Source organism: Amnibacterium sp., assembly GCF_051956055.1.
GTDB lineage: Bacteria > Actinomycetota > Actinomycetes > Actinomycetales > Microbacteriaceae > Amnibacterium.
Window position 1 is genome coordinate 1 of sequence record NZ_JBQCGC010000083.1, and the last position, 48,190, is coordinate 48,190.

The window sequence follows — 48,190 nt, forward strand, 5'->3', positions numbered from 1 at the left end:
GAAGCCGGGGCCCAGTTCGTGTCGGTCGAGGTCCAGCGGTCCATCCCCGAGGTCGAGCAGGTCGGCGATGCCGCCTTCCTCCTGCGCTTCACGGCGGGCTGCGGCTCGGACGGACTCGTCCGTCGTCTCGACATGTCCGCCGAGCTGGATCCAGAAGCCGGCCTTCTTGTGGAAGCCGAGCAGGATCTTCTGCAGGTCCGGAGTGAACACGAAGGCGCTACCGGTGACGTGAGCACGGCCCAGGTCTCGTTCGAGAGCCGCCGCGTTCCCATCGCTCAAGAACTGCTCGTACTCCATCCTGAGCGCGAGTTGTTCCGCCGTTCGCGGGTGCCAAGCCCCGAGCTCGTCGCGCAGCCGCAGCGCCAACCGATCACCCTGCTCGTGCGCCATCGTCACCTCGGAACGCTAGCCGTGCTCCTCGCGTCCGCAACTCGACGCACCCCTTGGACCTCGGGCGCGCGGAGGACGGTGAGGCGTCTGGTGCTCGAGCCGCGAAGCGCCCTCTCGATGGTGCTCGGCACCCGTCGCGGACTCGCCCGATTCCGGGATCGACCTCGTCGGGGCGTCGCTCAGGCCACGCGGCCGAGGGTGACCAGCGCCATGAGCAGCGCGGCGAGGGTTTCCGAGTCGGTGATCCTGCCGGCCGCGCCGGCGTGGGGCACATCCGTCAGCGGTAGGCGGGACAGCGAGCGGATGCCCTCCTCATGGCGAGCGGCCATCGAGTCGTCCACGAGGTGCAGGTCGCGGGCGAGAAAGACGTGCTCCGGTGCTCGGCAGACGCCGTTCAACGCAGTCATCCCGCCGAGGTGCGTCCAGGAGTCAGCAGCGAAGCCCGTCTCCTCCTGCAGCTCGCGCTTTGCAGCGACCAGGGGTGCGTCGCCGTCGGCGCCACCGGCAGGAATCTCCAACGAGACCCCGACTGTGTGCCGATCGACCTCGACCAGCAGGACCCGGTCCTCTTCGTCGACGACGGCGACGACGAAGACGGCGTCGCTCCGCATGGTGACGACGCCGTAGACGCCCGGTGAACCGTCCGGCATCACGACGGTCTCCTCGTCGACTCGAATCCACCGGTTCTCGTATGCGATGCGGGTCGAGGTGACGGGCCAGGCCATGCTCCGATATTCGCTGACCGTGCGGAGGGGTGGGACGCTGGCGGGGTGGAGCCTGTGGGGTCGGAGGAGCGGTCGCGGTGGTCGACGGTCGCGCGTTCGCCGGTTCATTCGGGTCGGATGCGGGTGGTGCGGCACGAGGTGGTGCTGCCGTCGGGGGCGCGGGACACCTTCGAGGTCGACGAGTCGGTGCAGTTCGCGGTTGCTGTGCTCGTGCTCGACGGGGACGAGCTGCTGCTGGCGGAGCAGTACCGGTATCCGATCGACCGCTGGATTCTGGACCTGCCTGGCGGAGCCGGCGAGGTGGGCGAGACGCCGGAGGAGGCCGCTCGGCGGGAATGCGAGGAGGAGCTCGGATTCGTTCCCGAGGGGCTGATCCCGTTGCATGCGTTCTTCCCGAACCCGGGTCGCGCGGCCTGGCCGGTGCACCTCTTCCTCGCTCGTGGCACCAGCCCTGGTGTCGCTGCGGGCGGTGACGAGGCCGAGCAGGTGCGGCTCGTGTCGCTGCGGGTCGAAGAGCTGGACGGTCGGATCGCGGATGGGGTGATCGTGGATCCGTCGTTGCTCATCGCGCGCGCGATGGCCGGGCTACTGGGTCACCTGCCGCCGCTGGCCGTTCATAGGCCGTGAGTCGAGGCTCGGCGAGAGAGCCGGCGCGGCGATCAGTCCGCGGGCGCGACGCATCCGTCGAGGAGCTGCGGGCGCGTCCAGTCGGTGTTGTCGACGACGATGGATGCGCGCTTCCAGGGGCTCGCCTGAAGGAAGTACAAGCGCTGCGCGCCGAAGTAGCTGTCGATGCGGGGATCCTCGATGGCGTCGGTGACGGTGCCGCGCTCCGCCATTCTCGCGGCAGCGACCGCGAACGGAACGGACAGGTAGACCGACGAGTTCCAGTAGCCCAGGAGCAGGTCGCGAAGCAGGAAGGTTCCCTCGACGAGCACCAATGCGTCCTCGGTCGCGGTGGAGTGCGGGGCGGCTGGCGCGGCTCGATACTGCTCGCGGCCGGCTCGTAGCGGCTCGAGGGCGTTCTCGATCAGGGCGTTGTAGTCGTAGGTGTCCAACCAGAAGCCTTCGGGGGAGTGCCTTCCTCTGGCGTGCCGGACCTCGGGTGGGTTGAAGAAGTCGTCGACGTGCAGGATCACGACCGCTCGTGATGTGACTCGAGCTGCCAGGTTCGATGCGAACAGCGTCTTGCCGCTGCCTCCGATCCCGTCGATCGCGACGAGCTGGCGTCCGGTGCTCGGCAGGTCTGCCTCGAGCCGCGCCACGACAGCGGCGATCGCATCCACGCGATCACTCTGCGCCTCGCCGCTGACCAGCACGACCCGGCTCGACACGAGTCTGCGTGGGCAGGCAGACGAGACGGCCACGCCGTCGAGCCCGCGAGGTGTCGCGTGACCGGTGGGCGACGATGGCGGAGTGAGTGCTGAAGTGCGTCTCGTCGCCCCAGCTGGTCTGTCGCGCGCAGTCCCCTACTCCTACGCGGCTGTCGTGCCGGAGGGAGCGCAGATCGTGTTCCTCGCGGGAGCGTGCCCGCTCGACGCTTCGGGTCAGACCGTGGCTGCGGGAGATGTGGTCGGTCAGACCGCCGTATGCGTGGACAACATGAGGATTGCTCTCGCGGCGGCGGGTGCCGACCTGAAGGATGTCGTCTTTGTGCGGGTGCTCGTCGCTTCGAGCTCCCTTGACGATCTTGCAGCTGCTTGGGAGGTCGTGCACGACGCCTTCGTGCCGCGTCAGCCTCCGGGGACTCTGCAAGGCGTGACCGTCTTGGGGTGGCCGGATCAGTTGGTCGAGGTGGAGGTCGTCGCCGCGCTCCGCAGCGAGTAGGTGGGCCGGACTTGATTCGGCCTGGGTTCCGTTCCGCGTGAAGAGTCAGGATGGAACCGCTGGCGGCGCACAGCCCGCAAGATGCGTGGGAGGGCGTTGCGGATGCTCGCTGAGGCCGCGCCGGATCACCCGGACCGGTGGACCGCGGTTCGCCATGTCGCGGCCTGCTGGGGATGAGACCCGAGACGCCCCGGCTCTGGCGACGCACGTGGACCGGATGTTCGAAATGCGTTCGGGCACCCTTTGGGGGATCGAGACGCGATCCGCGCAGACGAGCCGATCGGGTGGGCCCCGTGGGGCTCGAACCCACGACCCGCGGAGTGGAAATAGTGGGTTCGAGGGAGATCACGGGGAGTAGCAGATCGTTGATCTGACGCGGATCGAGGTGCTGCTCGATCACAGGAGATCGCGCCTGATATCGCCCAATGTTCGGAATAGGTTCGGAGCTCGGGCCCAAGTGCGGAACCCACTAACTGGTGCTCTGGAGCGACGGCTCAGTACCAGGAATCTCAGACCGTGCTGATGAACGGCCGTCGGCCTGGACGAGCGCAGTCGGTGATCGGGCCAGTAGGGAGGCGCTGCCTGGAGATGACATCGGTCGCGGTGCTGCGCTTGCGCTGGCAGAGCCGCGACGTCTGCGAATTCAGCTGATCGGCGCTGCTCGATGAGCGACCGCAACGCCCGCCTGCGCATCTCGTGGGCTGGGCTGCGTCATCGGTCCTGTCCCGCCTCGTGCCTCAGGTCAGGGTCGTCGGCTCGGGCTGTGACGCCGGAGGCGTGGAAGAGGCCGCCGATGAGGTAGGTCAGGAGGAGGGCGAGCGGGCCGCCGACGATCGTCCGGACGGTGGGACGCAGTGGGGCGGCGCCGCCCAGTCGGGCGCCGAGCGCGCCGGCGAGCACGACCACCACCACGGTGACTGGGATGCGCGCGGTCGCGGCCATGAGGGTCATCGCGAGCAGAGGCAGGACGCCGCCGCTGAGGAACGAGATCGCCGAGGCCCCTGCGGCGGCCCACGGGTTCGCATCTGCGCTCGAGTGCTGTCCTCCGCGGCTTGCGCGTTCGAGGTCCCGCTGGCTGCCGACCGAGACGTATTCGCCGAGTGCCATCGAGACGGCTCCACCGATCAGCGCGGCGAGACCGGCAACCAGGATCGCGTTGACCGCGGCGGTCGCGCCGGCGACACCGACGACGATCGCCGCCACGGACACCACTCCGTCGTTCGCGCCGAGTACCCCGGCGCGGAGCCAGTTCGCGCGACCGAGCCGGTGGTCGTCCCAGTCGCCCGTCGCTTCGAGCCCGCTGTCCCTCACCGGATCAGTCTCGACACCACCGTCGCGGCCGGCACCGAATGCAAGCCAAGGCTGACCGGACGTCGGCCCGCTCGCCGATGTCGGAGGTCGGAGGTCGGGACAGGTGCCGCGGAGCGCAGGGCGCGGCTCGCGTGGTGCAGTGTGACGCGGTACCCGGGATCCGCACCGACCCAAGCCGGCGCCCGATCCCGCGGGCGCAGGTCGCGGACACCGAAGGGCGCCGTTCGGCGCAGCAGCCGAGCCCGGCGGTGAATGCCGAGGGAACTGCGGGAATGCTCCACCCCGGGGGACGCGACTTTCGCCGGCGCTCTTCGCTCCCGGGCGGCGCCGATCTCGTTGTACGAGGAAGGCGATGCGCGGGCGGGTGGTCAGGTTCCGGCCAGGAGCGCGAGGCCGCGTACGGCGTTGCGGGAGTTCGTCGGTGGCGCGTTTCGCCGTACCGTGCGCGAACCCGCGGAGATGCGGGCCTACGAGATGAAGGAGTCCGTATGAAGCGAATCCCGGTGGCGGTCGCCACCTTCGCCGGTGCCTCGGCGATCATGCTCTCGACCGTCGCGTCGCCCGCATTCGCGGCGACGACGACTCCGATTCCGACCGAGACGCTCACGAATCACGTGACGGTGAGTGAGTTCATCCATGCGGGCGTCACGGCGAAGTTCGCGCATCTGACTCCCGGTGGGTCCTACCAGCTCGTGTTCGCCGAGCCGGGGGAGGGTGGGCCTGTTGGCGGAACCCTCACCGCCGACTCGTCCGGGCACCTCACCGCGAAGTATGTCGCGACCGATCCCGGGAAGAAGTACCGTGCCGACCTCGTCGGGGACCGTTACGAGCTCTCGCTGTGGAGCGGCGGGACGACCGTGGTGTCGGAGACCTTCGCCGTCCGGCTCGGCTCGGAAGTGCGTTTCGATCGAGCCCACCGCTCCGGGCATGAGCTGACCTTGCGGGCGACGGCGAAGCATTGGGTGGCCGGCACCGAGAAGTTCGCCGCCTGGCGCAGCGCGACGGTCCGGTTCCAGGAGAAGGTGAAGGGCGCGTGGCACACGGTCAAGTCCGCCCGGACGAACGCCGAGGGTGTCGCGGCTGTGACTGTGAAGACGGGTAGGCACCTGTGGCGCGCGGTGGTGTCGGGAACGACGACCGTCTGGACCACCCGAACCGGTACTCACAAAGCGTGACGAGCCGCGGGACGGGGTCGGGCGGACGGCAGCTCGCCTTGCACCCCGTCCTGCGAGCCGATCGAGGTCGCCCGCGCCCGTCGCCGGGAGGATGCGTGAGACCTGCGCGTACACCTGCCGCCGCCCAGGAACGTCACGGGGGCGGGGTGCGGCTCACGGGCCCGTGGCCGCGGCTCCCGCCGCGCCGAACGAACCAGCGCCTCGGTGATCGGGATCGATCGCTCAGAGCTGGCAGATGAAGGTGTAGATGACCATCGCGGTCAGGCCGACCGCGAGCACGCGGAGGGTCCAGAGGGCCGCCCTGGTGACGGATGTGAGCGCGGCGCGCGGCACGAGGATCGGAAGCTCGCTGGGCCGGTCGGGCTCGCTCGGTTCGTTGCTCATCGCGGTGGGGTGCCCAGCATCGGTGTCTTCCGGATTTTCAGGACGGGAGCACATGCACGGCCTCAAGAAAGCTGGCGGTGCCGTACGCGGCGCCGCAGCTGCCGACGAGGGCGATCGAGATGATCGCCAGCGCGTTCGTCGAACGTCCGTTCGCGTGCAGACCCATCAGTTCCTTATCGGAGGACAGCATGAGGAGGAACACAAGGCTGACCGGTAGGAGAACAGTCGCCAGCACGTTGGCGTTGAGCGCTATCGCGAGCAGCGGCGCTCCGGGGAGGAGGACGATCAGACCGGCTGTCGCTGCACTCACGAGGGTGGTGGTGTAGAAGACGCTTGCGCGCCTCGGCGTCGAATTCATGCTCCTCGGGGCCCCGAGGCACTCTGCTGCGGCGTAGCCGGTGCTCGCGGAGATCGTGAGGATCGCGAGTGCGCCCGACTGGATCAAACCGAGCGCGAAGAGGCTGCCGACGGCGGGACCCGCAGCCCGGTCCAGCAGGGACGGGAAGTCCGCGGCTGCCAAGGATGTGACTGCTCCGGAATGGGAAGCGACTGCGGCGACGCCGAGGATCAGCGCGGCGACACCGAAGGTGGCGGCGAGCGCCGCTCCGAGTCCAGTGTCGAGGCGGCCGTGCCGTATGTCGGCGCTGGTGAGGCCTTTGTCCACCGTGGTGGATTGCTGGAAGAAGATCATCCAGGGCGTCACGGTGGCGCCGATGGTCGAGGTGATGAGCAGCAGGATCGTGGTCGGTGTGCCTGTCGGGAGTGGCTGGAATCGTAGTGCGGCCACCAGGTCACTCGGGTTTGGCTTCACGAGTACGGCGGCCACGAGGAACAGGATGTTGAACACCGCGAGCCCGAGCACGATTCGTTCCCAGCGGCGGTACTTGGCCGCGCCGAGCGAGAGTACGGTCAGGGTGATCCCGAGCGCGACGGCGATTGGTGCGCCCAGTCCGAAGTAGGCCAGTCCGATGCGGATGACCACGAACTCCGCGACCAACGTCACGAGGTTGGTCGCGACGAGGTCGGCTGCTGCGAACCAGCCCCACGCTCGCCCGTACCGCAAGAGGACGAGCTCACCGAATCCGCGTCCTGTCACGGCGCCGACACGCATCGCCATCTCCTGGCAGACGTATGCCACGAGGAACAGGCTCGGGATGAAGGGCACGAAGAATCCGAGTCCGTAGGCGGCGCCGTCCGCGGCGTAGGACAGCATGCTCGGTCCGTCGTTCTCGCCGAGCATTGCCAGGAGACCGGGGCCGATCAGCAGCCAGACCAGGCGGGCATGCCGGTGTCCCTCCCGCGCCTGCGCTACCCGCTTCTGGTCCGTAATCCGGGCCTGATGGTCGGGGGCAGCGTCTTCGCATCGTGGCGTCGCTTCCGTGCCTGTCACGGCGCGGTCTTGTCTACGGGCGTGCAGCTGACCCTGCTCATCGGTATCCGACGCGCAGAGGCGCGGCGGGTCGGCGCGACATGCCAAAACGCAGCATGGCTTCGATCGTGGGTGAGCTCGGGGGTCTGTCGCGACGCCCATCTGATTTCGGCGAATGGGAAGGGTTCCAGCGCTCGAGCCACGGATCAGTGACCTCGACCGTGGTCGGAGTGGTCACTGCTCGTGGTCCGCTGGGTCAGCAGCTGCTCGCGTTGGTCGTGGAACTCGACGTCGGAGAGCAGTCCTTGGGCGTGTCGCGAGGCGAGCTGGACGAGCCGTTCTGCTGTGTCGATGTCGAGGTGCACGTGCGGTTCCGGAACCTGCCGGTCTGAGGCATCTGCGTTCACTGTGTACTCCGTTCGTCACGGTCGCCTGTCCATGTGCGCGGGTCCGCTGGGGCAGGTCCACGGGATCTGTGGCGGAGGGCGCGGGCGGTGCGGTGGGCGTCGATGATCACCAGGACCGCGACGCCTGCGGCAAGCGCGGACCACCCGGCCTCGTTCGTCAGGTCGCCGACGGCCGCCGCCGTCAGGCATCCGAGGGCGGCGAGCAGCGTCGCCAGGGAACGCAGCCGCTGGCGGGGAGGTCGACGACGCGGACGGGGCGCGTGGGCGATGTCCGCAGTACGGAGCTCCTCGGCGATCAGGTCGACGAACGCGGGTGGGAGGTCGAGCCGGACAGCGACCACTGAGGGGGCAATCCCGCCTCGCAGCATCGTCCGCGCCTGATCGATCACCGGGCTCGGTCCGTGAGCGCTGCTCTCGGTCATGGGCGGAGGCCTCGAGCCCGGCCGGACCGCTGGCGCCCGGCCGTCACAGGCCCGGGCCCGATCCGTGGCCGACGTGAGAGGGACCGGTCTCGTGCGTCGCGTTCGTCGTGGGTTGGGGTGCCGAGCCGGTGCGTCGCCGCCAATCGTCGGGTATGGCGGCTTCCAGGGCATCGTCGACGGTGACGACGCCGATGAGGGTGCCGCTCTCGTCGACGACGGGCAGGGTGAGGAGGTTGAAGTCCGCCATGCGGGTGGTGACCGTGACGATGTCGTCGCCCGGCCCGACCCGGATGGCGGATGCGTTCGCGATGTCGCTGAGCGCGGCGCTCGCGTCGTGCTGGAGGAGGGTCACGACCGACGCCGCTCCGGCGAGTCTGCCGCCGGCGTCGAGCGTGAAGACGCTGGTGAGCGCTTCCGGCTGATGTGCGACGGCGTTCCGGATGCGGTCGAGTGCCTCCCCGATCGTCGCGGTTTCGGACAGCGCGATGAAGTCGGGAGTCATGAGGCCTCCTGCGGTGGTGGGAGCGAACCCGAGGAGCGCGATGATCTTCCCCCGGTGAGCCGCAGGCATCAGATCGAGGACCGGAGCCCGGCGTGCTTGTGGCAGGTCGGCGATCGCGTCCGCCGCGTCGTCGAGGCGCATGCGGGTGAGGACGTGGGCGACCTCCTCGATCGGTCGGTCGCGGAGCAGCCGGGCCTGCTGGTCCTCGTCGAGCTCCTCGAAGACGTCGGCTTCGAGTTCAGGGTCCGAATGGACTTGCGCGAGCAGCTCGGTCTGCTCGTCCGGGGTCGCGTTCTCGAGCAGGTCCGCGATCTCCGCGGGGCGGAAACGTCGAACCCGTCCGAACGCGGAGCGGAACAGCAGGCTGGGAGCGTGGCCGATGAGCGCTTCGAAGGACTTCCAGTCTCGGGTCGACCGCGCCTGTCCTGCGCGTGGCAGCCAGCGGCGACGTCGCACGTCGAGACCGCTGACGATCCAGGATGCGTCGTCGCGTCGCAGCAGGGCATCCCGGGCGCGGACGAAATCCGCGTTCTCGAGGTCGATGAGGCGGTGCCCGAGCACATCGGCGGCGAGCAGCACCTCCCCGGGACGTCGCTCGAAGGGCCGGACATCCAATCTGGACGTGCGCAACGTGACGTGGGTCTGCGCGAGATCGACCACGTCGGTGACGGGCACGAACACGGCCTTTGAACCCACGGCGACGACGAGAGCGCGCAGGCGCGGGTAGTCGTCGTCAGCGAGACGGACGACGACATCGCGAAGGCGCCCCAAGGTCTTGCCGGCGACGTGGTTCACCGACCCGCCGAGCAGTCCGGAGAGGTAGACCGATGCGACCGGTGACCCGGCGGGTGTGTCGATGCTCATGAGTTCTCCCCTTGTTCGGGACGTCAGTGCGCGACCGCGAGCTGGAAGATGCGGACCACCACGAGGATCATCGCGAGCAGGAGGTAGCCGCGGAGGACGCCGAGTCCGACGCGTCGCCCGATCGAGAGCCGTGGGCGCCGCAGGAGGGCGAGCGGCGGCATGCGCCACGTCGTCCGCTCGATGCACTCCGCCGGCCGCGTCTCGTCTCGCGGACGGCGGAGACGGACGATCACCGCGACGACACCGATGCCGACCGTGATCCCGGCACCGGCTTCGAGGATGAGGACGATCGTCGGTCCGCTGATGTCGGGGAAGAGCACGCTCGCGGTGAGCACGATGGAGAGCAGCACGAGCACCGCGACGACTGCGGACGTGCACGCGTTCAGCTTCGGTCCGTTCACCCAGGGCCCGAGGACTTCACGGTCGTTGCAGAGCAGCAGGAGGAACACGGCCGCGGACGGCAGCAGGACTCCGGCGAGGGTCTGCACACCGGTCGTGATGAGGCCGAGCGGGCTGCCGGGGATCAGCACGATCGCCGCCGACACGAGCAGCAGCGCGCCGAACACCGCGTAGAACCCTTTGGCCTCCTTGGGCTTCCGGTGCAGTGAGTGCTTCAGACCGAGGACGTCACCGAGCGCGTAGGAGGTCGCGAGCCCGACGGCCGCCGCACCGATGATGGACGCGTCGATCAGCGCGATCGCGAAGAGCACTCCCGCGATGGGGACGACATGCCTCCCCAGCCCCTCCGCGACCCCGAGGGCGTCGGTGAAGTTCCCCGCCTCCGGATGCCCGGCGAACGCGGCGGCGGTGAAGGAGATCATGGCGCCGGCTCCGACGACGACGATCACGATCCCGATCCAGAGGTCGACCTTCTCGTAGCCGATGAAGCGGGGCGTGATCCGCTTGTCGATCACGTAGGACTGCTGGAAGAACAGCTGCCACGGCGCCACAGTCGTGCCCACGATGCCGATCACGAGCAGCATGACCGTGGACAGGGGCGCGTGCGGCGGCAGCCCAGGGATGAAGAACCCGGTCGCGATCCGGCCGAGCGGCGGATGCGCCAGCAGGAAGATCGGTACCAGCAGCAGAGACCCCGCGACGAGCACCAGGCAGACGCGTTCGAATCTGCGGAAGGACCCGGTGCTCGCCGACGCGATCACCAGCAGCGCCGCCACGAGCACGCCCGGCAGCCTGGGGATGCCGAGGTAATCGAGACCAAGACTGATCCCGATGAACTCGGTCACGATGGTGAGCGCGTTCAGCAGAAACAGGTCGATCACACTGAACGCGCCCCAGAAGCGGCCGAAGCGCTCCAGGATCAACCGCGCGTGTCCGACGCCCGTGACGGCGCCGAGCCGCAGCACCATCTCCTGGTTCAGGTAGAGCACGGGGACGAGCAGCAGCAGCGTCCACAACAGGCTCGTGCCGTAGTTCTGGCCGGCTTGCGAATAGGTGCTGAATGCGCCGGCGTCGTTGTCACCGACCATCACGATCAGGCCGGGACCGACGATCGCGAGCAGGGTCTTCAGCCGCCTGGGAAAGCGCCGTCTCGTGTCGGAATCATCGAGACGGATCGTCCCCATCGCGCCCTGAATGTCACCGACATGAGCCGAGTCGAGAACGGCGATGGATGCGCTGTCATCGCGCGCGGTGGAATTCGTGCTCACCAAAGGCTCTTCTCTCCGCCGACGGCGGACCGAACGAATACGACTCGATCGAGCACACGACCGGTGCCCGGAGATCTGTCCCCCGCCGGGCGACCGACCGCTACGCGAGTGCGCAGATCAGCGGGTCGACGGGGGACGCGAACTGTGACTGTCAGCCATGCGCGTCCCCTCTCCATGCCTCGACATCCGTTCGGTTGCACGCTCCGAAAGCAGTGACGCGTGCTCGGAAAGCATCCCATCCGTAGGCGGGGAAACATCGATCCCTGACAGCGCGATCATGTCGCGAACAGGAACATGCCGAAGTCGGCGCCGTAATTCGGTGCGGCTGTCCTTACTTCGGCACGCCTGTCCTTAGTGTGGTGAGGCTGCCCTTTCTTGCGGGTGGAGGGCCTTTATGGAGAGCGCTGCGGCGGCCTGCAGGCATATTCGCCGGGGGAGTCCTGATCGTTGTCCCACGCTCAGGAATCGGGTCGTTGACGCATGCGAGCGTTCATCCATGTCGCGTGTCATTCTGGGGAGTCGGCGGGTGCGAAGGGGACGGCCGAATCGCGCGGGGGTCGGTGCGGCGGTCGCGGCGATGGGCGTGGTCTTCGGCGACATCGGGACGAGTCCGTTGTACGCGGCGTCCTCGACCTTCGCGACCGAGGGTGCTCGTGCGCCGGGCCAGGCGTTCGTCTACGGCTCGACATCGACCATCGTGTGGGCGTTGACGCTCGTGGTGACCGTTCTGTATGTGCGGTACTTGATGCGGGCGGACAACGACGGTGAGGGCGGTCTGCTGGCGCTTTTCGGTCTCCTGCGGCGCGTCGGAGTGCGCGGACGCGCCCTCGGCGTGTTCACCGTGGTGGCGATGCTCGGAGCGGCGATGTTTCTCGGCGACAGTGTCATCACGCCGGCCATCTCCGTGCTTTCCGCCGTCGAGGGAGTGAAGGGCATCGACCCGGGGTTCGGCCCGCTGGTGCTCCCGATCGCCGTCGTGGTGCTCATCGGCGTGTTCGTGCTGCAGCGCGTCGGCTCCGGCGCCATCGGCCGCGTCTACGGACCGATCATGCTGTTCTGGTTCGCACTCCTGGCGGTGACCGGTGTGATCTCGCTCTTGCAGGACCCGAGCGTGCTGCAGGTGCTGTCGCCGCACTGGGTCGTGCTGTTCTTCGTGCAGCAGCCAGCCGTCGCGTTCCTGTCGCTCGGGTCCGTGGTACTCGCGGTGACCGGCGCGGAAGCGCTGTACGCCGATATGGGGCACTTCGGTCGGCGGCCCATCACCCGTGCGTGGCTTCTGGTCGTGTTCCCTGCGCTGATCCTCAACTACCTCGGGCAGGCGTCGCTCGTCGTCCGCCACCCCGACCGTGCAGGATCGCCCTTCTACGCCCTCGTGCCCGGCTGGGCGCAGGTGCCGGCCATCGTGCTCGCGACGGCCGCAACGATCATCGCTTCCCAGGCCGTCATCTCCGGGGCGTTCTCGGTCGTCCATCAGGCGTGGCGGCTCGGGATCTTCCCGCCGCTGCGCGTGGTGCACACCTCCGAGACGCAAGGCGCGCAGATCTTCGTCCCCGCTATCAACGTGGTGCTCGCTCTCGCGGTGCTCGGCGTGACGATCGGGTTCCGCAGCTCCGCAGCACTGGCGTCGGCGTACGGCATCGCCGTCACGACGACGATCTCCATCACCGCGATCGTGTACCTCGGCTGGACCCATCATCGCCACGGTCGGATCCCGCGCCGAGACCTCCCTGTCGTGGGCGTACTGCTCGTGATGCTCCTGTTCGTCGCAGCCAACCTCCCGAAGGCACCTTCGGGTGGCTGGTTGCCGCTCACCATCGGTGCAGTGTTCTTCGTGGTGACGAGCACCTGGTGGGTCGGGCAGCGCCGTATCCGCGCCGCGCGACGCACCGACGAAGCGCCCCTGACGGACCTGCTCGACCTGCTCCGTCGTCCCGAGGTGGTCCGGGTCCCCGGAGCCGCTGTCTTCACCGCTCGGAACGAGAAGGTGGTGCCGATCGCGCTGCGGACGATGGTGCAGCAGACGAGGGCTCTGCAGGAGCGGGCGCTGATCTTCACCTGGAACACGGCCACTGTTCCATTCACGACCGGCTCGGCGGATCGTGTTCGAATCGTTCCGCTCGGCGGCGGCATCATGCAGGTCGTGGCGCAGATCGGGTTCCGTGAGCGCCTGCGCATGGCGGAGATCCTCGAGGATGCTCGTGAGGCTGCCGCGGGCGCCCTCGATGACTTCGATCCCGCTGCAGCGACCTTCTACGTCTCGACACCGATCCCGCGGTACAACCCTCGCGGATCGATGTACCGATGGGCGCAGGGCGTGTTCCTCGCTGTCGAGCGGCTCGCTCCGGACCCGCTGGACCTCATCGAGTTGCCCCGCGACCGGACGATCGTCGTCGGCCGCGAGGTCCCGCTCTGACCCGCGCGGGCAACACCGCCGCCCGCACACGCGCGGGCCTACTTGACGCAGACGATCGACCCCGACTGGATGGGGTCGAGTGTGGCATTCGCCGTCCGACTCGGTGCCGGACGCGAAGTCGCGGAACTCTCCCTCGTGGGCGTCGACGTCGGGCGTGTCGAGGAGCGTGTCGAGGGGTGTCTCGCGCTCGGGTGGTCCGATGCCGACAGGATGTGCGCGGTCTGGGAGCGGATCGCGGGCAGATCGACCGTGTTGACGTCGCTGCCGTTGATGGTCGCATACCCGGTGATCGGGAGCGTCTGGAAGGTGATTCCCCCACCGGCGAAGTGCTCGGCGACGCCCGCGAGGCTGAGCGGGTCGAAGCCGCTGTCGAGGGCGATGTCCTGCTTCGCCGTGTTGAACAGGGTCTGGAGCGTCACGGGATTGGTGATCTCGCCCGTCTGGCGCAGCTTGTGGAGCACGTCGATGATGAACGCCTGCTGGCGTCTGGCTCGATCGAGGTCGGTGAAGTTCAGAGCAGGATTGTTCAGATCACGTCGCTGTCGGACGAACTCGACGGCGGTCTCCGCGGTGAGCTCCTGATAGCCCTTGCGAAAGTGCGCGTTCGAGTACGGGTCGGAGGTGGATTCCTTCACGCACATCTCGATCGGCTGCACAGCGAGCGCGACCTTGTAGAACGCGGCCATCGTCACCTCGACGAAATGGTTGATCGGGACACCGCCGAGGAACGCGGACACCGTGGCGATCTCCTCACGCCTCGCAGCGCCCCGCGCCGCCTGGTACGCGGCGGCTCGGCTCATCGAGCCCGTCGAGACGAGACGGTCGAACGTGTCCGCGAACTCGAGACCGTATGCCTCCTTGATCTTGCCGTGCGACTCCCCGTACGGCGAACCCGGGTACGCGGCGTAATCGTCTCGAGGGATCGAGATCCCGACCGCCCGGCCGCCACCAGCCGGAATGTGGATGAGCATCAAGACATTCGTGTTGTACCCGCCATCCGAGCTGTTGCCCGCGTGCAGCGCCTGGTAGATCGAGCGTGGGAACGGCTTGCCGTCCTCGTCGACGCGACTGTCGAGGCCCATCAGCAGGATGTTCGTCTCCGCCGTGGGCGACGACGGCAGCACGATGGCGGATCGGTGGATCCCGTTCGACACCTGCGACACCGTCCATCCGACGATGCCCAGACCTCCCACCGTGATGACGACGATCACCGCGACCAAAGTGGTCAGTGCCGAGCGCAGACCGCCTCTCGAGCGCGCCTTCCCGTGCCGGACAGGCGCGATCCGCCAGCCCGACGACTCACCGACACCTCGCGTCATCACCACCAGGATGAGGCACGCAGGGGCGCGCTGCCCGTTGGCACGATGCTCTCCACCTGGACACGGTCCCATCGGGGCGTCCTCGCTCAATCGAGGGTGCGAGCTGTCGCAGGAGGGGACAAGCGAGAACGGCGCGAGACGTTTCGAGGATCACTCTCAAGGCGAACTGGCGGATCGGCGACGCGGTAGGAGGCAGGGGCGGCTTGAGCCCCTCGCTGGCCCGGTCGTTGTGTACGTCGTTCGGGGTGATGGGGGTGGCGAGGGGTTTCGGGCGTCTTGCCCTGTCCTGGCCTGCCACCTCCGCTGCGCGGCTTCCGAACCACCCTCACTCAGCAGAAAGAGCATTGCTGACTGAGGGTGGTTCGGAAGTGCAGGTGGCAGGCCAGGACAGGGCAAGAAGAAGGGCAGGAGGGGGAGACGAAGAGGAGGAGGGAGTGGGGATGAGTTGTGCTGGTGTGTCACATGAACTGACGGAAGGTGGCGGGGAAGGCGTAGAGGTGGTGCTGTCGGTGGACGGTGTTCTCGTTCGGTGAGCGGACGGGGATCGGTCGGAGAGGGCAGCGTGGTGCGGACGTTGGATACGGACGAGCGGAACGTGTGGGTGATGGCGCGTGATGAGCAGATGATGACGTGGTTCCAGATCGTGCGGATCGCGAACGTGCAGTCCGTCAGGTGGGTGCTCGGGGCGTTGAACAGTCAGCAGTCGCCGGTGTCCGTGCGGCGGGCGCAGGCCTGGTGCGCGCGGATGGAGACCGCGGGTCTGGTGGGACGGGCGCAGCTCGGTGGGGCCGGCGGGTCGCTGGTGTGGGGCACCTACGCGGGGACCGGTTTGGGGAAACCGAGCCTGTACCGGCAGACCACGCGGCACGAGGTCGCCGTCTCCGCGGCGTCCGCCCGGTACGCGGCCGCTGGGTACGCGTGGCAGCGTGATGAGAAGCCGAGCTATGCGGGTGGGCATCAGGCGGACGGCGTCGCGCTCGGACCGGGCTGGGTGGAGCTGATCGAGGTCGAACTGACGCCGAAGCGGATGCCGCGGTATGTGGCGATCTTCCAAGCGTTCCGGCGCCGGCTCGACCTCGGCGACGCGAACAGCATCACCTACCTCTGCAACACGGAGAGCGCCCGCGCAGTCCGCGAAGCGCTGACGTCGATCCCCGTCGGCAGGGCGCTCGCCGACCGACTCGCAGTGCACGAGGTCTACGACCAGGCCGGACAGTGGATCAGCGATGCGCTGCCAGGCTGGCTGAACTCGGCGGCATCGCGGGGACGCTGGTAGGTCATGGGACGACCCCGGATGCCCATCGGCAGCCATGGCATCGTCAACGTCGACGAGGTTGAGCCTGGCGTGTGGCGCGCGCGGACCCTCTGCCGGTTTCCGGACGGCAAACGCCGGCAAATCGAGCGACGCCGGGCAGGGCGGACCGGGGCGAAAGCGATCCAGGCGCTGCAGGAAGCCCTGGTCGACCTCGCGACGCCGGAAGGCGGGGAGCTCCGAGGGAGTACCCGGCTCGAGGTGCTCGCAGCGCAGTTCATCGAAGTGAAGCGGGAGTCCGAGCGGTCGCCCCGGACCGTGGACACGTATGCGCATGCGCTGCGGAAGCAGATCCTCCCGCGCATCGGCGATCTCCGGGTCGAGGAAGCGACTCCGAGGCGCATCCAGGCGTTCCTGAACACGGTCAACAGAGAGCACGGGCCTGGCGCGGCGAAGACCTGCCGGTCGGTGCTCTCCGGCATGTTCGGTATCGCGGTCCGCAGCGACGTCCTCCGCTCGAACCCGATCTCCGCGGTCGAGTCGCCGCGCCGGAAGGTCACGCACGCGTCGACGGCGATCCCGCTGGACGGCGTGCCTGCGTTCCTCGAGACGATCCGGGCGGACGAGAAGCTGCGGGAACTCGACATCAGCGACCTGTTCGAGTTCATGCTCTTCACCGGCTGCCGGATCGGCGAAGCGCTCGCGCTGCGCTGGTCGCACGTCGATCTGGATGCCGCCACCGTCACCTTCGCCGCGACCGTGGTGCGCACGAAGGAACGCGGCCTCGAGATCCAGGAGCACGGGAAGACCGACACGTCGAACCGCGTCATCAGCGTTCCGCTCGAGGTCCTCGAGCTGCTGCAACGACGGGAGCGGACCGCCGAGGTCGTCTTCCCCTCGCTGTCCGGCAAGCTCCGGGACACCAACAACACCGAAGCCGACTGGCGGGTGAATCGGGTCCGACTCGGCTACCCGACCTTCACCTCGCACGGGCTGCGCAAGACCTGCGCCACCGCCCTCGACGTCGCCGGCGTCTCAGCGCGCGGCATCGCCGAGTACCTCGGCCATAAGCGACCCTCGATGACGCAGGACGTGTACATGTCGAGGAAGGTCGGGACCGCGGACACCGCGACGCACCTCGACCGAATGTTCGGAATAAGTTCGGAGACGCTCTGGGGCACCGAGACGCGATCCGCGCAACTACGCCGATCGGGTGGGCCCCGTGGGGCTCGAACCCACGACCCGCGGATTAAAAGTCCGATGCTCTACCGACTGAGCTAGAGGCCCCTGGACTCGAGCGTAGCCGCGCTCGCGGGGCGGCCGACCCGGAAGTCCACCCCGGGGGGACTGCTCCATGCGCCGGAGCGGGTGGAGCAGTCCCCCCGGGGTGGAGTAGGCCGAGCGTGCTCAGACGCGGCGGCGGATGAAGCCGATGATGCCCGTGATGATGAAGAGCACGATGCCGATGATCGCCAGCCAGATCAGGCCCTTGATGGTGAAGCCGACGATGGCGAGGATCAGCCAGATGACGAGCAGAGCGATGATGAGTCCGAGCATGCTGTGAGGATATGACTCGTTCGCTGAATGTGGACTGTGTTCGCGCTGGAGAGCGAGGCGGAGGGCCGGCTCGTACGCTGGGTCGATGGCCGATTTCCCTCGCCCGGTGCGGATGCCCTCGGAGCACTTCGACTTCGTCAAGGGCGGCGAGGATCCGGCGGTGCTCGTACGGTCCGCGCACGAGACGGCGCAGGCGCTCGTGAGTCGGGTCCGCGCGGATCCGGATCCCGAGATCGTGGAGCGGCTGGTCGCCTTCGCCGAGCGGGAGGGCATCGACGCTGTCGCGGAGCTGTGGTCGCGTGCCGCAGCCCTCAGCCTGCCCGGCGCGCTGTGGCGTCTCTACCTCCTGCGGGAGATGGTGCGGCGGGACGCGGCACCCGTGGCGCTCGCGTACGGACGCGGCGTCGAGCGGCTCGTGGGCATCTCCCCGGTGGTCGCCGGGGCGCCGTCGCCGGCCGGACCGGAGGAGCTGCTGGCGCTCGCCGATGAGATCCTCCGGGGCGTCTTCGCGGGCGACCTCGCGCTCGCGCTCGACCGCGCGGCGGCGTTCTCCCGGGTCACGGCGGACGGCTCGCTCGACCTCGCGGACGACGCCGATGCGACCGAGCCGCAGCGGGCGGAGGTCCTCACGCGACGAGCGTCGCGGCTGACGCAGCTCGCCGATGAGCTCACGGCATCCGCACGGCTCCAGCGGGACGGCGCTTTAGACTAGGGGCGGTCCTTCGGGGCCCGCCGGGCCGCAGTAACCCCGGGCTCCATTTTCAGCCGCTTCGAGCGGCCTCGCGCCGAGAGGCGTTTCTGCGGCTCGGCACACTCCACAGCGGTGCCGGCGCTCCGCGGCAATCCGTGTCCCCCGGCGCTCCGAACGCCTCGCGTCGACGGGTGGTGGACCGCCCGCGAACGGGTGTCCGGACCTCGGCGCCCGGAGTGGAGGAGGTGCTGCATGCTGGTGGTCATGGATCCCGACACCGGCGACGCGCTCTCCGGCATGCGGGACACCGCTGAGGACCGCCTGGCGCGCATCGCTCGCGGTGATCAGCGCGCGTTCGCCGACCTCTACGACGCGACCGCGGCCCGCATCTTCGGTCTGGTCCGGCGACTGCTCGTCGACCCGGCCCAGTCCGAGGAGGTCACGCAGGAGATCTACCTCGAGATCTGGCAGACGGCCTCCCGCTACCAGCCCGAGCGCGGCAGCGCCATGTCCTGGATGCTGACGATGGCGCACCGCCGCGCCGTCGACCGCGTGCGCGCCTCGCAGTCGAGCCGTGAGCGCGACGTCAAGGTGGGCGTGCGCGACTACGACCGCGAGTACGACCAGGTCGCGGAGCACGTCGAGATCACCCTCGAGGGCGAGCGTGTGAAGCGGGCGCTCGCGGGCCTGACCGAGCTGCAGCGCGAAGCGGTCGAGCTCGCCTACTACGGCGGGCTCACGCACTCGGAGATCGCTGCGCGACTGCACGTGCCGGTCGGCACGATCAAGACCAGGATCCGGGACGGCATGATCCGTCTCCGCGACGCGATGGGGGTGACGTCATGACCAACCGTGAGGACGCGCACCTGCTGAGCGGCGCGTACGCGGTGCACGCGGTGGATGCGGAGGAGGCGGCGCTCGTCGAGTCCGCCATGCAGGAGTCGGAGGAGCTGCACCACGAGGTCGTCGGGCTCACCGACACCGCCGTCGCGCTCGGGCTCGCGGTACCGGAGGAGGCGCCTCCGGCCGCCCTCCGCGGGCGTCTGCTCGACGCGATCGCGACGACCCCGCAGCTCCCGGTGGAGGACACGGTCGAAGCCGAGCCGGAGACGCCCGCGCCCATGCCGGCAGGGGACCACGTCGTGCCGAAGCGCCGTCGTCGCCGTCGACCGGTGGTGTGGGTGGCGCTCGCGGCCGCTGCGGTGCTGCTGTTCGGGGGCGGTTTCCTGCTGCAGCGCACGCTGCTCGAGCCGCAGAGCGAGGTCGTCGCCGTGTGGCAGGCGCCCGATGTGCAGCAGGCCCGTGCGTCCGTCGCGAGCGGCGGCTCGGCAACGGTCTTCTGGTCGAGCAGCGAGCACCGCACGGCGGTGGTGCTGAGCGGCGTGAAGGTCCCGTCGGGGAAGGTGCTCCAGCTCTGGAGCGTGCGCGGCTCGACGATCACGAGTGCGGGGCTCTACGAACCGGGCGGGCAGAAGTACGTGCTGCTGACCGGGACGCCCAGCTCGGGCGAGTCGCTGGCCGTCACCGTCGAGCCGCAGGGCGGCTCCGCCCAGCCGACCACGAGGCCGATCGTGTCGGTCAAGCTCAACGCCTGACCCTCCGGAGCACGTCAGCAGGACCCGCCGGCTTCAGCAGGACACATCGGCCCGATGGATCCTGCTGAAGCGCCGTGGTCCTGCTGACGTGCTCGGACCGTCCGCGGCCGGGGCGCCCGCGGCACGGATCGCGCTACGGCCCCGGCGCGACGCGGATCAGCCGAAGCGGCCGGAGACGTAGTCCTCGGTCGCCTTCTGCGTCGGCTTCGAGAACATCATGCTGGTGTCGTCGTACTCGATGAGCTTGCCCGGCTTGCCCGTGCCGGCGATGTTGAAGAACGCCGTCTTGTCGGAGACGCGGGACGCCTGCTGCATGTTGTGCGTCACGATCACGATCGTGTACTCGGACTTGAGCTCCTCGATCAGGTCCTCGATCGCCAGGGTCGAGATCGGGTCGAGGGCGGAGCACGGCTCGTCCATCAGCAGCACGTCGGGTGAGACGGCGATGGCGCGCGCGATGCAGAGCCGCTGCTGCTGGCCGCCGGAGAGCCCGTTGCCGGGCAGGTTCAGCCGGTCCTTCACCTCGTTCCAGAGGTTCGCCCCCTTGAGCGACCGCTCCACGAGGTCGTCGGCGTCCGACTTCGCCATGCGCCGGTTGTTCAGCTTCACGCCCGCGAGCACGTTGTCCCGGATGGACATCGTGGGGAACGGGTTCGGCCGCTGGAACACCATGCCCACCTGGCGCCGCACGAGCACCGGGTCGACGCCGGGCCCGTAGAGGTTGCTGCCGTCGACGAGCACCTCGCCCTCGACGCGGGCGCCGGGGATCACCTCGTGCATGCGGTTCAGGGTGCGGAGGAAGGTCGACTTGCCGCAGCCGGAGGGGCCGATGAAGGCGGTGACCGTGCGGGGCTCGATGGTGAGCGAGACGCCTTCGACGGCGCGGAAGCTGCCGTAGTAGACGTTCAGATCGTTGACGACGATGCGCTTGGACATGCGGTGATCCTTCGGGTGCCGGTCAGGCCGGGAGCTTGGGGGAGAAGAAGCGGGCGATGAGGCGCGCGACCAGGTTCAGCAGCAGCACGAGCAGGATCAGGACCAGCGCGGCCGTCCACGCCCGGTCGAGCGACGGGGTCGGGTCGACCCCCGGCTGCGCGTACTGCGTGTAGCTGAAGACCGGCAGCGTCACCATGGGCCCGTTGAAGAGGTCGTAGTTCATGCTCGTCGTGTAGCCGGCGACGAGCAGCAGCGGCGCGGTCTCGCCGATGACGCGGGCGATCGCGAGGGTCACGCCCGTCACGATGCCCGCGAGCGCCGTGGGGAGCACGACCTTCAGGATCGTCAGCCACCGCGGCACGCCGAGCGCGTACGAGGCCTCCCGCAGCTCGTTCGGCACGAGCTTCAGCATCTCCTCGCTCGCGCGCACGACGATCGGGATCATCAGCAGGCTGAGCGCGACGGAACCGCCGAAGCCGGAGCGGTAGCCCGGGTTGCCGGTGATGAGGGAGAAGAGCGCGAAGGCGAACAGGCCGGCCACGATCGACGGGATGCCGGTCATGACGTCGACGAGGAAGGTGATCGCGCGGGCGATGCCGCCGCGCCCGTACTCGACGAGGTAGATCGCGGACAGCAGCCCGACGGGCACGGAGATGACGGCCGCGCCGAGCGTGATCTCGAGCGTGCCGACGATCGCGTGGATGCCGCCGCCACCCGGGCCGACGATGTTGCGCATCGACTCGGTGAAGAAGCCGGCGTCGAACCGGGCCAGCCCGCGCTGGACGACCGTCTCGACCAGGGACACGAGCGGGAGGAGGGCGATCACGAACGCGGTGGAGACGAGCGCCGTGACGAGGCGGTCCTTCGCCTTCCTGGAGCCCTCGACGATGAAGGAGAGCACCCAGATGGCGACTCCCCACAGCACGGTGCCGAAGAACACGACGCCGACGAGGTTGTAGGCCGCGGTCATCCCCGCCAGGAAGAACAGCAGGAACAGCCCCGCCATCACGACCCAGCTGATCGCGAGCAGCCCGACCGTGGAGTAGCGGGGGAGGCTCGCGCGGCGCACGCCGGAGCCGATCACTGCCGAGGCCATCACTGACCCTTTCCGACGGCGGTGCGGGAGACGATGGCCCGCGCCAGCGCGTTCACGACGAAGGTGAGGACGAAGAGCACGAGCCCGGTGGCGATCAGGATGTTGACCGAGATCCCGTACGAGTCGGGGAACTGCAGCGCGATGTTCGCGGCGATCGTCGTCGGGTTCTGGGTGGTGAGGACGAAGAACGACACCACGACCGCGGGCGAGAGCACGAGCGCGACGGCGAGCGTCTCGCCGAGCGCGCGTCCGAGGCCGAGCATGATCGCGGAGACGATGCCCGCCCGCCCGAAGGGCAGCACGGACATCCGGATCATCTCCCACCGGGTGGCGCCGAGGGCGAGGGCGGCCTCCTCCTGCAACCGGGGGGTCTGCAGGAAGACCTCGCGGCAGAGCGCCGTGACGATCGGCAGGATCATCACCGCGAGCACGACCGCGACGGTGAGGACCGTGCGGCCCGTCGCCGAGACCGTGCCGCCGAAGAACGGGATCCAGCCGAAGTACTTCCCGAGGAACGTGTAGAAGGGCTGCACGAACGGGGCGAGCACGGTGATGCCCCAGAGTCCGTAGACCACCGACGGCACGGCCGCGAGCAGATCGATGATGTAGCCGAGGCCGCGGGCGACGCGGCGGGGCGCGTAGTGCGAGATGAAGAGGGCGATGCCGATCGAGAGCGGCACCGCGAAGATCAGGGAGAGCACCGCGGCCCAGACGGTGCCGAAGACGAGCGGGACGGCGTACGAGAAGAAGCTCGTGAAGCCGACCGGGAGCTGATCCTTCTTCGCGCCGAGGGCGGGGATGCTCTGCCCGACGAGGAAGACGGCGACCGCGGCGAGGGCCACGAGGATCAGCAGGCCCGCGGCGAGCGCGATCGTCGAGAACGCCCGGTCACCGAGCCGGCGGACCGGCTTCGCGGTCGCGACCGTGGGGACGGGCGCGGAGCTCGAGGTCATGAGCAGGTCCTTGTGGATCGGGAGCGGGCAGCGTGTTGCATGCTAACGGCGGGGCCGGAGGGCCGGAACGCCCCTCCGACCCCGCCGTCGTGCGTGGGGCTACTTGATCGCCTTGGCGACCGCCTGGACCTTCGCGATCAGCGCGGCGGACATCGGGGCCGAGCCCGCGACCTTCGCGCCGGCGGCCTGGCCCTCGGTGCTGGTCACGTAGGTGGCGTAGGCGCCGACGAGCTTGCCGACCGACGGGTCCTTGTACTGCTTGCAGACGATCAGGTTCGAGATGAGCGTGATCGGCCACTGGGTCGGGTCGGTCGTGGTGCGGTTGACGTCGATCGCGAAGTCGGACGCGTCGCGCCCGGACTCGACGGTGCCGGCCTCGGCCGCCTTCGCGGCGCCGTCAGCGGACGGGGCGACGAAGGTCGAGCCGACCTTGACCTTCGCGACCGTCAGGGAGCCGACCTGCGAGTTGTCGATGTAGCCGATGGTGCCGTTGCCGCCCTTGATGGCCGCGACGACGCCGGAGGTGCCCTGGGCGCCCTCACCGGTCTTGTAAGGGAAGGTGTCGTCGCCCTTGTTGGTCCACACCGAGGGCGCCGTCTTGTTCAGGTAGTCGGTGAAGTTGTGCGTGGTGCCCGACTTGTCGGAGCGGTGCACCGGGTCGATCTTGGTCGCCGGGAGGTTGGCGCCGCTGTTGAGCGCCTTGATCGCCGGGTCGTTCCAGGTGGTGATCTTGCCCGAGAAGATCTTCGCGAGCGTGGTCGCGTCGAGGTTGAGGGACGAGACGCCCTTCACGTTGAACGCGAGCGCGATCGGGGAGATGTAGTCGGGGAGGTCGATGCCCTTGCCGTTGCAGAGGGCGAAGGTGCCGCCCACCTCGGCGCTCGACAGGTAGGTGTCGGAGCCGGCGTACTGCGCGCCGCCCTGCTCGAACGCGGTGCGGCCCGCACCGGAGCCGACCGGGTTGTAGTTGATCGTCACGCCCGAGTTGGCGGTCTGGAAGTCCTTGATCCACTGGGTCTGGGCGTTGCCCTGCGCCGAGGAGCCCTGACCGTTCAGCTGACCGGAGAGGGTCGCCGTCGACGCGGAGGAGGACGAGCCCGAGCCGCTGCCGCCGGCCTCGTTGGAGGCGCAGGAGGAGAGCGCGATGATCGCGGTGATGGCCGTGCCGATGGCGAGGCCTGCACGCATGTGCTTCAAAAGGGGGATCCTTCCGGATTCGGGTTGCAGGAGCCCGCGTGGAGGGAGTGCCTCTTCCTTCGCGAGCGCCGCCACGCTAAGGAGACCGGGTAGCGCGAGTGCCTACCGACGGTGAACGGACGGTGAACGACCGGTCTCGACGCGGACACGGTGCGCGCGGATCGGGGGCGTCGACCAGGGATTTCGTGCGCGCTCAGGTACCCGTCGGTTCACTCGGGCGCGGCGTGCGTCTCGATCGCGAGGACCCGATGGGGTGCCTTCGCGGCGAGGTGCACGACCGAGAACTCCGCCGTGCCGAGGATCCCGGCACGGGTCATCCGGCCGCCGTTGGGGCTGCCCGTCGCCTCCGCGATCTGCTCGATGATCTCGGGCAGCACCGGCGCGTGGCTGCACAGCACGGTCGTCCGCCCCTTCGCGATGCGGCGGTCCACGACCTCCCGCACACCGCTCGGGTCGTGCTGACGCTGCTCCCAGCCGTCCTGGCTCAGCTGCGGGGCCTTCTTCACCTCGATGCCGGTCGCCCGCGCGAACGGGGCGACGGTCGCCAGGCATCTGGCGGCCGTGCTGCTCACGATCCGGGTGGGCCCCCAGGCGGCGAGCGCGGGCACGACGGCGCGCGCCTGCGCCTGGCCCCGCGCCGTGAGCCGGCGGTCGGCGTCCGCGCCGGAGGGGGAGTCGAACGCGGCCTTCGCGTGGCGGAGGGCGATGAGCGCGAAGCTCTCGAGTTCGCCCGTGACCGCGAGCTCGGCGAAGCGCTGCAGCAGCTCCGCGTCGCGCTCGTAGGTGAGGCGCTTGCCGACCTTCGCGAGCGGCACCCATTCGACGCCGCCCACCTCGTCGTTCGGCACGAACGTGCCGCGCTCCAGCTCGCTCTTCGAGACCTCGGCCGCCCAGTACAGGACGGTCTTGTCGCGCCCGTTCGGCAGCGTGTAGGTGGTGCTCCCGAGCGGGACGCCGAGGTGCACCTGGTAGCCGGTCTCCTCCAGCACCTCCCGCACCGCCGTCTGCGGCAGCGACTCGGTCGGTTCCGCCTTGCCCTTCGGCAGGCTCACGTCGCCGCGGGCCGGCCGGTCGATGAGCAGCACTTCGTAGCTCTTCGCCCGGCGACGCCAGCAGACGGCGCCCGCCGCGAGCACGGGCGCGGTCGTGGCGTCGGTCATCGGTTCTGACGCCGTCGTGCGCTGAGCGCCTGCATCGTCGCGATCTGCAGGTCGATGTGCGGCTCGCCGTCGTCGCTGACGGCGTGCCGTTCCCACACGCCGATCTCGTCCAGGTGCCAGGAGGCGGTCTCGTCGCTCATCGCCTCGTCGAAGAGCCGGTCGAGCTCGGCGATGTGCTCCGGGCGCTTGAGGCGCACGAGCGCCTCCACCCGGCGGTCGAGGTTGCGGTGCATCATGTCGGCGCTGCCGATGAAGGTGACCGGGTCCCCGTCGTTCAGGAACGAGAAGATCCGCGAGTGCTCCAGGTACCGGCCGAGGATCGACCGCACCGTGATCCGGTCGCTCATCCCGGGCACGCCCGGCTTGAGGCTGCAGATGCCGCGCACCCACACCTCGACGTCGCAGCCGGCCTGACTCGCCCGGTACAGCGCGTCGATGATGGCCTCGTCGACCATCGAGTTCACCTTGATGCGGATGCGGGCCGGCCTGCCCGCCTCGGCGTGCATCCGCTCGGCGTTGATGCGCTTGAGGAGGCCCTTGCGGAGGTGCAGAGGCGCGACGAGTAGCCGGTGGAACTTCTTCTCGATCGCGTACCCCGACAGCTGGTTGAACAGCCGGGTCAGATCGCGCGCGACCTGGTCGTCCGCGGTGAACAGCCCCAGGTCCTCGTAGATGCGACTGGTCTTCGGGTTGTAGTTGCCCGTGCCGATGTGGCAGTAGTTCTTGAGGTTGCCGTCGGCCTCGCGCCGCACCACGAGGGCGAGCTTGCAGTGCGTCTTCAGACCGACGAGGCCGTAGACCACGTGCACGCCGGCGCGCTCGAGCTTTCGCGCCCAGTCGATGTTGTTCTGCTCGTCGAACCGCGCCTTGATCTCGACCAGCGCGAGCACCTGCTTGCCCGCCTCGGCGGCGTCGATGAGCGACTCGACGATGGGGCTGTCGCCGCTCGTCCGGTAGAGCGTCTGCTTGATCGCCAGCACGTCGGGATCCGCGGCCGCCTGCTCCAGGAACGCCTGCACGCTCGTCGCGAACGACTCGTACGGGTGGTGCACGAGCACGTCGCGCTGCGCGATGGCGGCGAACAGGTCCGGCTTCTCGTTCGGCTCGCCCGGTACGAACGCGGGTGCCGTCGTCGGCACCGCGGTCGGGTAGTGCAGCTGCGGGCGGTCGAGCTTGTTCAGCTCGAAGAGCCCGGCCAGGTCGAGCGGGCCCGGGAGCCGGTACACCTCGTCACGGGTGACGTCGAGCTCGGAGGTGAGCAGCTCGAGCGTCGTCGCATCCATGTCCTCGGTGATCTCGAGTCGGATCGGCGGCCCGAACCGGCGGCGCAGCAGCTCCTTCTCGAGCGCCTGCAGGAGGTTCTCGCTCTCGTCCTCGTCGACCTCGAGGTCCTCGTTGCGGGTGAGGCGGAACACGTGGTGCTCGAGCACCTCCATCCCGGGGAACAGCTCGCCCAGGTGATGGGCGATCAGGTCCTCGAGCAGCACGAACGTGGCGGACGCGGAGGACGGTGCGGCGGTCGCGACGAGCCGCGGCAGCACCCCGGTCGGCACCTTCAGGCGTGCGAAGTCGATCCGGTCGGATCTCGGGTTGCGCACGCGCACCGCGAGGTTGAGAGAGAGGCCGCTGATGTACGGGAACGGGTGCGCGGGATCGACCGCGAGCGGCATGAGCACGGGGAAGATCTGGCTCGCGAACACCTCGGCCAGCCGGTTGCGCTCCGACTCGGGCAGGTCGTCGACACCGACGATGCGGATGCCGGACCGCTCGAGGACGGGGCGGACCTGCTCGTGGAACACCTCCGCGTGCTGCACCTGCAGCACGTGCGCGGCGGCGTTGATGTCGGCCAGCACCGAGCGCGGGGCCCGCCCGATGTTCGTCGGCACGGCGAGGCCGGTCATGATCCGCCGCTTGAGCCCCGCGACGCGGACCATGAAGAACTCGTCGAGGTTGGAAGCGAAGATCGCGAGGAAGTTCGTGCGCTCCAGGATGGGCAGCGACTCGTCCTCCGCGAGATCCAGCACGCGCCGGTTGAACGCGAGCCACGAGAGCTCGCGGTCGATGTAGCGGTCCTTCGGCAGCGGGGCGGGACGCGGTCGAGGCGGCGCGACCGCCTGGACGTCCTCCTCGATGGCCGGGGCCGTCGCGGTCGAACTCTCCTCGTCCATCCCCGAATCCTCCCACCGTCCAGGTTGCCCGCAGGTGAACGGGCCCGCGGCTACACGGTGGGGGTGCGCAGCGCCTTCTGCTCGCGGAACCACACGTTCGCGGTCGGCAGGACGCTCAGGATGAACGCCACGAGCAGCACGAGGAAGTGCAGCGCGCCGACGCCGTACGAGCCGAGCACGCCGAACAGCTGGAGGAAGGTGAACACCGCGAGGACGATGCGGGCCCAGTTCCTCCCCTGCTTCATCTTCTGCGCGAAGACGATCGTGAGGATCGAGAAGGCGAGGGTGAGCAGCGTGCTGAAGACGGCGATACCGATGGCGGTGCCCGTCGTGATCCCCGCGACGTCGACCCCGTTCGTGTTCCTGCCCTGCAGGGCGGAGTCGATCTGCCCCTGCGCCGCCGAGAGCTGCCCGGGCAGCGCGACGAGGACGATGATCGCGCCGATGAGGCCGATGATCGCGCCGATCACGTAGAGCAGTGCGGAGGTCCGGACGACGCTCGGCGTCGACGGCTGTGCGGGGCCCTCGGTGAAGGAGGGGGAGTCGGCGGTCGACATGGCTGCACCTTTCCGTCCGTCGGGTGCGCGGACGGCTCCGAACCCTAGCGAACGCGAAGCGGTGAGTCAGACGACCCGCAGGCGACTCTCGGGATCAGCGGCGCGCGGTGGCGAGCCGCTCGTCCTCGTCCTCGTAGACGTTGAAGCGGTACCCGACGTTGCGGACGGTGCCGATGAGGCTCTCGAGGTCACCGAGCTTCGCCCGCAGCCGCCGGACGTGCACGTCGACCGTCCTCGTGCCGCCGAAGTAGTCGTAGCCCCAGACCTCGCTCAGCAGCTGCTCGCGCGTGAACACCCGCGACGGGTGGGTCGCGAAGAAGCGGAGCAGCTCGAACTCCTTGAACGTGAGGTCGAGCGGCCGGCCGTGCACGCGCGCCGAGTAGCTCGCCTCGTCGATCACGACACCGGAGGCCTGGATCTTCGACGCGCTGTCGGCCTGCGCCATGCGGCCGATGACGAGCCGGATGCGGGCGTCGACCTCGGCCGGCCCCGCGGACTCGAGCACCACGTCGCCGACCCCCCAGTCCGCGCTGACCGCCGTGAGGCCGCCCTCGGTGAGGATCAGGATCATCGGCACGGTGATGCCGGTGGTCGTCAGGATCTTGCACAGCGACTTGGCGCTCGCGAGGTCGAACCGTGCGTCGATCAGGATCACGTCCGACGGCGGCGCGCTGATCAGCTGCGCGGGCTCCGCGGGGATCGCCCGCACCTTGTGGCTCAGCAGGCTCAGCGCGGGCAGCACGTCACCGTCGACCTGAGGAGTCAGGATCAACAGCTGTGCCATGGAGGTCCTTCCGGCGACCAGTGGCCCCGATGGTACCGGACCACCCGACGCGGGCGGCTACCCGCCTCCACCGGGCGTCGCCTGAGCGGGCCGGGGAGGATGGGAGGATGGCCGACGTGCCTGCCGCCCGCCTCGCCGTCGTGGCCGTGTGGGTGCTCACGCTCGTCGGCGTCGTGCTCGTCGACGTGTTCGCGCCCGGCCAGCACGTGCTGTCCTGGCTCGCGCTCGCCCTGCCGCTCGCGATCGTCGCGGGCATCGTCGCGCAGCTCGCCGTCGCGGAGCAGCGCGGCTTCCTGACCAGGCTCGCGGCGACGGCCACCGGATCCTTCGTCCTCGTCCTGATCGGCGCCGCGGTCGCGCTCGCGATCTAGAGGACGGGGCCCGCACTAGACTCGCGACCGTGCAGCTGGCGATCGAACTGTTCTACCTCGGGCTGCTCGGCCTGGCCTCCCTCGCCATCGCCGGCGTCTCGATCGTGGTCCTCGCGAACCTCTTCAAGGGGCAGCGCTGACCGCTGCTGCGAGGATGCCGTGGTGATCGACATCCCCGCAGGCCTGCCCGCGGAGCTCGTGCCGCTCTCCTGGCTCATCGGCGTCTGGGAGGGCACCGGGCTCGTCGAGTACGAGGTCGGCGACGAGATCCGGCGCCACGAGTTCGGGCAGCGGGTCAGCTTCAGCCACGACGGACTGCCGTTCCTGAACTACAACTCGTTCACCTGGCTCTTCGGGTCGAACCCCGGCACGCCGGACGAGGGTCCGACCGTGCCGCTCGTGACGGAGACCGGGTACTGGCGGCTCAGCCGGCCGCCCACGGAGGGTGATCCCGGCCCCGGCATGCTGCCCGGCGTCGGGCCGCGCCCGTTCACCACCGCGGCGAGCGTCGAGACCCTCCGGAACGCCTCCGACGGGTTCGACGTGGAGGTCTCGGTCGTGCACCCGACCGGGGTGACGGAGCTGTACCTCGGGCGGGTGAAGGGCCCGCGGGTGGACCTCGCGACCGACGCGGTGATGCGCACGGAGAGCGCGAAGGAGTACTCCGCGGCGACCCGGCTGTACGGGCTCGTCGAGGGGGATCTGCTCTGGGCGTGGGACATCGCGGCCCTCGGGCAGGAGCTCCGCACCCACGCCTCCGGCCGGCTGCGCCGTCGCGACTGACGGGGCGAGGCCAGGCCTCAACCCGCGGCCGCGGCCTCGAGCGCGGCGACGTCGAGCTTCGCCATCTGCAGCATCGCGGTGGTGACCCGCTGCACGACCGCGGGGTCCGGGTCCTGCATCAGCCGCTCGAGCGCCACCGGGACGATCTGCCAGGACAGCCCGAAGCGGTCGGTCAGCCAGCCGCACTGGACCTCCTTGCCGCCGTCCGCGGTGAGCGCGTCCCAGTAGTGGTCGACCTCGGCCTGGGTGTCGCAGAGCACGGAGAGCGACACCTGGGAGTCGAACGGGAAGAGCGGGCCGCCATTCAGGAACGTGTACTGCTGTCCGACGAGGGTCAGGTCGACGATGAACGGGGAGCCCGCCTCCACATGGGGGAGGCCGGAGGCCGCGGGGACGATCCGATCGATGTGCGAGTCGGGCAGCAGACGCGTGTACAGCTCGGCGGCGGCCACCGCGTCCTTGTCGAACCAGAGGTGGGTGGCGAAGCGGAGGACGGTCATGTCCGGACGGTACCGACCGCCTCCGGCTGCGCCTAGCCTCGTCGGATGAGAAGTCCTCTGCTCGACCTCCCCGGCGCGGTCGCCGCCACCGGCGCGGACGAGGGGGTCGCCGCCCACTACGGCCGGCCCGCGCAGGAGCAGCGGGCGCTGGCGGACGGGACCGCGGTCGTCGATCTGTCGTCCCGTGGTGTGCTCAGGCTGACCGGGGAGGACCGGCTGCCGTGGCTCGACTCCCTCACCAGCCAGCGACTGCTCGGCATGCGGGCGGGCGACTCCGCCGAGACGCTGCTGCTCGACCCCTCCGGGCGCGTCGAGCACGCCATGGCCGTCCTCGACGACGGCACCGCGACCTGGCTGATCGTCGAGGCCGTGAGCGCCGAGCCGCTCGCGGCGTTCCTCCTCCGGATGCGGTTCTGGAAGCAGGTCGAGATCGAGGACCGCACCGCCGACGTCGCGGTGCTCGCGGCGCTGCGCGACCTCGACGAGGCGGGCCCGGACGGCCCCCCGCTGGTCTGGCGCGACCCGTGGGCGGCCGGTGCGCCCGGCGGCGTCACCCGCGCCGTGGTCGACGTCCATCCCGGAGCGGCGCTGCCCCTCCGGTTCGTGCTCGTGCCCAGGGTGGCGCTGGACGCGCTCGCCGGCCGCGCCCGCAGCGGCGAGGTGGTGCTCGCGGGGGTCGACGCGCTCGAGGCGCTCCGGATCGCCGCCTGGCGGCCGCGCGCCGCGCGCGAGCTCGATGCCCGGTCCATCCCGCACGAACTCGACTGGCTGCGCAGCGCGGTCCACCTCGACAAGGGGTGCTACCGGGGTCAGGAGACCGTCGCCAAGGTGCACAACCTCGGTCGGCCGCCGCGGCGGCTCGTGCAGCTCGACCTGGACGGCTCCGACGCGGTCCTGCCGGAGCCGGGCGCCCCGGTCCTCGCCGACGGCGCCGAGGTCGGTGTGGTCACGAGCAGCGCACGGCATCACGAGGACGGCCCGATCGCCCTCGCCGTCGTCAAGCGGTCGGTGCCGGAGGACGTGACGCTGGTCGTCCGGACTGCCGACGCGGACGTCGCCGCGGCGCAGCGGGTCGTGGTGCCCGCCGGTGCGGGACCCGCCCTCGCCGTGCCCCGCCTGCCGCGGCTCGGCGCGGTCCAGCGCCACTGACCCGCGCCCCGTCAGGGCGCGACGACCGACCACGGCACGGTGAGCTCCCCGAGCCGCCACCGCGCTCGGGTGCCCAGCACGGGCACGCCGCGGTCGCGGAGGGCCTCCACGGCGGCCACCCAGCGCTGCACGGGCCCGTAGACGGAGATCGGCGCGGCGCGCGTCCACGCCGTGTCGAGCGCCACGAGCAGGTCGTGCACCCGCTCGCCCGGCACGTTGCGGTGGATCAGCGCCTTCGGCAGCCGCTCCGCGACGACGGCGGGGGAGTCGAGCTCCGCGAGCCGCAGCGAGATCGTGAACCGCACCGGCCCGTCCTCCGCGACGTCGACCCACGAGCAGATCCGGCCGAGCTCGTCGCACGTGCCGTCGATGAGCAGACCGTCGGGGGCGAGCCGGTCCGCCACGCGGGACCACGCACCCCGCACCTCCGCCTCCTCGTACTGCCGCAACACGTTCATGGCCCGGACCAGCACGGGGCGCTCGCCGCCTGCGGTGGGCACCTCGAAGCCGCCGAGCGCGAACGCGACGCCCGGAGCCGCGAAGGGCAGGGCCTCGGCGACCCGGTCCGGCTCGATCTCCAGACCGAGCACCCGCACGCCGGGGGTCACGGCGCGCAGGCGGGCCGCGAGCTCGAGGGTCGTCCAGGCGCGGGCGCCGTACCCGAGGTCCACCACGAGCGGCGACGGCGACGCCCGCAGCTGCGGGAGGGAGGCGAGGTAGCGGTCGTTGCGGCGCAGCCGGTTGGTCCCGGTCGTGCCGCGGGTGACGCGACCGACGGGCATGCCGACGACGCTAGTTCCAAGCCGGGCGCCTGGGCGCCCGTCCTACACTCGCTGCGTGCCGACCGAACACTCCCTCCTGCTCCTCCGTCACGGCTTCAGCGACTGGAACGAGAAGAACCTCTTCACCGGCTGGGTCGACGTGCGGCTCACGGAACGGGGAGTGGAGGAGGGCAGGAACGCCGGCCGACTGATCAAGGACGCCGGGCTGCTGCCCGACGTCGTCTACACGTCGGTGCTGACGCGGGCGATCCAGACCGCGAACGAGGCCCTGCTCACCGCCGACCGGGCATGGCTGCCGGTCGTCCGCGACTGGCGGCTGAACGAGCGCCACTACGGGGCGCTGCAGGGCAAGGACAAGGCGCAGACGCTCGCCGAGTACGGGCCGGAGCAGTTCAAGACCTGGCGCCGCAGCTACGACGTGCCGCCGCCCCCGATCGAGCCGGGCAGCGAGTTCGCGCAGGACGGCGACCCCCGGTACGCGGGGATCGACGTGCCGCGCACCGAGTGCCTGAAGGACGTCGTCGCGCGCATGGTGCCGTACTGGGAGAGCGACATCGCACCGCGCCTGCTGGCGGGGGAGCGCGTCCTCGTCGTCGCGCACGGCAACTCCCTGCGCGCACTCGTCAAGCACCTCGACGGCATCTCCGACGACGACATCGCGGAGCTGAACATCCCGACGGGCATCCCGCTGCACTACCGGCTCGACGGCGACCTGAAGCCGGTCGTCCGGGGCGGCGAGTACCTCGACCCGGATGCCGCTGCGGCCGGCGCCGCAGCGGTGGCCGCCCAGGGCGCGAAGTCCTAGAGCACCACAGCAGGACTCAGGCGCTTCGGCAGGACCGGCGACGCGCCTGAGTCCTGCTGATGCTCCTGGGTCCTGCTGAGGGACTCGCCCTCAGTGGCTGACGGCCACCCAGTCGCCGGTCTGGAGGTACTGGACCTTCTTCGCGATCGACACCGCGTGGTCCGCGAAGCGCTCGTGGTACCGGCTCGCGAGGGTCGAGTCGACGATGTCGCTCGCGCCGCCCTTCCACGTCTCCCCGAGCACCTTGTCGAAGACGCTGAGGTGCAGGTCGTCGACGAGGTCGTCGTCGTCGCGGATCTCCTCCGCGAGCTCCGTCGACTCGGTCTCGAGCAGGTGCTTCAGCTTCTGCGCGATGGACACGTCGAGGCGCCCGAGCTCCTTGAACGTCGGCCGCAGCTCCTTCGGCACGACCTTCTCCGGGAACCGGGTCCTCGCGAGCTGCGCGATGTGCTCGGCGAGGTCGCCCATCCGCTCGAGCGACGCGCTGATGCGCAGGGCGGACACGACGATCCGGAGATCGCGGGCCACCGGCTGCTGCCTGGCCAGGATGTCGATCGCGAGCTCGTCGAGGCTCGCGGCGAGCTCGTCGATCTCGTGGTCGTCGGCGATCACGGCCTCGGCGAGCGTGACGTCGGACGAGTTGAACGCCGTCGTCGCGCGCTCGATCGAGATCTCGACGAGCCCGGCGATCTGCACCAGCCGCTCCTGGACATCGGCAAGCTCCTGCTGGAAGACCTCGCGCACGGTTTCCCCTCTCGGTCGTACCCGGGACGGCCACCGTCCGCCTCGGAGGTGAACATCTGGTGCCGTGCCGGCGAACGCGGGACCAATTCGTGGTCCGACGCGCACCCCGACATGAAAGGCGCCCCTGAGCAGTCCCTTATCGTAATCCGCATGAGCGCGGCGTCCATCGTGGTGCTCGGCATCGTGTTCGGGCTGGTCGTCGGGGTCGTGTTCACCCTCCTGATCAGGGGGGCCATGGACCGGGCGGCTGCGGTGCTCGATCTGCAGACGGACGCGCTGCCGGACGGCGCGGTCGCCGTGCTCTCCGCGCTGACGCAACCGGCGCTCGTCGTGGACGGGTCGAACGTGGTGCTGCACGCGACCCCGGGGGCGCTCGCCCTGGGGCTGACCGACGGCCGAGCCCTGCTCCATCCGGAGGTGCAGCGGATCGTCGACCAGGCGCGGATCGCCGGTGAGGCGCAGGACGACGACCTGCTCCTGCCGAGGATCGCCTCCAGCCCCAGGTCGCTCGTGCTGGCGGCGCACGCCGCACCGATCGACGTCGCCAGGGTGCTGCTCATCGTGGACGACCGGTCGGAGTCCGCGCGGCTCGACGCGATGCGCCGGGACTTCGTCGCCAACACGAGCCATGAGCTGAAGACCCCGATCGGCGCCGTCTCCCTGCTCGCCGAGGCGCTCGACACCGCCGCGGACGACGCGGAGCAGGTGCGGCGCTTCGCCGGCCGGCTCACGACGGAGTCGGCGCGGCTGGGCGCGCTCGTGCAGCAGATCATCGAGTTCTCCCGCGTGCAGGGCGCCGATCCCCTCGAGGAGGCGGAGGAGGTTCCGCTCGACGACGTGGTCCGGCAGGCGGTCGAGCGCAGCCACGTGGCCGCGGATGCGAGGGGCGTGACCGTCGTCGTCGGGAAGCGCGCAGGGCTCTGGACGCTCGGCGACCGTGCCATGCTCACCACCGCGGTGCAGAACCTCGTCGCCAACGCGATCGCGTTCTCGCCGCCGAAGGGGCACGTGGGCGTCGGGCTGAGGAACCGGGACGGCATCATCGAGATCGCGGTGTCGGACCAGGGGATCGGGATCGCGGAGGAGGACCTGGATCGCGTGTTCGAGCGCTTCTACCGCACCGACCAGGCCCGGTCGCGGCAGACCGGCGGCACCGGGCTCGGCCTCAGCATCGTGAAGCACATCGCGGAGAACCACGGCGGTGAGGCCCGCGTCTGGTCGCGCGTCGGCCGCGGGTCGACGTTCACCATCCGACTGCCGGAGATCCCGGCGCCCACGTCGGCGCGCACGCCGCGCCGGGAGAAGGAGCGCGCATGACCGTCATCCTGCTCGTCGAGGACGAACCGGCCATCGCCGAACCCCTCGGCTACCTGCTGCAGCGCGAGGGCTACGAGGTCGCCGCCGTGGGGGACGGCGGGGAGGCGCTGGCGCGGTTCGGCCGCGGCGACGTGGACCTGGTGCTGCTCGACCTGATGCTCCCCGTGCTGCCCGGCACGGAGGTCGCGAAGCGCATCCGTGCGGTGTCCGACGTCCCCATCATCATGCTGACGGCCAAGGACGCCGAGATCGACATCGTCCTCGGGCTCGAGCTCGGGGCCGACGACTACGTCACCAAGCCCTACTCGAGCCGCGAGCTGCTCGCCCGGGTCCGCGCGGTCCTCCGCCGGCGGGTCGAGCAGGGGAGCGATGCGGTCGGCCCCGACGTGCTGGAGTCGGGCCCGATCCGCCTGGACGCGGACCGCCACGCCGTGTTCGTCCACGGCAGGGAGACGGCCATGCCGCTGAAGGAGTTCGAGCTGCTCGAGCTGCTCCTCCGGAACGCCGGCCGGGTGCTGACGCGCGGCCAGCTGATCGACCGGATCTGGGGCTCGGACTACTTCGGGGACACCAAGACGCTCGACGTCCACGTCAAGCGGATCAGGGCGAAGATCGAGGAGGAACCGGCCGAGCCGCGCCTCCTGCTCACGGTGCGGGGCCTCGGCTACCGCTTCGAGGACCTCCCCGCGGAGGCCTGACGCCCCGGGTCGCTCGACTCCGCCGATCGAGGTGTGAGCGAAGCGAGCCTCGAGACCGCCCCGGACCTCGCGGCCGCTCGCCTTGGCTCAGCCCGCGAGCGTGTCCGTCGGGGTCGGCGTGGGCGAGGACGTGTCGGTGACGCCCGGCGTCGGCGTCGCGGTCGCCGGCTTCTTCGTCTTCGTCGGGGTGGGCGTCGGCGTGGGCACGAGGGTCGCGTACTGCGAGAAGCTGCCGGTCAGCACGGGCAGCTGCAGGCTGTCCTGGCCGCCCGACGTCGTGAAGGTCACGTTGAACAGCGCGCCCGGCGTCGGGTCGACGCCGTCGAGCACCACGGCGCTCGAGGCGCTGGGGACGGATCCGCTCAGCTTCTTCGGGTCCGTCGTCATCGACAGCAGGCCGCCGGCGGGGACGACGACGCTGCGCGACTGCGTGCCGGCGTTGCCCGTCCACTCGAGGGTCACGGAGGTCTGCGCGCTGCCCTCGTTCGAGAGGACGCCGATCACGCTGGCGGTGTTGTCGGTGCCGTCCAGCACGAAGGCGTTGCGGATCTGCACGTCGCCCGCGGTGCCGTTCACCCCGTCGGACGGGGTGTACGAGTGGGTCGTCTGCTGCGGCGTCACGAACTGGCACCCGGCCAGCGCGGTCGTCGCCAGCAGGGTGACCGCGATCGATGCCGCGACTCGCATCTTCACTGCACACACCTCTCGTCAGACACCGTCGCGGGCGTGGTGGCGCGCGCTCCGATCGCCGTGCAGCCTAGCGGACGGCCCCCGGCCGGGCCCGATCGCAGACCCCGCTCGCGGGGCGTGCGAAACCGCCCCGTGCTAGGATGGAGGCCGCTTTTCGGAAGGATGCGCATGCAATTCGAGGTCGGCGAGACGGTCGTTTACCCCCATCACGGGGCCGCCAAGATCGTCGAGGTCAAGAAGCGCACGATCCGGGGCGAGGAGAAGGTCTACCTCAAGCTCAACGTGGCGCAGGGCGACCTCACCATCGAGGTCCCGGCCGAGAACGTCGACCTGGTCGGCGTGCGTGACGTCATCGGCAAGGAAGGGCTCGACCGCGTGTTCGAGGTGCTGCGCACCCCGTTCGTCGAGGAGCCGACCAACTGGTCCCGCCGCTACAAGGCGAACCTCGAGAAGCTCGCCTCCGGCGACGTGATCAAGGTCTCCGAGGTCGTCCGCGACCTGTGGCGTCGCGACCAGGACCGCGGGCTGTCCGCCGGCGAGAAGCGCATGCTCGCGAAGGCGCGACAGATCCTGATCTCGGAGCTGGCGCTCGCGGAGAAGACCGACGAGGACCAGGCGTCCACGGTCCTCGACGAGGTGCTCGCCTCCTGACCGTCGCGATCGTCGTCGCCGCGGGCGACGGGGTCCGCCTGGGTGCGGGCATGCCGAAGGCGCTCGTGCCGATCGCCGGCCGATCCATGCTCGACTGGGCATTGGACGGTGTGCTGGCCGCCGAGGTCGAGCGGGTGGTCGTCACGGCTCCGCCCGCGGCACCCGGGCCGGTCGAAGCACTGGTGCGAGCCAGGCGGGACGCGGCGCGCATCACGGTCGTGCCGGGCGGCGCGACGCGGCAGGAGTCGGTCGCGATCGCGCTCGCGGAGGTCGCCCCCGATCACATCGTGCTCGTGCACGACGCCGCACGCCCGCTGACGCCGTCCGCGCTGTTCGACCGGGTGCGCGCGGCGGTGGCGGTGACCGGCGCCGGTGTCGTCCCAGCCCTCGCGGCCGCGGACACCGTGAAGGAGGTCGACGGGTCCGCGGTGGTCGCCACGCTCGACCGCAGCAGACTCGCCGCCGTGCAGACCCCGCAGGGCTTCCCCGCGGGCGCGCTGCAGGCGGCGTACGCGGCGGCCGGCAACGGGCACACGGACGACGCCTCCGTCTTCGCGGCGGCCGGCGGTGCCGTGTCCGTCGTGCCGGGGGAACCGGAGGCGTTCAAGGTCACGACCGCGTGGGATCTGCGGCGCGCGGAGCAGCTCCTCGAGCCGTCGCAGGCGATGCGCACGGGCATCGGGGTCGACGTGCATGCGGTCGACCCCTCCCGCCCGCTGTGGCTCGGCGGCGTCGAATGGCCGGGCGAGCCCGGGCTCGCGGGGCACAGCGACGCCGACGTCGTCTGTCATGCGATCGCCGACGCGCTGCTGTCCGCAGCGGGTCTCGGTGACCTCGGGGCGCGGTTCGGTGTCGACCGACCGGAGGAGGCGGGCCGCGCCGGGACGGACTTCGTCACACGAACGGTCGCCCTGCTCGCCGACGCGGGGTTCCGGCCGGTCTCCGTGGCCGTGCAGGTCGTGGGCAACCGGCCGAGGATCGGCCCGCGGCGCGCGGAGATCACCGGGCTGCTCTCCGCCGCGGTGGGCGCTCCGGTGTCCGTCGCGGGCACGACGACGGACGGCCTGGGCCTGACGGGCCGCGGCGAGGGCGTCGCGGCGATCGCCACCGCGCTCGTCACAGGCCGAGCCGGGGTGCCGCGGCTCCCGTAGCATCGACGCCGTGACCGTCCGGCTCTACGACACCCGGTCGCAGGCGCTCCAGGAGCTCGACCCGGTGGTCCCGGGGCGGGTCGGCATCTACGTCTGCGGGCCGACGGTGCAGTCGTCCCCGCACATCGGGCACCTCCGCAGCGCCCTGTCCTACGACCTCCTGCGCCGCTGGCTCGCGCACCGCGGGCTCGCTGTGACCCTGATCCGCAACGTGACGGACATCGACGACAAGATCCTCGACGCCGCGCCGAAGGCCGGGGGCGAGTGGTGGGCGCATGCCTACCGCGTCGAGCTCGAGTTCGCCGCGGCGTACCGGGCCATCGGGGTGCAGGAGCCCACCTACGAACCGCGTGCGACCGGCCACGTCGGCGACATGCTCGCGCTGATCGGCCGGCTGATCGACGCCGGGCACGCCTACCCGGCCGCCGACGACTCCGGCGACGTGTACTTCGACGTCGCCTCCTGGCCGGCGTACGGCACCCTCACCCGGCAGTCCGGGGACGCGCTCGTGTCCGGTGACGGGGAGGGGCGCGCGCGGCGGAGCCCCCGCGACTTCGCGCTGTGGAAGGGCCACAAGCCGACCGAGCCGGCCTCCGCGGCCTGGCCGAGCCCGTGGGGCGCGGGCCGGCCCGGCTGGCACATCGAGTGCTCCGCGATGGCGGAGCGCTACCTCGGTGCCGCGTTCGACATCCACGGCGGCGGCCTGGACCTCCGCTTCCCGCACCACGAGAACGAGCTCGCGCAGTCGACCGCAGCCGGCACGCCATTCGCCCGGCTGTGGGTGCACAACGGGCTCGTGACGGTCGGCGGGCAGAAGATGTCGAAGTCGCTCGGCAACTCGGTGTTCGCGGCCGACCTCCTCGGTGCCGCGCGCGGGGTGGTCGTGCGCTACGCGCTCGCGGCCGCGCACTACCGGTCGGACCTCGACCACCACGCGGGCGCGCTGGTCGAGGCGGAGGAGGCGGTGTCCCGCATCGAGCGGTTCCTGGTGCGGGCGGAGGAGGAGGGTGCCCCTCCGACCGTCGCCGTGGTGCCCGACGCGTTCGCCGCGGCGATGGACGAGGACCTCGGGGTGCCGCAGGCGCTCGCCGTGCTGCATGAGACGATCCGGCGCGGCAACCAGGCGCTGGACGCCGGCGAGCTGGGGCCGGCGGGCGACGCCGCAGCGGCCGTCCGTGCGATGGCCGGCGTCCTGGGCGTCGATCCCCTGGATCCGGCATGGCGCAGCGCGCAGCAGGAGGACGGGAGCGCGGCGGCGCTGGACCTCCTGGTGCAGCGGCTCATCGCCGAACGCCAGGCGGCGAGGGAGTCCCGGGACTGGGCCGCGGCCGACCGGGTGCGCGACGAGCTGGCGGCCGCCGGCATCGTGCTGACCGACACGAGTGGTGGAACGAGGTGGAGCATCGATGGCCGGTGATGCCAGAAGGCGGACGCCGAATCTGAAGGGCACGAAGGTCGGTTCCGGCGGCCGCGGGCGCAAGGCGCTCGAGGGCAAGGGGCCGACGCCGAAGGCCGAGGACCGGGTGTACCACCAGGCGCACAAGCGCAAGCAGGCGGCCGAGCGGCTCGCCGCGAAGCGCGGCGCGACGCAGCCCCGCACCTCCTCCCCGCGCCCGAAGAAGGCGACGGGCGACGAGCTCGTGACCGGGAGGAACGCCGTCCTGGAGGCGCTGCGGGCCAGGATCCCCGCGACGACGCTGTACGTCGCCGCGCGGATGGAGATGGACGACCGGGTGCGCGAGGTCCTGTCAATCGCGAACCACCGCGACGTGCCGGTGCTCGAGGTGATGCGGCCGGAGCTCGACCGGCTGACCGGCGGCGACCTGCTGCACCAGGGGATCGCCCTCGCGGTGAAGCCGTACGAGTACGCGCACCCGATGGACCTGCTGCACCGCGGGACCCCGGCGCTCGTCGTCGCGCTCGACGGGGTGACCGACCCGCGGAACCTCGGGGCGATCATCCGCTCGGTCGCGGCGTTCGGCGGGGACGGCGTCGTGCTGCCGCAGCGGCGCTCGGTCGGCGTCACTCCCGCGGCATGGCGCGCCTCCGCGGGCGCGATCGCGCGCGTCCCGGTCGCGATGGCGTCGAACCTGGCGCAGACGATCACGGCCTACAAGAAGGCCGGGGTGTTCGTGATCGGGCTCGACGGCGGCGGGGACGTCGCGCTGCCCGCGCTCGAGCTGTCCGACCGACCGCTGCTCGTGGTCGCGGGCAGCGAGGGGCAGGGGCTGTCCCGGCTCGTCGGCGAGCTGTGCGACCAGATCGTGTCGATCCCCATCGGCTCCGCGACCGAGTCGCTGAACGCCTCCGTCGCCACCTCCATCGCCCTCTACGCGATCGCGACGACCCGCGCCGCCGCCGAATAGAGCACGACAGCAGGACTGAGCACCAACGGCAGGACTGCGACGGCGTCTGCGTCCTGCTGTTGCTCCTCGGTCCTGCTGTCGTGCTCCCACGGGGGCCGGGGGCGGTGTGCGGGCCGCCCTGCGTTCCTCCACAGGGGCGATCCGGGCTCCGGAGGCGGGTCGGCGCCCGACGCCGCCCGCGGCGGTACCACCATCCCGGCATGGGTCGCTTCTTCATGTTCACCACCGCCGAGCTCCGGGCGCGCGGAGAGACGGTCGACAGCGTCCGGGACTCGATCGCGGCCTCCGAGCGGTTCCGCATCATCAAGGGCTGGTACGGCACGGATCGGACGCCGCAGGACGCCGTGCTCGCGATGCGGATGGGCGGGCGGCTCGGGTGCGTCTCCGCCCTGCGCCTGCACGGTGCGTGGGTGCCACCGGAGCACGGTGTCCATGTCGTGTTCCCGACGAGCGCCTCGGGCAGGCGATCGGCGGATCGCGAGCGCGGCGCTTCGATCGTGCGGCACTGGAGCGCCAAGCGCGATCGCACCGGGTCGGCATTCGGGGTGATGCCGCTCGACGTCGCCGTGATGGACGCCCTGAGCTGCCTGCCGCCCCACCGCCTGATCGCGGTGCTCGACTCGCTGCTGCATCAGCGCCTGATCTCGCGCAACCGGCTCGAAGCGCTGATCCTGCGAGGGCCGCGGCGCGTGCACCACCTGATCAAGCACCTCGAGCCGAGGAGCGAGTCGGGCATCGAGTCGATCGTGCGCTACCTCCTCGCGATCGCCGGGATCCGCACGAAGATCCAGGTCCGGGTGGTCGGCGACCGGGTGGACATCGAAGTCGGCGATTGGCTCGTCATCGAGGCGGACGGGCGGGAGACCCATGCGAAGGAGGCGGCGTTCACCAGCGATCGGGTGCGCATCGTCCGCCTGATGCGAGGAGGCCGGATCGTGCTCCAGTTCCCGTTCGCGTCGATCATGTACGACTTCGACACGGTCGTGGAGGTCGTGATCGACGTCATGGCCCGCCACGCCCCCGTGGCCTGAGCACGACAGCAGGACCCAGCACCATGAGCAGGACGCAGACGACGCCGTGATCCTGCCGTTGCTCCTGAGTCCTGCTGATGTGCTCAGATGGGCGTGCTCAGACGCCGGTGCGCCAGTCCTCCGGGCCCTGGGTGCGGATCGGGAGGGTGACGGAGCCCGTCACCGGCTCGAGCAGGGCGGCCTCGTCGCGGCGGTGCCGGAGGATGTCCTCGACGTACGAGTTCAGCGCCTCCGCCAGCGGCACGTCGCGCGACTGGCGCTGCGACATGAACCAGCGGTGCTCGAGCACCTGGTGGAACACCTCCGCCGGCTCGAGCTTGCCCCGCAGGTCGCGCGGGATCGACCGGATCACCGGCTCGAAGACGCCGGCGACCCATTCGTGCGCGGCCATCTCCTCGTCCATGTCCGTGCGACCGAACGCGTGCCGCCACTGGTCCAGGTCGTTCAGGAGGCGCCGTGCCTGGTTCTCCTCCGCGTCGAGCCCCGTGAGCCTGAGGAGGCGGCGGGTGTGGTGCCCCGCGTCGACGACCTTCGGCTGGATGACGACCTCGCGGCCGCTCTGACCCGTGCGGATCGAGAGCTCCTCGATGTCGAACCCGAGCGCGTTCAGGCGGTCGACGCGCTCGTTGATGCGCCACCGCTCCGACGAGGCGAACGACTCGCGACCCATCAGCTCGTTCCAGAGCATGCGGTACTGCGAGACGATCCGCTCGCTGGTGTCGAGCGGATCGAGGTCCTCGTCCGCCTGGCCGCCCGCGGCGAGGTCCATGAGCTCACCCGCGATGTTGACCCGCGCGACCTCGAGGTCGTTCTCGCGCTGCCCCTTCGACAGGCCGCCGGGGTAGAGCTTGCCGGTCTCCGCGTCCACCAGATAGGCGGCGAACGCGCCTGCGTCGCGCCGGAACAGCGTGTTCGAGAGCGACACGTCGCCCCAGAAGAACCCGACGATGTGCAGCCGGACGAGCAGCAGCGCGAGCGCGTCCGCGAGCCGCGTGGCGGTGTCCGGGCGCAGCGTCTGCGAGAACAGCGCCCGGTACGGCAGGGAGAACCGGAGGTGCCTCGTGACGAGCACCGTCTCGAGCTCGGACCCCGACTCGTCGAGCCGGCCGCTGATCACGGCGACCGGCTCGACGCACGGGACGTCCATCCGCTGCAGCGTGCGGAGCATCTCGTACTCGCGCTGGGCGAGATCGGTCGACGTCTCCTTCACCGCGACGACGTACCCCGAGAGGTTGGCGAAGCGCACGACGTGCCGGGAGATCCCCTTCGGCAGGGCCGCGATGTGCTCAGCGGTCCACTGCTCGAGGGGGACGCTCCACGGCAGGTCGAGCAGCGCCGGATCGACCGTCGCCGCGGTGATGGAGAGGGTCTCTCCGAACGTGTCGCTCAAACAGAGCTGACCGCGGCCGAGATGCGGGCTCCCGACTCGACGTCGAACACGTGCGTGTGGTTCTGCGACGGGTGCAGGTACACGGTGTCGCCCACAGCCGGGTGCGAGCGGCCGTCGACGCGCGCGACGATGTCGGTGCGGCGACCGTTCACGTCCGCGTGGCCGTACAGGTAGCCGTCCGCGCCGAGCTCCTCGACCAGGTCCACGACGACCGGCAGGCCGTCGCCCTTCGTGTGCGACACCTCGAGGTCCTCGGGGCGGACACCGATGGTGACCTGCTTGGCGCTCGACGCGGCGACCGTCTCGCGCGTGAGCGGGATGAGGTACTCGCCGAACTTCGTGCCGCCGTCGACGAGGTCCGACGGGAAGAGGTTCATGGCCGGCGAGCCGATGAAGCCCGCGACGAACACGTTGTTCGGGCGCTCGTACAGCTCGCGGGGCGTGCCGACCTGCTGGAGGACGCCGTCCTTCAGCACGCAGATCCGGTCGCCCATGGTGAGCGCCTCGGTCTGGTCGTGCGTGACGTAGACGGTGGTGACACCGAGCCGGCGCTGGAGGGAGGCGATCTGCGTGCGGGTCTGCACGCGGAGCTTGGCGTCGAGGTTCGACAGCGGCTCGTCCATGAGGAACACCTGCGGCTGACGGACGATCGCGCGGCCCATCGCGACGCGCTGCCGCTGACCACCGGACAGCGCCTTCGGCTTGCGGGCCAGGTAGGGCTCGAGGTCGAGCAGCTTCGCCGCCTCGAGCACCCGGGAGGCGCGCTCGTCCTTGCCGACGCCCGCGATCTTGAGCGCGAAGCCCATGTTCTCGGCGACGGTCATGTGCGGGTACAGCGCGTAGTTCTGGAAGACCATCGCGATGTCGCGGTCCTTCGGCGGGATGTCGGTGACGTCCTTCTCGCCGATGTAGATGTGGCCGTCGTTGACCTCCTCGAGCCCCGCGAGCATGCGGAGGGAGGTCGACTTGCCGCAGCCGGAGGGGCCGACGAGGACCAGGAACTCGCCGTCGGCGATCTCGAGGTTCAGGGCGTCGACCGCCGCGCGGGTGCCACCGGGATAGAGCCGCGTCGCGTGGTCGTACGTCACGGTTGCCATTGCTGTTCTCCTTCACCGGCAGGTACGTGCCGGACGATCCGTTGTGAGGATGACCAGTGGTCATGCCCGGCAGCGCCGCCGGACGAGGCTCAGTATGGCACGCCGGGGGAGCGCGCCCCGGGGCGCCTCTGCGGGCGCCATACGTGCGCCGGTTACCATGCCTGCCCGTGCCGCCGGTCGGTGAGCGCAGGAGGGACCCATGACCAACGCGCCCAGAGCGTCGAAGAACGAGCGCCGCGACGCCGCCCGCGAGAAGGCCCGGGAGCAGCGGCTGAGGCAGCAGCGCCGGGAGAAGCGGAACCGCGTGGCCCTCCAGGTGTCGATCGGCGTCGTGATCGTGGCGATCGTCGCCGTGGTGTCCGTGATCATCGTCAACTCGGTGCGTCCCCCCGGGCCCGGCCCGAAGAACATGGCGAACGGCGGCATCTCGCTGTCCGGGCCGAACCTCACGGCGATCCCGACCGGTGCGCCCGCCGCGGACGCGACGCCGACCCCGGAGCCGACCGTCGGTGGCGGCAAGGTCCTGATCCAGGCGTACGAGGACTTCGGCTGCCCGATCTGCCAGGAGTTCGAGCAGCAGTACGGCGCGCAGATCAAGCAGCTGGTGACGAGTGGAGCCGCGGTGATCCAGTACCACCCGGTGGCCATCCTCGACCACAACTTCACCGACCAGAACTACTCGACCCGGGCGGCGAACGCTGCGGCCGCGATCGCGAACTACTCGCCGGACGCGTTCTACAAGTTCCACACGATCATGTACGAGACGAGCGTGCAGCCGAAGGAGGGGTCCGCGGGCCTCACGGACGCTCGGCTGATCGCCATCGCCAAGCAGGCGGGCGCCACGGACATGACCGACATCTCGAACGCCATCAAGAGCGGCAAGTTCGAGAACTGGGTGGCGGCGCGCACGGCGGAGTTCGTGGCGAACTCCGGCCCGCTCGCGGATGTGAAGTTCCCCGCCTCCCACACCTCGGCCGGCACGCCCACGCTCATCGTGAACGGGCAGTACTGGGACGGGAAGACCGACTTCGGCAGCTTCGTCACCCAGGTGGGCGGCGCGCTCTCGACCGCGACGCCGACCCCCGCTCCGACGCCGAGCCCGTCGAAGACGAAGTGACGCGGCGATGACGAAGGCCCCTCCCGGATCGGGAGGGGCCTTCTTCATCCCGGCCGTGAACACCGAGCCGAGAGTCGGAATCGAACCGACGACATCCGCATTACAAGGGCGGCGCTCTACCGACTGAGCTATCCCGGCGCGGTGTCCAGTCTACGAATGGGCGCGGGGTGCGGCGGGGTGGCTCAGGCCTTCGTGCCCTCGTCGAAGCTCAGCGACACGGAGTTCATGCAGAAGCGGTCGCCCGTCGGGGTCTGCGGCGCGTCGTCGAAGAGGTGACCGAGGTGCGACCCGCAGCGCGCGCACCGCACCTCCGTGCGCTTCATGCCCCACGAGCTGTCGTCCTTCAGCTCGACCGCGTCCGGCGTGATCGGCTCGTAGAAGGACGGCCAGCCCGACCCGGAGTCGAATTTCGTCGTCGAACGGAACAGCGGTGCGTCGCACGCGCGGCAGCGGAAGAGGCCGTCGCGGTGCTCGTCGAGCAGCGCACCGGACCACGGGCGCTCGGTCGCGGCCTCCCGCAGCACGGAGAACTCGCCTGGGTCGAGCGCCGCCCGCCACTCCGAATCGGTCTTGGTCACTTCGTAGCTCATCACGGCCTTCCTTCCACGCGGGATCTGCTTGGGTCCAGAGGACACGGCGTCCCGCTTCCGCCCTCATGCGTGTCAGCCCTCTTAGCATCCCTCCTATTCCCCCCTCGAACGCGGGGGGAAGGGTGACACGGAAGGACATGGATCACCGGCATGGACGAACCCGTGAACCCCACCGGCAGGACGCACGAGCTGTCCGCGCGGGACCTCGACATCCTCGCCTTCGAACGCGCGTGGTGGCGCCGAGGGGGCAAGAAGGAGGAGGCCATCCGCGAGGAGTTCGGCATCTCCGCCGTCCGCTACTACCAGCTCCTCGGCGCGCTCATCGAGACGCCCGCGGCGCTGCGAGAGGATCCGATGCTCGTGAAGCGCCTCCAGCGCCTCCGCGATGCCCGAACGGTACGGCGCGCCGATCTGCTGCGCCGGCACTCGAGCTGAGCGCCACGGGAGCCGTGCCGGTGAGCGCCGGCGCGGCAGGGGGACGAGCACAGAGCAGAGGAACACGCAGACCAGTGGCCAGAGGTACGAGCGCGCCGTCGCGTGACCGGTTCGACGACGTCCCCGCGGACCTGGCGAGGGTCGGTGCGCATCGTGCGCCGAGACGGGGTCGCGGCCTCGTCACGTTCGCGTGGGCCGCGCTGGCGACCGGCGTGCTGGTCGGGGCAGGCGTGCTCGGGCTCGGGGTGATCGAGCGCGGCGTGTCCTCGACCGGGGACACGGGGGCGGCGAGTGCGGCGAGTGCGACCTCCGCGTCCGCGATGCCCGCCGCGACCGTCGACCCGAACGTGGACGTCGTCGTCCTGAACGCGACCACCACGAACGGCCTCGCAGCGCACGCCGCGACGAAGGCGAAGGCCGACGGCTGGAAGGTCACGTCGACCGCGAACGCCAATTCGAAGAACGTGCAGCTCTCGACCGTGTACTACGGCCAGAAGTCGCAGCTCGGCGCGGCGCTCGGGCTCGCGAAGTCGCTCGGCATCGGCCATGCGCCCGTGCAGTCCACGCAGTACGACGTGGCCGGGCAGTCCCGGTTGACGGTCGTGCTGGGCAAGGACTACGTCGCCTCCTCCTGACCCGATCCGGGCCCTGCCGGCGCCGCATGTTTCCGCGGTGTTACCGGCGTGTTGAGATGCGTCGCCGATGGGGGTCCACCGGGGTTCCGGGGGCCCGCTGAGCGCATCGTGCTCGCTAGATTGCGGTCACACCGCGGGGGAGGCCCCCGCAAGGAGGCAGGGAGCAGCACCCGATGGCAAGTGGTGTCGTGAAGTGGTTCAACGCCGAGAAGGGCTACGGATTCATCACCGTGGACGGCGGCAGCCAGGACGTGTTCGTCCACTACTCCGCGATCGAGATGAACGGGTACCGCTCGCTCGCCGAGGGGCAGCGCGTCGAGTTCGAGGTGGGGACCGGAGCCAAGGGGCCCCAGGCGGAAGCCGTCCGCCCGAGCTGACGCGCCGCCGGGCGGCCGACGGGGGCTTCCGCGGTCGGCGAACCGCGTCGGCGCCGCTTGCACTCCCATGAGGTGACTGCCAAACTGGGTTAGCACTCGTTCTCATCGAGTGCCAGGTGCGCGGACGACCGCGTCCGCACGCCGTCCCGAAGTTGTCACCGTCCAGGGAGGACGAGAAACACCTATGGCGAAGATCATTGCCTTCGACGAGGAGGCCCGTCGCGGCCTCGAGCGGGGTCTCAACACCCTCGCCGACGCCGTGCGCGTCACGCTCGGCCCGCGCGGCCGCAACGTCGTGCTGGAGAAGAAGTGGGGCGCTCCCACGATCACGAACGACGGCGTCTCGATCGCCAAGGAGATCGAGCTCGACGACCCGTACGAGAAGATCGGTGCGGAGCTCGTCAAGGAGGTCGCGAAGAAGACGGACGACGTCGCCGGCGACGGCACGACGACCTCGGTCGTCCTGGCTCAGGCGCTGGTCCGCGAGGGTCTCCGCAACGTGGCCGCCGGCGCCGACCCGATCAGCCTGAAGCGCGGCATCGACAAGGCCGTCGCGGCCGTGTCCGCCGAGCTGCTGTCCTCCGCCAAGGAGGTCGAGACCAAGGAGGAGATCGCCGCCACCGCGTCCATCTCCGCCGGCGACCTGCAGATCGGCGAGATCATCGCCGAGGCGATCGACAAGGTCGGCAAGGAGGGCGTCGTCACCGTCGAGGAGTCGAACACCTTCGGCACCGAGCTCGAGCTGACCGAGGGCATGCGCTTCGACAAGGGCTTCCTGTCGCAGTACTTC

At 70.2% G+C, this 48,190-nt stretch carries 50 protein-coding genes, 2 tRNA genes and 1 pseudogene; 26 read left to right on the forward strand and 27 right to left on the reverse strand.

Annotated features, from left to right (window positions below):
• On the reverse strand, window positions 1-390 hold a 390-nt coding region (locus ACTHLI_RS11905), incomplete at its 3' end, for an NUDIX domain-containing protein (protein WP_440183929.1).
• Window positions 391-569: 179 nt separating this feature from the next.
• Window positions 570-1,001 (reverse strand): NUDIX domain-containing protein, encoded by a 432-nt coding sequence (locus ACTHLI_RS11910; RefSeq protein ID WP_440183816.1) that lies wholly within the window; start codon window positions 999-1,001, stop codon window positions 570-572.
• Between the two features lie 231 nt (window positions 1,002-1,232).
• On the opposite strand from ACTHLI_RS11910, the gene ACTHLI_RS11915 reads away from it, so the two are divergent.
• Window positions 1,233-1,742 (forward strand): NUDIX hydrolase, encoded by a 510-nt coding sequence (locus ACTHLI_RS11915; RefSeq protein ID WP_440183819.1) that lies wholly within the window; start codon window positions 1,233-1,235, stop codon window positions 1,740-1,742.
• 32 nt (window positions 1,743-1,774) lie between these two features.
• On the opposite strand, the gene ACTHLI_RS11920 is transcribed toward ACTHLI_RS11915, so the two are convergent.
• Window positions 1,775-2,401 carry a uridine kinase gene (locus ACTHLI_RS11920; protein ID WP_440183822.1) on the reverse strand — a complete coding sequence of 209 codons (627 nt, stop codon included), beginning with the start codon at window positions 2,399-2,401 and terminating at the stop codon, window positions 1,775-1,777.
• A 130-nt stretch (window positions 2,402-2,531) separates the two neighbouring features.
• On the opposite strand from ACTHLI_RS11920, the gene ACTHLI_RS11925 reads away from it, so the two are divergent.
• Window positions 2,532-2,942, forward strand: a complete 411-nt coding sequence (locus tag ACTHLI_RS11925) for a RidA family protein (RefSeq protein WP_440183825.1) — start codon at window positions 2,532-2,534, stop codon at window positions 2,940-2,942.
• A 711-nt stretch (window positions 2,943-3,653) separates the two neighbouring features.
• On the opposite strand, the gene ACTHLI_RS11930 is transcribed toward ACTHLI_RS11925, so the two are convergent.
• A complete protein-coding gene (locus ACTHLI_RS11930) occupies window positions 3,654-4,253 on the reverse strand; it encodes a VIT1/CCC1 transporter family protein (protein WP_440183828.1) in 600 nt (199 codons plus the stop codon).
• A 488-nt stretch (window positions 4,254-4,741) separates the two neighbouring features.
• Here ACTHLI_RS11930 and ACTHLI_RS11935 point away from each other — a divergent pair, with 488 nt between their 5' ends.
• Window positions 4,742-5,428 (forward strand): hypothetical protein, encoded by a 687-nt coding sequence (locus tag ACTHLI_RS11935; protein ID WP_440183830.1) that lies wholly within the window; start codon window positions 4,742-4,744, stop codon window positions 5,426-5,428.
• A 222-nt stretch (window positions 5,429-5,650) separates the two neighbouring features.
• Here the strand turns inward: ACTHLI_RS11935 and ACTHLI_RS11940 are convergent, their stop codons facing one another.
• The gene (locus ACTHLI_RS11940) at window positions 5,651-5,812 is read right to left on the reverse strand and encodes a hypothetical protein (RefSeq protein WP_440183833.1); all 162 of its coding nucleotides are present in this window, start codon (window positions 5,810-5,812) and stop codon (window positions 5,651-5,653) included.
• Between the two features lie 37 nt (window positions 5,813-5,849).
• Complete coding sequence (locus tag ACTHLI_RS11945) at window positions 5,850-7,202, reverse strand: NRAMP family divalent metal transporter (protein ID WP_440183836.1); 1,353 nt, start codon at window positions 7,200-7,202, stop codon at window positions 5,850-5,852.
• Window positions 7,203-7,390: 188 nt separating this feature from the next.
• Between ACTHLI_RS11945 and ACTHLI_RS11950 the strand changes: the two genes are divergently transcribed.
• Window positions 7,391-7,573 carry a hypothetical protein gene (locus tag ACTHLI_RS11950; protein WP_440183838.1) on the forward strand — a complete coding sequence of 61 codons (183 nt, stop codon included), beginning with the start codon at window positions 7,391-7,393 and terminating at the stop codon, window positions 7,571-7,573.
• A gap of 480 nt (window positions 7,574-8,053) precedes the next feature.
• Here ACTHLI_RS11950 and ACTHLI_RS11955 read toward each other — a convergent pair whose 3' ends face one another.
• Together ACTHLI_RS11955 and ACTHLI_RS11960 are read right to left on the reverse strand one after the other, a co-directional pair.
• The gene (locus ACTHLI_RS11955) at window positions 8,054-9,376 is read right to left on the reverse strand and encodes a magnesium transporter MgtE N-terminal domain-containing protein (protein ID WP_440183841.1); all 1,323 of its coding nucleotides are present in this window, start codon (window positions 9,374-9,376) and stop codon (window positions 8,054-8,056) included.
• 23 nt (window positions 9,377-9,399) lie between these two features.
• Window positions 9,400-10,959 carry an NRAMP family divalent metal transporter gene (locus ACTHLI_RS11960; RefSeq protein WP_440183844.1) on the reverse strand — a complete coding sequence of 520 codons (1,560 nt, stop codon included), beginning with the start codon at window positions 10,957-10,959 and terminating at the stop codon, window positions 9,400-9,402.
• A 610-nt stretch (window positions 10,960-11,569) separates the two neighbouring features.
• Between ACTHLI_RS11960 and ACTHLI_RS11965 the strand changes: the two genes are divergently transcribed.
• The gene (locus ACTHLI_RS11965) at window positions 11,570-13,456 is read left to right on the forward strand and encodes a KUP/HAK/KT family potassium transporter (RefSeq protein ID WP_440183846.1); all 1,887 of its coding nucleotides are present in this window, start codon (window positions 11,570-11,572) and stop codon (window positions 13,454-13,456) included.
• A 38-nt stretch (window positions 13,457-13,494) separates the two neighbouring features.
• Here the strand turns inward: ACTHLI_RS11965 and ACTHLI_RS11970 are convergent, their stop codons facing one another.
• Entirely contained in the window at window positions 13,495-14,775 is a 1,281-nt protein-coding gene (locus ACTHLI_RS11970; protein ID WP_440183848.1) for an LCP family protein, read from the reverse strand.
• Window positions 14,776-15,337: 562 nt separating this feature from the next.
• On the opposite strand from ACTHLI_RS11970, the gene ACTHLI_RS11975 reads away from it, so the two are divergent.
• A complete protein-coding gene (locus tag ACTHLI_RS11975; RefSeq protein WP_440183850.1) occupies window positions 15,338-16,051 on the forward strand; it encodes a hypothetical protein in 714 nt (237 codons plus the stop codon).
• 18 nt (window positions 16,052-16,069) lie between these two features.
• Window positions 16,070-17,116: pseudogene (locus tag ACTHLI_RS11980) on the forward strand (tyrosine-type recombinase/integrase); the annotation flags it as partial.
• Window positions 17,117-17,241: 125 nt separating this feature from the next.
• Here the strand turns inward: ACTHLI_RS11980 and ACTHLI_RS11985 are convergent.
• Together ACTHLI_RS11985 and ACTHLI_RS11990 are read right to left on the reverse strand one after the other, a co-directional pair.
• A tRNA-Lys gene (locus ACTHLI_RS11985) sits at window positions 17,242-17,314 on the reverse strand.
• 120 nt (window positions 17,315-17,434) lie between these two features.
• Window positions 17,435-17,584, reverse strand: coding sequence for a hypothetical protein (locus tag ACTHLI_RS11990; RefSeq protein WP_440183852.1), 150 nt, complete (start codon window positions 17,582-17,584; stop codon window positions 17,435-17,437).
• A gap of 85 nt (window positions 17,585-17,669) precedes the next feature.
• On the opposite strand from ACTHLI_RS11990, the gene ACTHLI_RS11995 reads away from it, so the two are divergent.
• The 3 genes from ACTHLI_RS11995 (at window position 17,670) to ACTHLI_RS12005 (ending at window position 19,870) form a co-directional block, all read left to right on the forward strand.
• The gene (locus ACTHLI_RS11995) at window positions 17,670-18,296 is read left to right on the forward strand and encodes a DNA-directed RNA polymerase subunit beta (RefSeq protein WP_440183855.1); all 627 of its coding nucleotides are present in this window, start codon (window positions 17,670-17,672) and stop codon (window positions 18,294-18,296) included.
• Between the two features lie 243 nt (window positions 18,297-18,539).
• The gene (sigK, locus tag ACTHLI_RS12000) at window positions 18,540-19,121 is read left to right on the forward strand and encodes an ECF RNA polymerase sigma factor SigK (protein WP_440183931.1); all 582 of its coding nucleotides are present in this window, start codon (window positions 18,540-18,542) and stop codon (window positions 19,119-19,121) included.
• A complete protein-coding gene (locus ACTHLI_RS12005) occupies window positions 19,118-19,870 on the forward strand; it encodes an anti-sigma factor domain-containing protein (protein WP_440183857.1) in 753 nt (250 codons plus the stop codon). Before sigK ends, ACTHLI_RS12005 begins: the two co-directional genes overlap by 4 nt.
• Window positions 19,871-20,026: 156 nt before the next feature.
• On the opposite strand, the gene pstB is transcribed toward ACTHLI_RS12005, so the two are convergent.
• From pstB to ACTHLI_RS12045, 8 genes are all read right to left on the reverse strand, one after another.
• Window positions 20,027-20,806 (reverse strand): phosphate ABC transporter ATP-binding protein PstB, encoded by a 780-nt coding sequence (gene pstB / locus ACTHLI_RS12010; RefSeq protein ID WP_440183859.1) that lies wholly within the window; start codon window positions 20,804-20,806, stop codon window positions 20,027-20,029.
• A 22-nt stretch (window positions 20,807-20,828) separates the two neighbouring features.
• Window positions 20,829-21,902 (reverse strand): phosphate ABC transporter permease PstA, encoded by a 1,074-nt coding sequence (gene pstA, locus ACTHLI_RS12015; protein WP_440183861.1) that lies wholly within the window; start codon window positions 21,900-21,902, stop codon window positions 20,829-20,831.
• The gene (pstC, locus tag ACTHLI_RS12020) at window positions 21,902-22,855 is read right to left on the reverse strand and encodes a phosphate ABC transporter permease subunit PstC (protein ID WP_440183863.1); all 954 of its coding nucleotides are present in this window, start codon (window positions 22,853-22,855) and stop codon (window positions 21,902-21,904) included. Before pstC ends, pstA begins: the two co-directional genes overlap by 1 nt.
• A 99-nt stretch (window positions 22,856-22,954) precedes the next feature.
• The gene (pstS, locus tag ACTHLI_RS12025) at window positions 22,955-24,043 is read right to left on the reverse strand and encodes a phosphate ABC transporter substrate-binding protein PstS (protein ID WP_440183933.1); all 1,089 of its coding nucleotides are present in this window, start codon (window positions 24,041-24,043) and stop codon (window positions 22,955-22,957) included.
• Window positions 24,044-24,261: 218 nt separating this feature from the next.
• Window positions 24,262-25,212 carry an NUDIX hydrolase gene (locus tag ACTHLI_RS12030; protein WP_440183865.1) on the reverse strand — a complete coding sequence of 317 codons (951 nt, stop codon included), beginning with the start codon at window positions 25,210-25,212 and terminating at the stop codon, window positions 24,262-24,264.
• Entirely contained in the window at window positions 25,209-27,380 is a 2,172-nt protein-coding gene (locus ACTHLI_RS12035; protein ID WP_440183867.1) for an RNA degradosome polyphosphate kinase, read from the reverse strand. Before ACTHLI_RS12035 ends, ACTHLI_RS12030 begins: the two co-directional genes overlap by 4 nt.
• A gap of 50 nt (window positions 27,381-27,430) precedes the next feature.
• A complete protein-coding gene (locus ACTHLI_RS12040) occupies window positions 27,431-27,937 on the reverse strand; it encodes a hypothetical protein (RefSeq protein ID WP_440183869.1) in 507 nt (168 codons plus the stop codon).
• Window positions 27,938-28,031: 94 nt separating this feature from the next.
• Complete coding sequence (locus ACTHLI_RS12045; protein ID WP_440183872.1) at window positions 28,032-28,721, reverse strand: winged helix-turn-helix domain-containing protein; 690 nt, start codon at window positions 28,719-28,721, stop codon at window positions 28,032-28,034.
• A gap of 107 nt (window positions 28,722-28,828) precedes the next feature.
• Here ACTHLI_RS12045 and ACTHLI_RS12050 point away from each other — a divergent pair, with 107 nt between their 5' ends.
• Entirely contained in the window at window positions 28,829-29,092 is a 264-nt protein-coding gene (locus tag ACTHLI_RS12050) for a hypothetical protein (RefSeq protein ID WP_440183875.1), read from the forward strand.
• Between the two features lie 162 nt (window positions 29,093-29,254).
• Entirely contained in the window at window positions 29,255-29,875 is a 621-nt protein-coding gene (locus ACTHLI_RS12055; RefSeq protein ID WP_440183877.1) for an FABP family protein, read from the forward strand.
• A gap of 17 nt (window positions 29,876-29,892) precedes the next feature.
• Here ACTHLI_RS12055 and ACTHLI_RS12060 read toward each other — a convergent pair whose 3' ends face one another.
• Window positions 29,893-30,375: a VOC family protein gene (locus ACTHLI_RS12060; RefSeq protein ID WP_440183879.1), complete on the reverse strand. Its 483-nt coding sequence runs from the start codon at window positions 30,373-30,375 to the stop codon at window positions 29,893-29,895.
• Window positions 30,376-30,420: 45 nt separating this feature from the next.
• On the opposite strand from ACTHLI_RS12060, the gene ygfZ reads away from it, so the two are divergent.
• On the forward strand, window positions 30,421-31,524 hold the full coding sequence (gene ygfZ / locus ACTHLI_RS12065; RefSeq protein WP_440183882.1) for a CAF17-like 4Fe-4S cluster assembly/insertion protein YgfZ: 1,104 nt from the start codon (window positions 30,421-30,423) through the stop codon (window positions 31,522-31,524).
• A gap of 11 nt (window positions 31,525-31,535) precedes the next feature.
• On the opposite strand, the gene ACTHLI_RS12070 is transcribed toward ygfZ, so the two are convergent.
• Window positions 31,536-32,306: a class I SAM-dependent methyltransferase gene (locus ACTHLI_RS12070; RefSeq protein WP_440183885.1), complete on the reverse strand. Its 771-nt coding sequence runs from the start codon at window positions 32,304-32,306 to the stop codon at window positions 31,536-31,538.
• 55 nt (window positions 32,307-32,361) lie between these two features.
• Here ACTHLI_RS12070 and ACTHLI_RS12075 point away from each other — a divergent pair, with 55 nt between their 5' ends.
• Complete coding sequence (locus ACTHLI_RS12075) at window positions 32,362-33,111, forward strand: phosphoglyceromutase (protein ID WP_440183888.1); 750 nt, start codon at window positions 32,362-32,364, stop codon at window positions 33,109-33,111.
• 90 nt (window positions 33,112-33,201) lie between these two features.
• Here the strand turns inward: ACTHLI_RS12075 and phoU are convergent, their stop codons facing one another.
• A complete protein-coding gene (gene phoU, locus ACTHLI_RS12080) occupies window positions 33,202-33,855 on the reverse strand; it encodes a phosphate signaling complex protein PhoU (protein ID WP_440183891.1) in 654 nt (217 codons plus the stop codon).
• Between the two features lie 150 nt (window positions 33,856-34,005).
• On the opposite strand from phoU, the gene ACTHLI_RS12085 reads away from it, so the two are divergent.
• Window positions 34,006-35,172, forward strand: a complete 1,167-nt coding sequence (locus tag ACTHLI_RS12085) for a sensor histidine kinase (protein ID WP_440183894.1) — start codon at window positions 34,006-34,008, stop codon at window positions 35,170-35,172.
• Window positions 35,169-35,870: a response regulator gene (locus ACTHLI_RS12090; protein WP_440183896.1), complete on the forward strand. Its 702-nt coding sequence runs from the start codon at window positions 35,169-35,171 to the stop codon at window positions 35,868-35,870. The genes ACTHLI_RS12085 and ACTHLI_RS12090 overlap by 4 nt, the downstream gene beginning before the upstream one ends.
• A gap of 87 nt (window positions 35,871-35,957) precedes the next feature.
• Here the strand turns inward: ACTHLI_RS12090 and ACTHLI_RS12095 are convergent, their stop codons facing one another.
• The gene (locus tag ACTHLI_RS12095) at window positions 35,958-36,563 is read right to left on the reverse strand and encodes a hypothetical protein (RefSeq protein ID WP_440183898.1); all 606 of its coding nucleotides are present in this window, start codon (window positions 36,561-36,563) and stop codon (window positions 35,958-35,960) included.
• 165 nt (window positions 36,564-36,728) lie between these two features.
• Here ACTHLI_RS12095 and ACTHLI_RS12100 point away from each other — a divergent pair, with 165 nt between their 5' ends.
• The 5 genes from ACTHLI_RS12100 (at window position 36,729) to ACTHLI_RS12120 (ending at window position 41,759) form a co-directional block, all read left to right on the forward strand.
• Window positions 36,729-37,211: a CarD family transcriptional regulator gene (locus ACTHLI_RS12100; RefSeq protein WP_119480860.1), complete on the forward strand. Its 483-nt coding sequence runs from the start codon at window positions 36,729-36,731 to the stop codon at window positions 37,209-37,211.
• The gene (ispD, locus tag ACTHLI_RS12105; RefSeq protein ID WP_440183935.1) at window positions 37,208-38,362 is read left to right on the forward strand and encodes a 2-C-methyl-D-erythritol 4-phosphate cytidylyltransferase; all 1,155 of its coding nucleotides are present in this window, start codon (window positions 37,208-37,210) and stop codon (window positions 38,360-38,362) included. Before ACTHLI_RS12100 ends, ispD begins: the two co-directional genes overlap by 4 nt.
• Before the next feature lie 10 nt (window positions 38,363-38,372).
• Entirely contained in the window at window positions 38,373-39,779 is a 1,407-nt protein-coding gene (gene cysS, locus ACTHLI_RS12110; RefSeq protein ID WP_440183901.1) for a cysteine--tRNA ligase, read from the forward strand.
• Window positions 39,769-40,728, forward strand: coding sequence for a 23S rRNA (guanosine(2251)-2'-O)-methyltransferase RlmB (gene rlmB, locus ACTHLI_RS12115; protein WP_440183903.1), 960 nt, complete (start codon window positions 39,769-39,771; stop codon window positions 40,726-40,728). The genes cysS and rlmB overlap by 11 nt, the downstream gene beginning before the upstream one ends.
• Before the next feature lie 200 nt (window positions 40,729-40,928).
• Window positions 40,929-41,759 carry a hypothetical protein gene (locus ACTHLI_RS12120; RefSeq protein WP_440183906.1) on the forward strand — a complete coding sequence of 277 codons (831 nt, stop codon included), beginning with the start codon at window positions 40,929-40,931 and terminating at the stop codon, window positions 41,757-41,759.
• Between the two features lie 97 nt (window positions 41,760-41,856).
• Here the strand turns inward: ACTHLI_RS12120 and ACTHLI_RS12125 are convergent, their stop codons facing one another.
• On the reverse strand, window positions 41,857-43,149 hold the full coding sequence (locus ACTHLI_RS12125) for a DUF4032 domain-containing protein (protein WP_440183908.1): 1,293 nt from the start codon (window positions 43,147-43,149) through the stop codon (window positions 41,857-41,859).
• Entirely contained in the window at window positions 43,146-44,246 is a 1,101-nt protein-coding gene (locus ACTHLI_RS12130) for an ABC transporter ATP-binding protein (protein ID WP_440183910.1), read from the reverse strand. Before ACTHLI_RS12130 ends, ACTHLI_RS12125 begins: the two co-directional genes overlap by 4 nt.
• 199 nt (window positions 44,247-44,445) lie before the next feature.
• On the opposite strand from ACTHLI_RS12130, the gene ACTHLI_RS12135 reads away from it, so the two are divergent.
• Entirely contained in the window at window positions 44,446-45,363 is a 918-nt protein-coding gene (locus ACTHLI_RS12135) for a DsbA family protein (protein WP_440183912.1), read from the forward strand.
• A gap of 65 nt (window positions 45,364-45,428) precedes the next feature.
• On the opposite strand, the gene ACTHLI_RS12140 is transcribed toward ACTHLI_RS12135, so the two are convergent.
• Both ACTHLI_RS12140 and msrB read right to left on the reverse strand, forming a co-directional pair.
• Window positions 45,429-45,501 (reverse strand) — tRNA-Thr (locus tag ACTHLI_RS12140).
• Window positions 45,502-45,545: 44 nt separating this feature from the next.
• A complete protein-coding gene (msrB, locus tag ACTHLI_RS12145) occupies window positions 45,546-45,953 on the reverse strand; it encodes a peptide-methionine (R)-S-oxide reductase MsrB (RefSeq protein WP_440183915.1) in 408 nt (135 codons plus the stop codon).
• Between the two features lie 150 nt (window positions 45,954-46,103).
• Here msrB and ACTHLI_RS12150 point away from each other — a divergent pair, with 150 nt between their 5' ends.
• The 4 genes from ACTHLI_RS12150 to ACTHLI_RS12165 form a co-directional block, all read left to right on the forward strand.
• Entirely contained in the window at window positions 46,104-46,388 is a 285-nt protein-coding gene (locus ACTHLI_RS12150; RefSeq protein WP_440183917.1) for a DUF3263 domain-containing protein, read from the forward strand.
• Between the two features lie 74 nt (window positions 46,389-46,462).
• On the forward strand, window positions 46,463-47,023 hold the full coding sequence (locus ACTHLI_RS12155; protein ID WP_440183920.1) for a LytR C-terminal domain-containing protein: 561 nt from the start codon (window positions 46,463-46,465) through the stop codon (window positions 47,021-47,023).
• A gap of 173 nt (window positions 47,024-47,196) precedes the next feature.
• Window positions 47,197-47,400: a cold-shock protein gene (locus ACTHLI_RS12160; RefSeq protein ID WP_440183923.1), complete on the forward strand. Its 204-nt coding sequence runs from the start codon at window positions 47,197-47,199 to the stop codon at window positions 47,398-47,400.
• A 184-nt stretch (window positions 47,401-47,584) separates the two neighbouring features.
• Window positions 47,585-48,190, forward strand: a 606-nt coding sequence (locus ACTHLI_RS12165; RefSeq protein ID WP_440183926.1) for a TCP-1/cpn60 chaperonin family protein, incomplete at its 3' end; no start/stop codon positions are given.

Bases quoted from the DNA above. Each gene is read 5' to 3' on its own strand.
- ACTHLI_RS12130 (WP_440183910.1), bottom strand. From the start codon at position 44,246: ATGGCAACCGTGACGTACGACCACGCGACGCGGCTCTATCCCGGTGGC.
- ACTHLI_RS12090 (WP_440183896.1), top strand. From the start codon at position 35,169: ATGACCGTCATCCTGCTCGTCGAGGACGAACCGGCCATCGCCGAACCC.
- ACTHLI_RS11995 (WP_440183855.1), top strand. From the start codon at position 17,670: ATGGCCGATTTCCCTCGCCCGGTGCGGATGCCCTCGGAGCACTTCGAC.
- ACTHLI_RS12060 (WP_440183879.1), bottom strand. From the start codon at position 30,375: ATGACCGTCCTCCGCTTCGCCACCCACCTCTGGTTCGACAAGGACGCG.
- ACTHLI_RS12005 (WP_440183857.1), top strand. From the start codon at position 19,118: ATGACCAACCGTGAGGACGCGCACCTGCTGAGCGGCGCGTACGCGGTG.
- ACTHLI_RS12045 (WP_440183872.1), bottom strand. From the start codon at position 28,721: ATGGCACAGCTGTTGATCCTGACTCCTCAGGTCGACGGTGACGTGCTG.
- ACTHLI_RS11940 (WP_440183833.1), bottom strand. From the start codon at position 5,812: ATGAGCAACGAACCGAGCGAGCCCGACCGGCCCAGCGAGCTTCCGATC.
- msrB (WP_440183915.1), bottom strand. From the start codon at position 45,953: ATGAGCTACGAAGTGACCAAGACCGATTCGGAGTGGCGGGCGGCGCTC.
- ACTHLI_RS12085 (WP_440183894.1), top strand. From the start codon at position 34,006: ATGAGCGCGGCGTCCATCGTGGTGCTCGGCATCGTGTTCGGGCTGGTC.
- pstB (WP_440183859.1), bottom strand. From the start codon at position 20,806: ATGTCCAAGCGCATCGTCGTCAACGATCTGAACGTCTACTACGGCAGC.
- ACTHLI_RS12100 (WP_119480860.1), top strand. From the start codon at position 36,729: ATGCAATTCGAGGTCGGCGAGACGGTCGTTTACCCCCATCACGGGGCC.
- ACTHLI_RS11970 (WP_440183848.1), bottom strand. From the start codon at position 14,775: ATGACGCGAGGTGTCGGTGAGTCGTCGGGCTGGCGGATCGCGCCTGTC.
- rlmB (WP_440183903.1), top strand. From the start codon at position 39,769: ATGGCCGGTGATGCCAGAAGGCGGACGCCGAATCTGAAGGGCACGAAG.
- ACTHLI_RS11955 (WP_440183841.1), bottom strand. From the start codon at position 9,376: ATGAGCATCGACACACCCGCCGGGTCACCGGTCGCATCGGTCTACCTC.
- ACTHLI_RS12050 (WP_440183875.1), top strand. From the start codon at position 28,829: ATGGCCGACGTGCCTGCCGCCCGCCTCGCCGTCGTGGCCGTGTGGGTG.
- pstA (WP_440183861.1), bottom strand. From the start codon at position 21,902: ATGGCCTCGGCAGTGATCGGCTCCGGCGTGCGCCGCGCGAGCCTCCCC.
- ACTHLI_RS12120 (WP_440183906.1), top strand. From the start codon at position 40,929: ATGGGTCGCTTCTTCATGTTCACCACCGCCGAGCTCCGGGCGCGCGGA.
- ACTHLI_RS12160 (WP_440183923.1), top strand. From the start codon at position 47,197: ATGGCAAGTGGTGTCGTGAAGTGGTTCAACGCCGAGAAGGGCTACGGA.
- ACTHLI_RS11960 (WP_440183844.1), bottom strand. From the start codon at position 10,959: ATGGGGACGATCCGTCTCGATGATTCCGACACGAGACGGCGCTTTCCC.
- ACTHLI_RS12150 (WP_440183917.1), top strand. From the start codon at position 46,104: ATGGACGAACCCGTGAACCCCACCGGCAGGACGCACGAGCTGTCCGCG.
- ACTHLI_RS11935 (WP_440183830.1), top strand. From the start codon at position 4,742: ATGAAGCGAATCCCGGTGGCGGTCGCCACCTTCGCCGGTGCCTCGGCG.
- ACTHLI_RS12030 (WP_440183865.1), bottom strand. From the start codon at position 25,212: ATGACCGACGCCACGACCGCGCCCGTGCTCGCGGCGGGCGCCGTCTGC.
- ACTHLI_RS12035 (WP_440183867.1), bottom strand. From the start codon at position 27,380: ATGGACGAGGAGAGTTCGACCGCGACGGCCCCGGCCATCGAGGAGGAC.
- ACTHLI_RS11915 (WP_440183819.1), top strand. From the start codon at position 1,233: ATGCGGGTGGTGCGGCACGAGGTGGTGCTGCCGTCGGGGGCGCGGGAC.
- ACTHLI_RS11990 (WP_440183852.1), bottom strand. From the start codon at position 17,584: ATGCTCGGACTCATCATCGCTCTGCTCGTCATCTGGCTGATCCTCGCC.
- pstS (WP_440183933.1), bottom strand. From the start codon at position 24,043: ATGCGTGCAGGCCTCGCCATCGGCACGGCCATCACCGCGATCATCGCG.
- ACTHLI_RS11910 (WP_440183816.1), bottom strand. From the start codon at position 1,001: ATGCGGAGCGACGCCGTCTTCGTCGTCGCCGTCGTCGACGAAGAGGAC.
- sigK (WP_440183931.1), top strand. From the start codon at position 18,540: ATGGATCCCGACACCGGCGACGCGCTCTCCGGCATGCGGGACACCGCT.
- ygfZ (WP_440183882.1), top strand. From the start codon at position 30,421: ATGAGAAGTCCTCTGCTCGACCTCCCCGGCGCGGTCGCCGCCACCGGC.
- pstC (WP_440183863.1), bottom strand. From the start codon at position 22,855: ATGACCTCGAGCTCCGCGCCCGTCCCCACGGTCGCGACCGCGAAGCCG.
- ACTHLI_RS12070 (WP_440183885.1), bottom strand. From the start codon at position 32,306: ATGCCCGTCGGTCGCGTCACCCGCGGCACGACCGGGACCAACCGGCTG.
- ACTHLI_RS12040 (WP_440183869.1), bottom strand. From the start codon at position 27,937: ATGTCGACCGCCGACTCCCCCTCCTTCACCGAGGGCCCCGCACAGCCG.
- ACTHLI_RS12135 (WP_440183912.1), top strand. From the start codon at position 44,446: ATGACCAACGCGCCCAGAGCGTCGAAGAACGAGCGCCGCGACGCCGCC.